The following is a 55964-nucleotide window of genomic DNA, read 5'->3' as shown; positions in this document are numbered from 1 at the left end:
GCGTTCCACACCCTGCGCCAGCCCGGTTGCCACCGGCACGATCGATTGCATGGCTGAGCGGGTACGGCGCAGGTCAGTGTGATGGTATCCATCGATCATTGGCTGGTCGTTCATCACCGAATGCAGCGTGGTGAGGAATGCGCTTCGCACCCCCAGGCCTCGATCCAGCAGGTCCAGTACCGGGACGACAGCATTGGTGGTGCAGGATGCCGCTGACACAATACGCTGGTCAGCGTTCAGACCGCCGTCATTGATGCCGTGCACGACGGTGTAATCCACTTCGGCCGCTCCGTGACCGGGATTGGATACCAGGATGCGGGGGCAGCCTGCATCGATGAAGGGCTGCAGTTTGGCCCGTGTGCCAAATGCGCCTGAGCATTCGAGCAGCAGGTCAAAATCGAGCGATTTCCATGGCCCCCGTGCTGGGTCGGCAGCATGAAAGACAGGAATATCTTCACCATTGACTCGCAGACCATGGTCGAACGCCTGGACCCGGCCCGGAAACACACCATGAGTCGAATCGTACTGGGTCAGATAAGCCATGGACTCCAGATCGGCGGGCTCGTTGATGGCAACAACCTTGATGGAGTCACGATCATGCGACTCCATCAAGGCACGCAACACGCAGCGACCGATCCGGCCGTAGCCATTGATGGCGACACGCAAAGGAGATGACATGAGCAGCAGTCCAGAAAAAATCGGCAGGTATCAGCCCAACGGGCCAGCGACCACGTTGCGCGGCTGCCCGCGATAAAAGGCCTCGATGTTGTGAATGACCTGTCGAGCCATCGCCGAGACGGCGTCGTGGCTGGACCAGGCAACGTGCGGGGTCAAGATGAAATTTGGGTATTTGAGCAGGCGCATCAGGGGATTCCCTGCGTCAGGCGGTTCTTGTGAAGCGACGTCAAATCCGGCAGCACTGATCTGTCCCGATTGCAATGCGTGTTCGAGCGCCATTTCGTCGACCAGGCCACCGCGTGCCGTATTGATCAGCAAGGGCTTGCGCTCCATGAGCGCGAATTCGGCCGCACCGATCATGCCACGAGTCTGAGCGTTGAGTGGGCAGTGCAGGCTGATGACATCGCTGCTGCGCAGAAAGTGGCCAAAGTCAGTGTAGTCTTCGGCAGCAGCATTGGCGTCCCGGCGTGCCGCGAATTGAACCTTCATGCCGAAGGCTCGCCCAAGATGAGCGACGGCCTCGCCCAAGGCGCCCCGCCCCACGATACCCAGCGTGGTACCGGCAAGGTCTTGCACCGGAAAATCAAAATAGCAGAATTGCCCGCTGTCTTGCCAACGCCCGGCTTTGACGGATTCGCGATATGCCAGCAGGTTGCGGCGGAGGGCAAGCATCAGGGCAAACACGTGTTCTGGAACCGTGTGACTTGCATAGTCGCGGGCGTTCGATACCGTGATTCCCAGGCGTTGGCACGCGTCCAGATCGACGTTGTCGGTTCCGGTGGCCGCCAGCGCAATCAGGTCGAGATGCTGCGCCTGTTGCAGTGCTTGGGCATCCATTTTGACCTTGTTGACGATGACGACGTCCGCGTCCTGAATCCGGGCTGCCACCTCGTCGCGCGCCGTGTGCGGATAAAACACGAACTCGTGCGGGACCGACAATGCCTCGAAATCCAGCCAGTCAGGCAGGGCCTCGCGATCCAGGAAGACGACGCGGCGCTTCTCCATGGTCAAACTTCTCCACTCTTGATGTCTGTCGCCAGTCTACCGCATGCAGTGAGTGCTCGCTGCTCGCACAGGTCTGCAGTGGAATGGGTGCCGCAAGCGGCCCGTGGGGCGCTGCGGTGGTATAAACGAACAGGATTTGTTGGATCTCATCTAGGAACATCATGAAACTCTATTATTTCCCAGGCGCTTGCCCGCTAGCCACGCATATCGTGCTGGAATGGATTGGCAAGCCCTACGAAGCTGAGCGCCTGACACGCGAGCAGACCAAAGAGCCCGCTTATCTGAAGCTCAATCCCGCGGGGGCGGTGCCTACTCTGGTGGATGGCGACTTCGTCCTGACGCAAAGCGCCGCCATTCTGGAATATCTGGCAGAACTGCACCCTGAAGCCAAGCTGATGGGGGACAGCGTCAAGGCTCGAGCCGAAACCCGGCGCTGGCTGTCGATGTGCAATTCGGACATCCACCGCACCTTTGGCCTGGTTTTCGGTGCCAGTTATTTTGCCGGAGGAGACGATGCGATCGCTCAAGTTCTTGCCAAGAACGGGCTCGTCAAGTTACAGAGCTTTTTCAAGATCGTGAATGATCGCCTCAAGGGCCGCGATTGGCTCACCGGCCATCGTTCAGTCGCCGACTCGTACCTGTTTGTGCTGCTTTCATGGGCAGACGCGAAGAAGCTGGACCTCAGCGGGATGGATGATCTGCGCCGCTTCCAAAAGAAGATGAGTCAGGACAAAGGCGTCCAAGCCGCCCTGAAAGCCCAGGGGTTGATCTGACAGAAAACGGCCCCTGCGGGCCGTTTTCGGTACAGATCAACGGAATCCGCCTGCAGGCGGATTCCAGGGTGGGGAAACTAATTTGACGCCTGCAGGCGGATTCCAGGGTGGGGAATCAAGCTCCCAGATAAGCCTTACGAACAGCGTCATTCTTCAGCAAGTTGGCGCCGGTATCATGCAACACCACTCGGCCGGTTTCCAGTACATAGCCGCGATCGGCGACCTGCAGCGCCTTGTTTGCGTTCTGCTCGACCAGAAACACGGTCACGCCTTCGTCTCGAATCGTGCGGATGATGTCGAAAATCTGCGCAATGATGAGCGGTGCAAGGCCCAGCGTAGGCTCATCGAGCAGCAGCAGCTTGGGACGAGTCATGAGGGCACGCCCGATGGCGAGCATCTGCTGTTCTCCTCCTGACATCGTGCCGGCTCGTTGTGTGGCCCGTTCTTTCAACCTGGGAAACAGGTCAAAAATGTGAGCCATGCTCTCTTCGGTCTGCTCGCGGTCCAGAAAAAACGCCCCCATATTGAGGTTTTCCGTGACTGTCAGATCGGAAAACACGCGCCTGCCTTCTGGCGAGATCGCGATCCCGCGCTGCATGATTTCGTGCGTCTTGGATTGGGTGATGTCCTCGCCGAGGAACGAAATCTTGCCCTCCCGCGCACGCGGGTTGCCGCAAGTGGACATGAGCAAAGTCGTCTTGCCCGCGCCGTTGGCCCCAATCAAGGTGACGATCTCTCCCTCGTTCACGTCGACGGATACGCCATTCAAAGCCTGAATGGCGCCATAAAACGTACTGATGTTCTCAAGCTTGAGCACGGTCACTCTCCCAAATAGGCCTTGATGACGCGCGCATCCGTGCGTACCTCTTCTGGCAACCCAGTCGTGATGGGCTTGCCGTGCTCCATGACGAGAATGCGATCGGACACTCCCATGATCAAGCTCATGTCATGTTCAATCAACAGAACGGCTACGTTGAACTCTCGGCGCAGTTGATCGATCAGCACCTGGAGATCCTGCTTCTCTTGTGGGTTCAACCCCGCGGCTGGTTCGTCCAGCATGAGAAGGCGTGGCTGGGTGATCATGCAGCGCGCGATTTCGAGCCGGCGCTGATGGCCGTAGGCCAGATTGCCCGCTTCGCGATTGGCATACTGGCGAATACCCATGAAATCCAGCCATTGCGCGGCCCGCTTCTTGGCTGCGGACTCGGATCGCCTGAAAGACGGCAATCCAAGCACGCCTTTGAGCAAGCCTGTCTCCATCTGGGTGTGCTGGGCGACCAGCAGGTTCTCCAGCACCGTCAGATTTTTGAAGAGGCGCACGTTCTGGAAGGTTCGGACCAGCCCGTGACGCGCGACCTTGTGGCTGGGTTGGCCGGTGATATCTACCCCATCCATGCGGATGGCACCGGTGGACGGTTTGTAGAACCCGCCTACGCAATTGAAGACGGTCGTCTTGCCCGCGCCATTGGGCCCAATGATCGCAAAGACCTCGTTGTGACCTACCTCGAATTCAACCTGATCGACCGCCAGCAGGCCGCCAAAACGCATGGTCAGCCCGCTGACCGTCAGCAATGCATCACTCATGATTCCAGTTCCACCTGCGGGCGTTTCATGGGAAGCAATCCTTGTGGCCGCCAGACCATCATGACCACCATCACCAAACCAAAAATCAGCATCCGGTATTGCGCGAATTCACGTGCCAGCTCTGGCACCACCGTAAGCAAGGTCGCCGCCAGGATCACCCCCACCTGAGAGCCCATGCCCCCTAGAACCACAATGGACAGAATCAGTGCAGACTCGATGAAAGTAAAGGATTCAGGGTTCACCAAACCTTGCCGTGCTGCAAAAAAAGCACCACCAAAGCCGGCAAACATCGCCCCCATGGTAAAGGCTGAGAGTTTGATGGCTGTGGGATTCAAGCCCAGCGAACGGCAGGCAATTTCATCTTCACGCAGTGCCTCCCAGGCACGCCCAATGGGCATGCGGATCAATCGACTAGTGAAGAACAGCGTGAGTAACACCAGGACGAAGGCCATCAGGTAAAGGTAAACCACCACGTCGTCGCTGTTGAAATTCCAGCCCATGAGCTGATGGAAGGTAGGCAGTCCGTTGGTGGAGCGCCGCGCCATCTGATAGCCAAAGAATGAAGGCTTCGGAATACCGGAAATTCCGTCTGGCCCCCCAGTAAACCCATATAGATTGATAAGCATGAGGCGGATGATTTCACCGAACCCCAAGGTAACAATGGCCAGGTAATCCCCCCGCAGGCGCAACACCGGGAATCCGAGCAGGAAGCCGAAGAACGCGGCCATCAGGCCAGAAAATGGCAGTGCCTGCCAGAACCCCCAGCCCGCCCAGTGATAGAGCAGCGCGTAGGTGTAGGCACCCGTGGCGTAAAAGCCCACGAATCCCAAATCGAGCAAACCTGCATACCCCACCACGATGTTCAGACCCAGCCCCAGCATGACGTAGATCAGCACCAGGGTGGCGAGGTCCACCTGTGCACGGCCCGTAAAGAAAGGCCAGGCAATGGCGAACAGGATCAATACGAAAATGATCTTCTGCCGAACCTTGTCGGTCATGGCCGGGATCTTGAAGCGAGGCGCCGAGACCTTGCGGCGATGCAGCAGAGGTCGCAGCAGCTGCACCAGAAAGACCAGCGCCATGCCGCCGAAGATCATCTTCCAATCGGCCTGGAGGTAAGTCTCTTGGCCTCGACGCAAAATCTGGAGGCCGTAGACGGGGGCAATGATGATTCCAGCCATGACGGCTGCAATGGAAGCGCTTTTCAGGGTGCCAGCCATCAGACTTTCTCCACTTCAGGCTTGCCCAACAGGCCTGTCGGACGGAATAGCAGGATGAACACCAACAGAAGGAACGCTACGATGTCCTTGTATTGAGAGGAAATGAAGGCCGCTGCGAAGGTCTCCGCCAGGCCCAGCAACACCCCGCCCAGCATCGCGCCCGGAATGCTGCCAATGCCCCCCAGAACCGCTGCGGTAAACGCTTTGATCCCCACAATGAAACCGATGAATGGATTGAGCTTGCCAATGGCCAACGCGATCAGGACCCCCCCCACGGCGGCCAGCATGGCGCCGATCATGAAGGTGAAGGAGATGATCTTGTCGGTGTTGATGCCCAGCAGGTTGGCCATATGGATGTCTTGCGCGCATGCCCGTGACGCCTGTCCCGTGCGGGAATACTTGATAAACAGCCACAGCCCCAGCATGGCAAAGACCGTCACGATGATGATCATGATGCGCGAGTAAGGGGCAGTGACCGTGAAGGGGCTATTGCCGATCGTGAAGTTGATCGAGCCCGAAATCAGCGCCGGCACGGCCATGTCGCGTGCCCCCTGCCCTGTGGCCACCCAGTTTTGCAAGAAGATGGACATCCCGATGGCCGAAATCAGAGGCACCAGCCGCGGGCTGCTCCGCAGCGGCGCATAGGCGATCTTTTCCACCGCATACCCATACACGGCAGTGACCACGGCCGCGACCACCAGCATGGCGAGCACCATGATGGGGAGCGGCAGACCACTGCCCAGGCCGATGGCCGACAGCGTGACCAGCCCCGTGTAGGCGCCAATCATATAGATTTCGCCGTGGGCAAAATTGATGAGACCAATGATCCCGTACACCATGGTGTAGCCGATGGCGATCAACGCATAGATCGCACCGAGCGACAAGCCATTGAAGAGCTGTTGCGTCAACAGAGGAAGCAAATCAGACATGATGAGAAGACTTTGGTAAGGGAATCTGGGGCGTTGGCAGCACGGACCTGGCAAAAACAACGGCCAAGGCTGGCGCAGTTCGGACGTATCAGGGCTGAATCGGTGGCGTCGCCATGGACGTGGCAGCCAAGAGGATGGTGTGCAATTTCAGACTCATGCAATAGTCTCCGGTAGAGGCGCCGCCAGCAAAATTCGACCCGATCAGGATGCTGTGCCATGGGCGTCAAGCTGCAGCTCTGCGCTTCTGCCCTCAGCGGCACGCGTATTCTGACGACTCACCCAGTGGATGTCACTACGGTTAATCCCTAGGCTGGAACGTGACGCGCGGTGCTGAAGAGCGGTGCTAGAACTGTTCTTTCAGGACGAGAATTCTTGGGCCAGCTCTCCCGCGCGCCGTGCCGCAGCCGCCACAGCGGCTTGCATGATCTCAGGCAGTCCTCGATCCTGGAACACGGCCAGCGCTGCAGCCGTCGTGCCGCCCTTGGAGGTTACCCGTTCTCGTAGCACTGAGGGTTCATCCGGAGAGAGCATCGCCAGCTGAGTAGCCCCGTGAAAGGTTCCCAGCGCAAGCTGGCGCGCCTGCTCAGGGGTCAGTCCCTGCTTCACGCCAGCTGAAATGAGCGCTTCGAGGAACAGGAAGACGTAGGCAGGTCCGCTGCCCGACACGGCGGTGACCGCGTCGATCGCGGCGTCGTCTGCCACCCAGAGCACTTCACCGACTGCACGCAGCAACTCTTCAGCTTGGACGCGGTCTGCATCGGTCACCCCGGAAAGCGCCGTCATCCCCGTCATCCCGCACCCAATGAGGGCAGGCGTATTGGGCATGCAGCGGACGATTCGGGTATAGGGCCTGGCTTCGTGGCCCAGCCAGCGAGAGATCGCGGCCCCGGGGATGCCTGCGGCAATGCTGATGACCAGCGTGCCCGGCTTCAACCACGGTTGGCATTGCTGCACGACTTCGGCCATGACCTGGGGCTTGACGGCAAAAAACCAGACCTTGCAGTCCGACAGGCGCGCATCCGGCGCTGCCGCAACCGTGGTGCCCAGCGTTGACCAATGTGCCCGCTTGTCTTCTCCAGGATCGATCACGTGAACGTCGGCTGCTGTGCAGCGCCGCCCGATGAGTCCGCTGGCAAGTGCGCTTGCCATGTTGCCGCCGCCAATCAAGGCGAGTGTCAGTCGTTCTTTCATGGGGCGATATTGTACGATCAAGTGGCGCGTGGTCGGCAACAGGTGGATTCAGAAAACTAGGATAGAAACGGATATCCTGAATCCCGCGATACGGGTATCCTCGGCACACAAGCATGCGACAGGGCGTGAAAGCCAATGTCCCTGCGCGTTTTCGAGGTTCACGGGGCCGTCATGACGACTCCGTATAATGCCCTCGCAATCACTCGTGAGGTTCGGGTGATTTTCACTGGAGAAGACTGATGACCCGCTCGATTCCCCGTCTTACGGTTCTGGCTGTGCTGATGGCAAGTGCTGGTGTTGCGCAGGCCGCTACCGACATTACATTCTGGCATTCCATGGAAGGCCCACTGGGCGAACGGGTGGCAAAGATCGCCCAAGACTTCAATGCCAGCCAATCCGATTACGTGGTCCACGCCATCTACAAAGGCAACTACGGGGAATCCATGAATGCCGGAATCGCTGCATTCCGCGCTGGAAACGCACCCGACATTCTGCAAGTTTTCGAAGTCGGCACTGCCACCATGATGTACGCCAAGGGGGCCATCAAGCCGGTGCAGCAACTCTCTGACCAGGTAGGTGACCCCATCAACCCGGCAGATTTTCTGGGTGCCGTTGCGGGGTATTACTCTTCTGCCAAGGGTCAGCTAGTCTCCATGCCCTTCAATAGCTCGACACCCGTGATGTACTACAACAAGGATGCTTTCCAGAAGGCGGGTCTGAATCCTGATCAACCCCCCAAGACCTGGCCCGAAGTGGCTGCAGCCGCCAAAAAACTGCGGGCTGCCGGGATGGAATGCGGTTACTCGACCGCCTGGCCGTCCTGGGTGCTCCTCGAGAACTTCGCCGCTTGGCACAATGTCCCTTATGCGTCTGAAGGCAATGGTTTCGGGGGCCTGGGCGCTCGGCTTTTGCTCGATACACCCTTGTTCAAGAAACACCTGACTTTCCTGGCGAATATGGCCAAAGAAGGCACGTTCACCTATGGCGGCCGCGGTGACGCCGGCAACGCACTATTCATTTCCGGCAAGTGTGGCATGTACACCGGGTCCAGCGGCATGCGCGCTGCGATTCTCAAAAATGGCCAGTTCAAGTTTGGCACCACCACGCTGCCTTACTACCCCGACGTCAAGGGTGCCCCGCAAAACTCGATCATTGGCGGCGCCTCGCTTTGGGTCTTCTCGGGCAAGTCTGAGCCGGTCTACAAGGGGGTCATCAAGTTCTTTAAATACATGGCCAGTGCACCTCAGGCCGCTGCGTGGCACCAGGGTACCGGCTACGTTCCCATCACCAAGGCGGCTTACCAGCTGACCAAAGAATCCGGTTTTTATGCTAAAAATCCGGGCACCGAAATCGCAGTGAAGCAGCTCGACGCCACGACGACGGTCAATTCTCGTGGCATTCGTTTGGGCTATCTGCCGCAGATTCGTGACATCGAAGACGCCACCCTGGAACAGATCTTCGCCGGCAAAATCACGCCCGAGGCCGGCCTGAAGAAGATGGTCAGCGGTGGCGACGAACTGCTTGCACGCTTCCAGAAGAGCGTACGTTAAGCGCCCTTTCCTGGATGTCCACCACTGGCCTTCAGGGGCCGGTGGTGTAATTTTTTGATGAACAACCAAGTAGGTCAATGGAAAAACGCGTCGTCTTCCATCATCGCAGCCTGCCCTGGCTGCTGCTTGCACCCCAACTGGCCATCACGTTGATCTTTTTCTTCTGGCCAGCGGGGCAAGCGCTCTGGCAGTCATTCCGGCTGGAAGACCCGTTCGGCCTTTCGTCGCAATTCGTGGGGCTCGCCAATTTCGTCGATTTGTTTTCCAACGCTGATTACCTGAGTTCGTTTCGCACGACCGCCGTCTTCTCGGCGCTGGTCGCCTTCTTTGGGCTGTCGATCTCACTGCTTTTGGCCGTCATGGCCGATCGGGTCGTTCGGGGGGCTGGCGTCTACAAGACGCTGTTGATTTGGCCATACGCCGTTGCTGCTGCTGTTGCCGGCGTGCTGTGGCTTTTTCTGTTTTCACCGTCCGTGGGCATTCTGGCCGTCTTCATGGTCAAGCTGGGTTTGCACTGGAACCCCAGGCTGGATGGCTTTGATGCCATGGCGCTGGTGGTGTTCGCTTCGGTCTGGAAACAGATCTCGTACAACTTTCTCTTTTTTCTGGCGGGGCTTCAATCCATACCACGATCGCTCATCGAGGCCGCAGCGATCGACGGCGCGGGCCCCTCTCGTCGATTCTGGACCATCGTCTTTCCGCTGCTGTCCCCCACCACGTTCTTCTTGCTCGTCATCAATTTCATTTACGCCTTCTTCGATACCTTTGCTGTGATCGACATCATGACGCAAGGGGGGCCAGGGCACTCAACCGACATCCTCGTCTACAAGGTGTACAACGCAGGTTTCAAGGGCCTGGATCTCGGCTCTTCGGCTGCGCAGTCCGTCGTCCTGATGGGGATCGTCATCGTGCTGACTGCATTGCAGTTTCGCTACGTCGATCGCAAGGTGAACTACTCATGATGCAACCTATTTCTGACACGAGGTCGCTCCGTGGTTGAACGCCGTCCATTACTGGACTTCTTCACGCACGCTGTGCTGATCCTGGGGGTCATGGTTGTCGCTTTCCCCCTGTACGTGGCTATCATTGCGTCCACCCAGACCGCACAAGAGGTCGCCAACGCCCCCATGTCGCTGCTTCCTGGAGGGCATTTTCTCAGCAATTACTGGTCGGTGCTGGTGGGGGCAGGAAGCAATGCTCCGCCTGTGGGCCGAATGCTGTGGATCAGCACTTTCATGGCATTGGCGATTGCCATCGGGAAGATCCTGATCTCGATGCTGTCGGCTTTTGCTGTGGTGTATTTCCGGTTTCGATTTCGCATGCTGTGCTTCTGGATGATCTTCGTCACCCTCATGTTGCCAGTCGAAGTCCGGATCGCACCCACCTACGCTGTGGTCGCTGGCCTCGACATGCTCAACAGCTACGCCGGCCTGACACTTCCGCTGATCGCGTCGGCAACCGCCACGTTCCTGTTTCGGCAATTCTTTCTGACGGTGCCGGACGAACTCGTCGAAGCCGCACGCATCGATGGCGCGGGTCCCATGCGGTTCTTCAAGGACATTCTCCTGCCGCTTTCCCGCACCAGCATCGCCGCCCTCTTCGTCATCCAGTTCATCTACGGCTGGAATCAATACCTCTGGCCGCTGATCATTACGACTCACGAAAACATGTATCCGATCGTGGTCGGCATCCAGCGCATGATTGCGGGTGGCGATAGCGTGACGGAATGGAATCTGGTCATGGCAACTGCCATGCTCGCCATGGTGCCTCCCGCTGCCGTGGTCATCCTGATGCAGAGATGGTTCGTCAAGGGCCTTGTCGACACCGAAAAATAGGAATCACATTTTGGCTACCCTGAGTTTTCGCGACGTTCGCAAGACCTACCCTGGTGGTGTTGCCGTCATCCACGGGATATCGATGGACATTGCTGATGGCGAATTCGTCGTCATCGTGGGGCCTTCGGGTTGCGGCAAATCCACGCTCATGCGCATGGTTGCGGGGCTCGAATCCGTGACCGACGGCGAGATCAGTATCGGTGATCGCGTGGTGAACACGCTGGAGCCTGCCGAACGCGACATTGCCATGGTGTTCCAAAACTACGCGCTCTACCCACACATGAGCGTGTTCGAGAACATGGCGTACGGGTTGAAGATCCGCAAGCTCGACAAGGACGAGATCCGCAAGCGGGTCGAAAGCGCGGCCCGTATCCTTGAGCTCGACCAGTTGCTCGAGCGGCGTCCACGCCAGTTGTCGGGCGGCCAGCGCCAGCGGGTTGCCATGGGCCGTGCCATTGTCCGCGAACCTGCTGTGTTTCTCTTCGATGAGCCGCTGTCGAACCTGGATGCAAAGCTCAGGGTCCAGATGCGTCTCGAAATCCAGAAGCTGCATCAAAGGCTCAAGACGACCAGCCTGTATGTCACCCACGACCAGGTCGAAGCCATGACGCTCGCGCATCGCATGGTGGTCATGAATCGTGGAGTTCCGGAACAGATTGGAACCCCTGCCGAGGTCTTCGAAAAGCCGGCTACAGTCTTCGTAGCGGGCTTCATTGGATCTCCCCCGATGAACCTGTTGCACGTCTCCATTGATGACCAGGGTCGCGCGCTGGATCCCGAGGGCCGCTCGCTCCCCTTCCAGGCGCCTGAGAGCGATGCCAAGCAATTGATGTTGGGTCTACGGCCGGAACATCTTCGTTTGCATGCCGAACAAGGGATCAAGGCACGCATTGAAATGATCGAGGTGCTGGGCTCGGAGCAATTGGTGCACATGCGCTGGGGCGAGCAGGCTCTGGTCTTGCGATGCACCGTCGCCGAAACCCGTGTACGGCCAATTGCGGTGGGCGACACCGTGATCCTGGGGTCTTATGGGCAGCATCCCGTCCACTGGTTCGATGCCGAAACAGGCCAGCGTATCGATTCCTGAAATACTTCGCTCGTCCCTGCGCCTGGGTGCAGAAATGGAAACAGCGCCTGACGGCGCTGTTTCCATTTCCTGTGCAGGCAACCCACGAAGGATGCTCGCACAGCAGTGGGATCTACTGCTTGAAGACCGTCTTCGAGCCATCGGCGTGCCACGTGAACACGTCAAACTTGAAGGATTTCAGGTCGCCTTGCTTGTTCCACGACAAATCACCGATCGGGGTTGGAACCGAGTTGGCGTGCAGCCAGGCTGCTACCTTGATCGGGTCATCCTTGCCCGCACCCTTGATGCCGGCAGCGATCGCGTCGACGGCCGAGTAGGACGTCAATTGGAACGCGCCACCTGGGTTACGCTTTTTGTCTTTGAACGCCTTCACGACGGCAGCGTTGCTGGCATCCCCCGTGTGGTCCGCCGGCAAGGTCACCAGCATGCCTTCAACGGCCGGGCCGGCGATGGCATTGATGTCCGGGTTCCCCACGCCTTCTGGGCCCATGAACTTGGCCTTGAGCCCTTGTTCAGCGCCTTGGCGCAGCAGAAGGCCCATTTCTGGGTGATAGCCACCGTAGTAAACGAAGTCGGCGCCCGAGGATTTCAGCTTGGTAATGACCGCTGAATAGTCGCTGTCGCCGGCATTGATGCCCTCGAACAGCACGACCTTGACGCCCGATTTTTCGAGTGCATTTTTAACGGCTGTGGCAATGCCTTGGCCGTATGATTGCTTGTCGTGCAGCACGGCAACGGCTTTCGGGTGAATATGATGGACGATGAAGTCAGCGGCTGCTGGCCCCTGCTGGTCGTCGCGGCCAATAGTACGGAAAATCGTGTCATAGTTCTTGCCGTCGGTCACCAGAGGTGAAGTGGCGGACGGCGAAATCATGACAATGCCTTCGTTGTTGTAGATGGGCGCAGCTGCAATCGTGGCACCTGAGCAGACGTGACCCACCACATAGTGGATGTTGTCGTTGACTACTCTGTTTGCCACAACCGGACCCTGTTTGGGTTCGCACGCGTCGTCCATGAGCACTGCTTCAAGCTTGTTGCCCAGGACGCCACCGTTGGCATTGATAGTCTCGATCGCCGTGTTTACGCCTTCCTTGACCATGTCTCCATACTGCGTCAAAGCCCCGGTAAAAGGCCCCGCGACTGCGATTTTGATTGTGGCAGAATTCGCAGCGGAAGAAAGCATCATGCCGGCAGCAAGGCCCAGTGCGGCCGCCATCGGCGTAAAGCGAATATTCATAACACCTCCTGTGAAAGACCCGAAAAGAATACACGAAACGTTTCTTAATTGGGCTTATCGTTACACAGGGGTTTTCCCCCATGAAAGGCTCTGTGGGGCTACGCGGTTTTCGATTGCCTGGCTTCAAGCGGCTGCTTCGACGGCTTCTTCCAGCATGGAAACCCCCGGCAATTTGCAGCGACGAACAGAGCGTGTCAGTGCCTCGATGGCCGCCAGCCTCGGGAAACTCTTGCGCCAAACCAGCACGACACGCCGATCCGGTACTGGAGGCTTGAAAGGGACGAACTTCAAGAGGCGGCTCTCTGCACCTTGAACCCCCAATGCACTGGCGGGCAGCACCGTGATGCCGATCCCAGCTGCCACCATATGCCGGATCGTTTCAAGAGAAGAGCCTTCGAAGGTGCGTTGTATACCTTCGCTGGAAGCCGAGAACCGTGACAGCTCGGGGCAGACTTCCAGGACCTGGTCACGGAAGCAATGCCCGGCTCCCAGCAGCAGCATGGTCTCGTCCTTGAGCCGTCGCGAATCGATCTGCTTTTCATTGGCCCAGGGATGGTGGTGCGGCAAGGCGACGAAAAAGGGCTCATCGAACAGAGGGCACTGTGCAAAGCCGGTTTCCGGAAGTGGCAATGCCACAATGGCGCAGTCGATTTCTCCTTGACGCAACAGTTCCAGAAGCCGTGTCGTGTAATTTTCCTGCAGCAGCAAGGGCATCTGGGGCGTGTGCCGGATCTGCTCAGGTACCAAGTATGGCAACAGATAAGGTCCTACTGTGTAGATGATGCCCACACGCAGAGGACCCTCAAGCGGATCATGCCCTTGTCGCGCGATTTCGCGCAGGTTGGCGCTTTCTTCGAGGACCTTCTGGGCTTGAGATACGATCCGAAGCCCTATCGGGGTGATACCGACCTCTGCGCCCCCGCGTTCGAAGAGTACGACTCCCAGTTCTTCTTCCAGCTTTCGGATAGCCACTGAAAGCGTCGGCTGACTTACGAAGCACGCTTCTGCGGCCCTGCCGAAATGGCGCTCACGCGCCACGGCCACGATGTACTTCAATTCGGTCAAGGTCATGAAAACATCTCCGGGAGAAAGTCGATTCGACGCGCTCAGCTACGTAGATACTGGGACGCGCCGGCCATCCAGCGCCGCTGGTGTGCCTGCGCACTTTCAGGGTATTCGCGAGCCAATAGCGCCGCCACTTCACGGGCTTGTTCCAGCAAGAGCCCATCAGCATTCAAGTCTGCGAAGCGCAGCAGGGCCTGCCCGGACTGCCGCAGGCCCAGGAGCTCTCCAGGGCCGCGCTGCTCCAGGTCGCGGCGGGCAATCTCGAAGCCGTCCGTGGTTTCGAACATTGCACGCAGGCGATCGCGCGCGACCAGTGACAAGGGCGTTTGGTAGAGCAGCACGCAGGAAGACGGGCGCGTCCCTCGCCCGACACGGCCTCGCAACTGATGCAACTGTGCAAGGCCGAAACGCTCGGCATGCTCGATGATCATGAGACTCGCATTAGGGACGTCGACGCCCACCTCGATCACCGTGGTGCTCACCAGGACATCCACCTCACCGGCGCGAAAGGCTGACATGGTGGCAGACTTCTCGGCAGCCGGCAGACGGCCATGCATCAAACCTATGCGCAAATCGGGCCAGGCGGCGCACAGGTGGTCGTACGTATCGACGGCTGTTTGCAGCTGCAAGGTTTCGCTCTCTTCGACCAGCGGGCACACCCAGTAGGCCTGCTCGCCCGACCGCACTGCTTGCTCCACGTGGGCCAGCAGCTCATCCCTGCGGCGGTCGTCGAAGAGCCGCGTCTGGATGGGCGAGCGACCGGGTGGCAATTCGTCGAGGACGGACACGTCCATATCGGCGAAGAACGCCATGGCGAGTGTTCGGGGAATGGGCGTGGCGCTCATGCTCAATTGATGAGGCCTGAGTCCCGTCTGGTCGCCCTTGTGATTCAGAGCGAGGCGCTGATTGACCCCGAAGCGATGCTGTTCATCGCTGATCACCAGGCCCAGCCGGTCAAAAACCACCTTGTCTTGAATCAGCGCCTGTGTACCGATGGCCAGGTGCGCGGTGCCTGACGCAATAGCCCGCAGCGCCTTTCGGCGTGCCTGGGCTGACACGCTACCGGCAAGCCAGACGATGGCAATGCCCATTGGCGTCAACCACTCGGAAAACTTGCGGCACAGCTGTTCGGCGAGGATCTCCGTGGGTGCCATGACGGCCACTTGCACGCCCGCATCAACTGCCTGCAGGGCGGCAGCCACAGCCACCAGTGTCTTGCCACTTCCTACGTCGCCTTGCAGCAGCCGATGCATGGGGTGCGGCTTGAGCAGGTCGGCTTGAATCTGTGCGATGGCGCCGCACTGGGCCCGCGTGGGTGTAAACGGTAAAGCCTCAAGAAAGCGTTTGACCCGTGGATTTGCGGCCAGCGGCCACGCACGCTGCCGCTGCCTTTGATCGCGTGCCTGAGCCAGTGCCAGTTGCTGCGCCAACAACTCGTCGAACTTGATCCGCCGCCACGCGGGATGCTCGTGTCGTTCCAGAGACTCGAGTGAGATGTCAGGTGTCGGGTGGTGCAGCAGCCGCAGGGAAGGTGCAAAGTCGGCCAGGTCGTACGCCTCACGTACGGGGGGCGGCAGCGTATCGCTCAGGTCGGTTTCTTTCAGCGCCTGGGCAATGGCCTTGCGCAGACTGGCCTGGGAAAGGCCCTGGGTCGTGGGATAGACCGGAGTAAGAGTGTCAGGCAGCGCCGCGTGCGGCTCGGTGATCAATGGATGGACGATTTCGAGCCCGCGAAATCCTGCCCGCACCTCGCCTCGCGCACGAACTTCCCTACCTGCACTTAGCCGAGCCTGCTGGCCCGGATACGCATGGAGCCAACGCAGGTTCAGATGCCCCGACGCATCGTTCAGCACTGCGTGAAGTTCACGGCGAGGCTGGTAACGTGCCTCGCTGTGGAGAATCGTGCCCTCGAATAGCGCCCACTGCCCGGGCACTGCGTCTGCAATCGGGGTGATGCGAGTCTCATCCTCGTAGCGCAACGGTAGGTGAACCGCGAAATCGCCTGGATTTCTGAGCCCCAGGCGTTCGAATGCCTTGATCGTGGCGCTGGAAGACGCGTTGACTTCTTTGGGCTTGCGCCGCGCGCCGGTCGCAACAGCCACGGGTGCCCCCAGGGTCAGAGCGACAGGACGGCTTCGACCTCGAACTGGGCGCCTTTGGGCAGGCTGGCCACTCCCAGTGTAGAACGCGCCGGATAAGGCTGGGGAATGATCTCGGCCATAATGGCGTTGGCACTCGCGAATTTACTCAGGTCCGTCAGGAAGAGCGTGAGCTTGACGATGTTGTCCAGCGTGCCACCGGCTGCTTCGATGACGGCCTGCATGTTGGCAAAAGATTGCCGGACCTGCCCTTCGAAGTTTTCGGACACCAGTTCGCCGGTGCCAGGCTCCAGGCCAATCTGTCCCGAAAGAAAGACGAGCCGCCCGCCCTGGGTACTTACCGCTTGGGAATAAGGCCCGACGGCTGCAGGAGCCGCATCGGTATGGATGATTGCCTTGCTCATGGTGACATCCCTGAAAGACGTGTTGTCGAACTATCAGAGTTTACAGATCAATAGCGAAAAGTAAAGCGCTATTTTTCTGCGAAGGCGCGTTCGAAGACGTAGTCTCCTGGTTGCCCCACACTGGGGGACACCGCAAATCCACGAGCGTCCAGGAGGCTGCGCAGGTCTGCCAGCATGGCAGGGCTGCCGCAGATCATGGCGCGATCGCAGCTCGGATCGAGTGGAGACAGCCCGATATCGTCAAAGACCTTTCCGCTTTCGATGAGCGTGGTCAGCCGCCCTTGGTGCTCATACGGTTCGCGTGTCACGGTGGGGTAATAAATCAGCTTCTCGCGCACCATGCCGCCGAGGTATTCGTCTTCTCGAAGCTCAGTGCGCAGATAGTCGCCATAGGCAAGCTCGCTCACGAAACGCACGCCATGCATCAGGATGATCTTGTCGAAGCGTTCGTAGGCATCGGGGTCTTTGATGATGCTCAGAAAAGGTGCAAGGCCAGTACCCGTCGCCAAAAGGTACAGGTGGCGTCCGGGCTTGAGGTCGTCGGTAACCAGCGTGCCAACCGGCTTGCGGCTGATAAGAATTGAATCGCCAGGCTTCAGGTGTTGCAAACGCGATGTCAGGGGTCCGTTGGGAACCTTGATGCTGAAGAATTCAAGGTTGTCCTCATGGTTGGCGCTCGCGATGCTGTATGCACGCATGAGGGGTTTGCCCTCGACTTCGAGCCCGATCATGACGAAATGCCCGTTATGGAACCGCAGGCCCGGGTCTCGCGTGGTCTTAAAAGAAAAAAGCGTGTTGTTCCAGTGTCGGACGCTGAGAACTTGTTCAGAAAGAAAGGCTGCCATGGCAAAAATTACAGTTGAACCCGGCCATGCCGGTCACAAAGCGGTCAAACCCTGTATTGTACGCGGGGCCATCGTTTTCTTGACCAGAGCCCCGCCGCAGCACACGGAAATTCCACGGGAGTTAAGAAACGTCGGACTCACTGCCGTCGATACCCAACGCGTGACATTTACGCGTCAGCGTGTTGCGGCCAATGCCCAGTTTCTGAGCTGCGTCACCGCGGCGCCCCCCAGAAGCATCCAGCGCTGCATGCAGCAACGTGCGGTCGAAATCCTGCTGCAGGCGATCCATCAACTCCGCTTCGCCTGCATATAACCGCCTGCACGCTTCAGCCTCCAGTGCACGACGCCAATCAGAAGGCAACCCTGCATCGACAACCTCGGTCGGGGTAGGCAGCGCTCGCGCGGAGCCCGCCAATGCCGTCCCACTTTCGGGAGGCTCTATTGCATGCACGCCCGGTTCGCTACCCGCCATGACCATGACCTCGGGCGGCAGGTCATCGCGTTCTACTCGTGGGCTGGGCGCCATGACGGTCAGCCATTGGCAGATATTCTCGAGTTGGCGAATGTTCCCTGGGTAGTCAAAGTGCTGCAGGACCTCGAGCGCGGCCGGACTTAGCTGTCTTGCGGGCACTCCCAATTCAACCGCACTATTGTGCAGAAAATGCTGCGCAAGTGTTTCCACGTCCTCTCGCCGCTCCCGCAACGGCGGCAAGCGCAGGCGGATGACATTGAGGCGGTGAAACAGATCCGCCCGAAATTCACCGCTTTGAACTCGCTGTTCCAGTGGTTGATTCGTTGCCGCCACAATGCGCACGTCGGCCTGAATGGAACGAGTTCCACCTACTCGGTAAAAGCAGCCTTCGGCCAGGACACGCAGCAAGTGTGTTTGCAGCTCGGCGGGCATGTCGCCGATCTCATCGAGAAAGAGCGTACCGCCTTCAGCCTCCTCGAAACGGCCACGGCGCATGGCCGAGGCTCCGGTGAACGCGCCCTTCTCGTGCCCGAAGAGCTCGGCTTCGAGCAGGTCACGGGGGATTGCAGCCGCGTTGACGGCCACGAAGGGCTTGTCTGCACGATGACTGTGACGGTGCAGTGCACGTGCGATGAGCTCCTTGCCCGTACCCGATTCGCCGGTGATGAGCACCGTGGCATTCGAAGCTGACAAGCGCCCGATGGCGCGAAAGACGGGCTGCATGGTCTGGGAGTGGGACAGCACCATGCCGTCTTCCTCTTCGGACCTGGCTTCAGGCGAGAGCATATCGGCCACTTGTGTGGCGGCACTCGCTGCACGACCCACGAGATCAACCGCCGTGCGGATGTCGAAAGGTTTGGACAGGTAGTCGAAGGCCCCTTGCTCGAAGGCCGTCACCGTCGTCTTCAAGTCTGTGAAAGCCGTCATCATGATGACGGGTAACCGCGGCAGGCGCTGGCGTACCTTGGCCAGGACTCCCAGGCCGTCCAGTCCCGGCATGCGCACGTCCGAGACGAGCACTGCGGGCACCTGTGATTCGTCCGTTTCGTCCAAGGCAGACAAAGCTTCCATCAGGGCCGCACTCTCGGAAAAGCACCGTACCGACCAGCCCGCCTTGTGCAGCGCTTTTTCAAGCACCCAACGCATGCCGGGTTCATCGTCAAGAATCCAGACGGGTCTCATGCAGCCTCCAACGGCAACAGCAGCCTAAATTCGGTGTGGCCAGGTTCAGAGTCATATTCCAGAAGGCCACCCATGGCCTGCAAGCACTCCTGTGCCAAGCTCAGGCCCAGTCCAGTTCCCTTGGCTCGCCCGGTGACCAAAGGGTGAAACAGCTTGTCTTTCAGGGCATCGGGTACGCCCGGACCGTTGTCGGCGACGGCAATCAGAATGCCCATGCGGGGTTGCTTCCCTACGAGCAGCGGCCGATGCAAGATGCGGGTGCGCAGCGTCAACGTGGGGGCGTGACGGGACGGGGCCTCCATCAGCGCTTGCGCACCATTGCGAACCACATTCAGGAGCGCTTGCAGCAATCCATCGCGATCCAGACGAAGGTCTGGCACCGAAGCATCGTAGTCACGCACCAGCGCCAGATCCTTGCCGAATTCCAGGCCCACCAGAGCCAAGACGTGTTCACACACCTCGTGCACGTTAACGACCTGCGTAACCACCTTTACGGGAGATGAGCTGGGCGACGCCAGACGATCCACCAGATTGGCAAGCCGGTCGGCTTCCGCGACGATGACTTGTGTGTATTCACGCAAGTCATCGCGAGGCAGCTCCATTTCAAGCAGCTGGGCCGCCGCGCGCAGCCCAGCCAGCGGGTTACGAACCTCGTGCGCCAGATTGCGCAGAATTTCTCGTTGTGCCGCACGGTCAGAACGAGCTTGCTGAAGGTCATCCAGGCGTTGCACCTGATGGGCTGGAATCTCGATCAGCCAGGCCCAGGGCTCGTCCTCCAAGGCAGATTTGAGTGCACTGGGCACCTTTGCGAGAAAGGTGTGAGCGTCCTGTCCCACCATCTGCCGCCGGGAACTTCCAAGCAGTTCCTCGGCGGCCGTGTTGGCATATCCCACATGAAAGGACTCATCGAGCAGCAGTACTGCGGTCTGCAGCAGGTCGTAGCCTGATGTGTCCATGGGGCCTTTACAGGGTGTAGTACATGTCGAATTCCACCGGGTGAGGCGTCACGCGCAGGCGATCAAGCTCACGAGATTTCAGATCCAGATACCCATCGAGCAATTCGTGGCTGAACACGCCGCCACGTGTCAGGAATTCGCGGTCGTGGTCGAGTGCTTCCAGCGCCTGTTCCAGCGACGAGCACACGGTGGGGATCTTCGCGTCTTCTTCAGGCGGCAGATCGTATAGGTTCTTGTCAGCCGGATCGCCCGGGTGAATCTTGTTCTGCACCCCGTCGAGCCCTGCCATCATCAGTGCCGAGAAGGCCAGATACGGGTTGGCCAGAGGATCAGGAAAGCGCGTTTCGACACGGCGTGCCTTGGGATTTCCGACATAGGGAATACGAATCGATGCCGAGCGGTTGCGCGCAGAGTAGGCGAGCTTCACCGGCGCTTCGTAGTGCGGGACCAGACGCTTGTACGAATTCGTGCCAGGGTTCGTAATGGCGTTGAGGGCTCTGGCGTGGTGGATGATGCCGCCAATGTAATACAGCGCGAATTCAGACAGGCCGCCGTAGCCGTTACCCGAAAAGAGGTTTTGCCCTTCTTTCCAGATCGACTGGTGCACATGCATGCCGGAACCGTTGTCACCCACGATGGGCTTGGGCATGAAGGTTGCCGTCTTGCCATATGTGTGGGCCACGTTGCGCACGACGTATTTCACGATTTGAGTCCAGTCGGCGCGCTGCACCAAGGTGCTGAAGCGTGTTCCGATTTCGAGCTGTCCCGCGTTGGCGACTTCGTGGTGGTGAATCTCGACTGGTACACCCATTTGCTCCATGAGCAGACACATTTCGGAGCGCATGTCCATGAAGGAGTCGATGGGAGGCACGGGCAGGTAGCCGCCCTTCACCGCCTGGTGGTAGCCGGAATTGCTGCCATTGTTGTCTTCGGCGTTGGCCCAGGCGGCTTCACTGGAATGAATCTTCACGAATGAGCCAGACATGTCGGCGTTCCAGCTGACACCGTCAAAAACGAAAAACTCGGGCTCCGGCCCAAAATAGGCCGTGTCGCCCAGGCCGCTGGACTTCAGGTAGGCTTCAGCCCGGCGTGCCAAGGACCGCGGGTCGCGATCGTATCCTTTCAGGTCAGACGGCTCGACAACGTCGCACGTCAGAATCAGCGTTGTTTCTTCGCGGAACGGATCCATGCGGGCCGTCGTGGGATCCGGCACCAGCAACATGTCCGAAGCCTCGATGCCCTTCCAGCCGGGTAGCGACGACCCGTCGAACGCCACCCCAGACTCCATCCTGTCTTCGTCCATCTGACTCGCAGGAACGGTGAGATGGTGCTCGCGACCCAGCGTGTCGGTGAAACGGCAATCCACGAAAGCGACTTCGCGATCATGAATCATCTGTACAACATTTTCAGGGGTGGACATGAGAGGCTCCTGTGCCTGTTCTTGGCAAAGTATCGATTGACGGGATGGCTCACGGATGCATGAGCCGTCGGTATTCATTAAGCAAATATCGTGCCAGCCCTAAACCGGCGCCAATGCCTCTTAGCTGCACCATGGGGTGTTGATTTTCAAATAGCATGCACCACAAGGGAGCGCCAGGCGCCTGGGCATGCGCCATAATAGTGCAATCGCCCTGATATGAACCGTTTTATTCGGCAAGAAATTCCATCTGGAGCTCGTTCAGAAATTCCCAGCCCCTGGGTGTGGCGCAGACGCGTTCGAGGCCCGGAACCAGCAGACCGCGCTCGGCTGCGTGGCGCATTTTCGGGAGCAAAGACATGAGCGAGAGTCCTGTGCGCTCGATGAACAGCCCCCCTTCCACCCCTTGCCGCAGGCGCAAGGCATTGAGCATGAACTCGAACCCCAGATCGCTGGCGTTCAACTCGCGCCGCTCAACGATGTGGGAGCCGTCCCGCAGGCCCGTGAGACGCATCCAGGATTCGGGCATCTTTGCGCGTACCTGACGCGTGATCCGATGCTGAAACGAGAGCTTGGAATGGGCGCCGGGCCCCAGGCCCAGGTAATCGCCAAACATCCAGTAGTTCAAATTGTGCAGACATTCCTGATGAGGCTTTGCGTAGGCAGACACCTCGTAGCGATCAAAGCCAGCGGCTTGGGCGATTTCTGCCACACGGTCTTGCATCGTCGCACTCAAGTCATCAGTCGGCAGCTTGGGGGGGAATTTTGCAAATACCGTGTTGGGTTCCAAGGTGAGGTGATACAGGGACAAATGACCTGTGCCAAACGAGATCGCCTCGCGCACGTCGTTTTCGCACTGTTCCAGCGTCTGCCCCGGCAATGCAAACATCAGATCCAGATTGACGCGATTCACCGCTTTTTGTGCCATCTCGATCGCGGCGCGCGCCTGAGCGGCATCGTGAATGCGGCCCAGGCGCTTGAGCTTGTCGTCGTCGAAGCTCTGGATTCCGAGCGAAATTCGATTGACTCCTGCCTGAGCGTATCCCTGGAATCGAGCTGCCTCGGCGGTTCCAGGGTTGGCTTCCAGAGTGATTTCGATTCCGGGCGGCAGATTCAGATAGGCGCGAAACAGCGTGATCATGCGATCTACGGCCTCGGCCGAGAGCAGGCTGGGTGTACCTCCGCCAAAAAATACCGTTGAGACGGAACGTCCCCAAACGTCTGGAACGGCCTGTTCGAGGTCGGATTCCAGCGCCGCCAGGTACTCTGCCTCGGGGACCTTGCCGTCGTGCTGATGAGAGTTAAAGTCGCAGTAAGGGCACTTGTGCACGCACCACGGTACGTGCACGTAAAGTGACAGCGGCGGCAAGGCCGCCAGGCCCGGCCGACCTCGTACGCCAGGCCCGTGGCTTTTTGCCTCTTCGAGCTCTGGCACGGAAACAAGTTTTCTCACAGCGTCTTTGCCATTGAATGAGCGTTGCGCTCGTTGCTCAGCGCCTGCAACAGTCCCTGAAGCGCACGCGCACGGTGACTGACCTGATTTTTTTCTTCGGGGGAAAGTTCGGCTGCCGTCTTGCCAAGCTCTGGCAAGAAGAAATAGGCGTCGTAGCCAAAGCCATGTGTTCCTCGAGGGGCATCCAATACCTCGCCTTCCCAGATTCCCTCGACGATGGTGGGTCGTGGATCGTCTGCACTACGCACATAGACCAAAACGGCAACGTAATAAGCCCGCCGGTCAGTGCGGCCTGACATCTCGGCCACCAGCTTGGCATTGTTTTCGGCATCCGAGCGGACGCCATCGGCCTGCGTGGCGTATCGCGCGGAATGCACTCCTGGAGCGCCCTCCAACGCGTGTACGCACAGGCCCGAGTCGTCAGCCAGGGCGGGCAAGCCCGTGGCGCGGCTGGCATGGCGAGCCTTGGTGAGGGCATTTTCCACGAAGGTCATGTAAGGCTCGTCGGCCTCGCTGACTCCCAGAGTACCCTGGGCCACCATTTCGAGCCCGACTGTGCTCAGAATCGCGGAGAACTCTCGTAGTTTGCCTGGGTTGTTCGACGCCAGGACTACCCGCTGCTGCTTCATGCCTGCTCCAATGCCTGCCGTTGCAGACGAATCAATTCGACAATGCCGCCACCGGCCAGATCCAGCAACAAATCCAGTTGCGCACGCTGAAAGCTTCCCCCTTCGCCGGTTCCTTGAACCTCGACGAATTCGCCTTTGTCTGTCATCACCACGTTCATGTCGGTGTCACACGACGAGTCTTCGGGATAATCCAGGTCGAGCACGGGAGTACCGTGAAACAAGCCTACGGAGACGGCAGCCACCTGACCTGTCAGCGGATTCGAAGGCAAGGCGCCCTGTGCCTGGAGCTTCTTGATGGCCAAGGCAGCCGCCACCCAAGCGCCCGTGATGCTCGCACAGCGAGTGCCTCCGTCGGCCTGCAGCACGTCACAATCAAGCTGAAGCGTGCGTTCGCCCAGAGCCTTGAGGTCAAAGACGGCGCGCAGACTGCGGCCAATGAGGCGTTGAATCTCTTGAGTGCGCCCGCTTTGCTTTCCGCGTGCTGCCTCGCGATCGCCTCGCGTGTGCGTTGCCCTGGGCAACATGCCGTATTCGGCCGTCACCCAGCCCTGACCGCGCCCTTTCAAAAAAGGCGGCACCCGATCAAGTACGCTGCAGTTGCATAAAACTTGCGTGTCGCCCATGCAGGCGAGCACCGAGCCCTCGGCGTGTCGGGTGTAGTGCGTCATGAGCCGGACGGCCCGCAGCGTGTTGGCAGAACGCCCGCTAGGACGCGCCGTCGGAGGTGAAGAAAAAGCTTCTGTCATGAACGAGATCCAGAGATGGCAAGATTACAATACGCCACCATTGTAGAGAACACGAGGCGAGCCGGATGATTCGCAGCATGACCGCATTTGGGGCAGCCCGACTGGACGCCGAGCCCGGGACGCTCAATGCCGAAGTACGCGGCGTCAACAACCGCTACCTGGATCTCACCCTGCGCATCCCTGAAGATCTGCGCTTTGCCGAAGCGCGCATCCGTGAACTCGTCGGGCAACATGCGCAGCGCGGAAAAGTCGAACTCAAGCTGAGCTATGCCGTATCCGACCGTGAAGGGTTAAGGCCCATAGACATACAGGCGCTGCAAGACCTGGCGCAACAGCTTGCCCGTGCGCGCGCCGTGATTCCCGATCTTCCGGCGCCCACGCTCGGCGAGCTGCCGCGCGAGGGCAACGCACGCGGCGGGCTGGACCCCGAGGTCTGGTCCCCCTTATGCGAACAAGCCTGCGTACAGGCATTGGCCGAGTTTTCCGCAAACCGGCAGCGTGAAGGGGCGCGACTTGCACAGGCCATGCTCACCATGGCGACCGAAATCTCGCACATCGTCGATCAGGTCGAGGCCGAGTTGCCATCCGTAGTGGCTCAGCATCAAGAGCGTGTGGCCCAACGTCTGCGCGAAGCCTTGGTGGCGGCAAGCCCTGATGGCTTTGCGCTGATCAGTGGCGCAGAGCTCACGGCACGCGTCGCACAAGAGGCCAGCCTGTTTGGGCTGCGCGTCGACGTAGCCGAGGAACTCACGCGCCTGCGGTCCCATCTGCAAGAGCTGCAGGACATTCTGTCAGACACCCATGGGCACGCGTCAAAGGGGTGCGGAAAGCGCCTGGATTTTCTCTTCCAGGAGATGAATCGAGAGGCCAACACCTTGGGGTCCAAGGCCGCGGCCCTCAGTGTGACCAAGGCTGCGATCGACCTCAAGCTCCTGATTGAACAGATGCGCGAGCAGGCGCAGAACATCGAATAAGGGCGCGTCATTCCTGAGCGTACAATCAGGACAGACCCCCTTTGCATACGACTTCAGAACCATGAAAGACACTCTCGCCCAGGACCCAGGGGCCCCGCTGGCGCCAGCGCCGATGCGCACCGCACCCCCTCAGGGAGTCGCTTTCAGGGTGTTGGGCGCTATTAGTGCGACGCACCTCATCAACGACATGATGCAGTCGGTGCTGATTGCCATTTACCCTGTACTGCAAGGAAACTTCGACCTGAGTTTCGTGCAGATCGGCTTCATCACTCTGGCGTATCAGTTCTCCGCCTCATTGCTACAACCGTTGGTGGGACGCTATACCGATCGTCGGCCGCTCCCCTACTCCCTGCCTATGGGCATGAGTTCGACTTGTTGCGGCTTGATTTTGCTCTCTCTGGCAGGCAATTTCGCTACGGTATTGATCGCCGCCATGCTCGTCGGGATCGGCTCTTCGGTCTTTCACCCTGAATCGTCCCGCGTGGCACGCATGGCGTCATCAGGGCACCCTGGCCTTGCTCAATCCATCTTCCAGGTGGGCGGGAACGTGGGCTCGTCCATCGGACCGCTGCTGGCCGCGTTCCTCATCGTGCCGCGTGGCCAAGGGAGTGTGGCCTGGGTGGCGGTGGCTGCCCTGGTCGGCATCGGCATCCTGCTGGGTGTGAGCCGTTGGTATGCTGCTAACCTGACCAACGCACGTGGGCGCAGCTCGTTGCACCAGGCAGACAACGGGCTCGGTCGCCGCGAAGTTCGCAGCGCCATGACTGTGCTCATGGTGCTGCTCTTCAGCAAATACTTTTACCTTGCGAGCGTGAGCAGCTACTTCACGTTCTTCCTGATCGATCGCTTCAGCCTCGATGTGCAGCAGTCACAGTACGCGTTGTTCGTGTTTCTGGTGGGGGTTGCGACAGGCACCATGGTGGGAGGACCTATCGGGGACCGCGTCGGGCGCAAGCGCGTGATCCTGGGCTCCATCCTCGGCACGGCACCTTTTTCCCTGCTGCTTCCTTATGCCAACCTGCACTGGACGCTGATCCTGGTCTTTTGTGCGGGCTTCATGCTTGCATCGGCCTTCCCTGCCATCATCGTGTACGCACAAGAATTGATGCCAGGCAAGACTGGTACGGTGTCGGGACTCTTCTACGGTCTGGCGTTTGGCCTGGGCGGTATCGGTGCCGCGGTGCTGGGAAAGCTGGCGGATGCGACCAGCATTACCTTCGTCTATCACGTATGTGCGTTCCTGCCACTGCTTGGGCTTGCGGCATTCCTGCTCCCCGACATGCGGCAGCGTAAGGCATGAGCGGCGCACACCACCGCGCAGCATTCTGGCTCACGGGGGCGAGTCTGCTGCTGCTCGCAGCCAATTTGCGCCCGCTTTTTTCCAGCATGTCGGTCCTCTTGCCGGACCTTTCCCAAGGGCTGGCACTGAGTAATGCACAGGCAGGTTATCTCACGACACTCCCGGTACTCTGCATGGGGCTTTTCGCGCCCTTCGCGCCGCGGCTTGCACAGCGCATCGGCATCGAGCGTACCCTGCTGTTCGTCCTGATCTGCATCGCGTTAGGCACGGCCCTGCGGGGGATCATTGGTGCAACGGGCCTTTTCGTCGGCACGGCGCTGGCGGGAGCCGGCATCGCCATGGGCAACGTCCTGCTGCCCAGTCTGGTCAAGCGGGATTATTCCCGATACGCGGCGCTCATGACGGGTCTTTACACCATGAGTCTGGTTGGTGGTGCCGCGCTGGGCGCAGCAGCCACTTTGCCGCTCTCGCACCACCTTGGGATGACCTGGGAAGGCGGACTCGCCATGTGGGTGGTCCCTGCACTGCTTGCCATTTTCGCCTGGGCGCCGGTGGCCTTGCATGCGGGAGGCCAGAATATTAGCCGACAACACATCTTGCCGGTACAGGGGTTGCACGGCGACCGTCTGGCCTGGGCTGTCACGCTTTTCATGGGCATCCAGTCGGCGCTGGCCTATAGCGTCATGGGCTGGATGGCGCCCATTCTGCGTTCGCGCGGGTTCAGTGGAACCGAGGCCGGTCTGGTCACCTCCGTCTCCATTCTTCTGCAAGTGGTGTCGTGCTTGTTGACGCCCATGATTGCAGGCCGCTTTCGGGAGCAGCGCTGGCTGGCAGTTTCCCTGGCACTGATCGCCACTTTGGCCCTGATGGGCATGGTAGTCGGCCCGCTTGCTCTCATCTGGCCGCTGGCCATTGTCCAGGGGGTCGGGCAAGGCGGCATGTTCGCACTGGCGCTGATGCTGATCGTATTGCGCTCAAAAGACGCCCACGTGGCCGCGCATCTGTCCAGCATGTCTCAGACTACCGGCTACATCCTGGCCAGTCTGGGACCGCTCCTGATTGGTCTGCTGTATCAGTGGACAGGCAGCTTTCACGCCACCACAGGCCTGCTGGCCATTCTGGGATTGGGGTCGGCGCTGGCGGGTTGGTATGCGGGACGCAATGCCTTTGTTCGGGCGACGGTGGTCGAACCCTCTGCCTCTTGAGGATACTCACAAGGCCTGTACTCCCGATAAAAAGACCTGCTGCACCGTGAGTTCAGTGCAGCAGGTCTTTTTATCGGCAGCCAAAGGCCAAAGGAGAGCTGCGTGCTTACAGTCCCGCGCGTGAGAACACGAGCGTTGCGTTCGTACCACCGAAACCAAAGCTGTTGGACAAGGCCGTCTGGACCTTGGCGTGAGCCAGGGGTTCACGCAAAATGTTCATGCCTTCGGCGGCAGGGTCGAGCTTTTCGATGTTGGCGGAGGCAGCCAGAAAGCCATGCTTCATCATGAGCAGCGAATAGACCGCCTCGTTGACGCCAGCGGCACCCAGTGCGTGTCCGGATAGCGATTTGGTAGAGGCAATATGGGGCTGCTGTGTCCCGAATACCTCGCGGATGGCTGCCAGTTCCTTGGTGTCACCCACGGGCGTGCTGGTTCCGTGGGTATTGATGTAATCCACGGGGGTGTGCACTGTTTGAAGCGCCTCGCGCATGCAGCGCATGGCACCTTCGCCAGAAGGAGCCACCATGTCGTAACCGTCCGAGGTCGCACCATAGCCAACGATTTCAGCCAGGATGTTGGCACCGCGAGCCTTGGCGTGTTCGTATTCTTCGACCACCACGATACCGCCACCGCCTGAGATCACGAACCCGTCGCGATCTGCGTCGTAAGTGCGTGAGGCTCGCTCGGGGGTGTCGTTGTAGCGCGTGGACAGGGCCCCCATGGCGTCGAACATAAAGGACAGGGACCAGTGCTCTTCTTCTGCACCACCGGCAAAGACAATGTCTTGCCGCCCAAGCTGAATCTGCTCGGCCGCGTTGCCAATGCAGTGCGCGCTGGTCGAACACGCCGAGCTGATGGCGTAATTCACGCCTTTGATCTGTGCGCCCGTGGCGAGGCAGGCAGAGACACCGCTGGCCATGGCCTTGGTGACCATGTAAGGCCCCACCCGGCGCACCCCTTTTTCGTGCAGCGTCTGGATACCCTCGTGAATGGAGGAATGCGAAGCCCCGCCGGAGCCCACAATGAGCCCCGTGCGTGGGTTGGAGACCTGGTCGGGCGTCAGGCCCGCGTCCTGGATGGCTTCTTGCATGGCGAGCCAGGCGTACGCATGGCCGTTGGCCATGAAGCGCGACAGCTTGCGATCGATGAGGGCCAGTGCGTCAAGATGCACGGACCCAGCCACCTGCGAACGCAGGCCCTGCGCTGCGTATTCAGGCTGGAAAGTGATACCGGAACGACCTTGCTGCAGGCTTTCGAGTACTTCAGTCTGGTTATTGCCCAGGCTGGAGACGATACCCATGCCGGTGACGACCACACGACGCATGATCGGATCTCCTAGAAATTGTCAGTACGTGTGAACAGCCCTACCCGGAGGTCGTGCGCCACGTAGATCTCGTGGCCATCGACCTCCATGCGGGCGTCGGCGAAACCCATGACGAGCTTGCGCATCATGACGCGCTTCATTTCAATGTGGTAACGCACAAGATGCGCGGTGGGCAAGACCTGCCCTGTAAATTTGACCTCGCTCACTCCCAGAGCACGGCCACGACCTTGGCCGCCACAGCAGCCCAGGAAGAACCCGACCAGCTGCCACATGGCGTCGAGGCCGAGACACCCCGGCATCACCGGATCGCCTTCGAAGTGGCAGCCAAAGAACCAAAGATCAGGACGGATATCGAGCTCGGCAATGATTTCTCCTTTGCCGTGCGCGCCTCCCTTGTCGTCGATATGAACGATTCGGTCGAACATCAACATGGGCGGCAGCGGCAGCTGCGCGTTCCCGGGGCCAAATAGTTCGCCCCGGCCACAGGCCAGCAGTTCATCAAAGTTATAGCTGTTTTTTTCCATGGTGTTCCGTCAGGATCTGATCGACATCCGATCTGAAAAACTAGGCAGAAGATTCAAATAAGCTAAGTAGTATAACGCGACGTCCTTGGGGAGCCGTTTCACCAAGTTCGGCATGGCGCGCAGCTCTTCAGTGTACGGATGACCCAGGTGCCTCTTGCATCGATGAGGCGCACCAGCGAGTATGGAGCCTGCGGCATTCTCGTCCCGACTTCAGCTGTCATCAAGGCTTCTGCGCCATGTGTATCGCCTATCTGTCCATCGGTCACGCCCAGTGGCCACTCTTGATCGCCGCCAACCGCGACGAATTCCACGCACGCCAGAGTGCGGTAGCCGCCCCCTGGCCCGATCACCCCGAGGTCGTTGCAGGGCGCGACCTCGTGGCCGGCGGCACCTGGCTTGGCTGGACCTTGCAAGGGCGCTACGGCTTGCTGACCAACTACCGCGAGCCCGGCAGGATGGCCAGCCCTTCGGCCCCCTCGCGCGGCGTGCTGGTTCGTGACTTCCTGATCGGACACGACACTGCAAAGGCTTATGTGGCTGCGATCGCAAGCCATCTCGATGATTGGGCAGGATTCAACCTGATCATTGGCGATCGCTTGGGCGCCTGGTATTTGAGCAACCGCGATCCTTCGGGCCGTCCGCGTCTGCTTGATCCGGGCCACTACATCCTTTCGAACCACTTGCTGGATACTCCATGGCCTAAGGCCCGGCGCTTGCGCAAGAACCTCGAAGCCGTGCCGGCCGACGGCTGGGCCAAAGACCCTGACACTATTTTCAGGATCCTGCACGACACTACACAAGCTGAGTCTTCCGAGTTGCCCGAAACTGGAGTTTCAGACGATCTCGAGCTGCTCTTGAGCAGTCCTTTTGTGGTGAGCCCGGCCTATGGGACGCGATGCTCCACCTTGGTAGCTGTCCCGCAAAATGGCACCGCCCTCTTTAGCGAGCAGTCCTACGGCCCAATGGGGGTGCTCACCGAGCGCCATGATTGGCGGGTGCAACAGGCGGACTAAAATAGCGCTTTATCCTTTGAAGAGATTGCATCATGAGTTCAGGCCTTGCCAGCCAAATCACCGAAGCCGTCAAGACAGCCATGCGTGCGCATGACAGTACGCGCTTGTCGACCCTGCGTCTGCTCCAGGCGGCCATCAAACAAAAGATGGTCGACGAGCGCATCGATCCCGACGATGTGGCGATTCAGGCCATCATCGAAAAGCAGGCCAAACAGCGTCGCGAGTCAATTGCGGCCTACGAATCTGCAGGGCGACCTGATCACGCCGCACAAGAGCAGGCCGAACTCGAAATCCTGAAAGAATTTCTGCCTCAGCAGGCCAGCCCAGAAGAAGTCGCTGCAGCAGTCGATGCCGCAGTCGAGCAGGTTCGGGCCAAGGGCTTGCAAGGTGGTGCCGCCATGGGAGCGGTGATGGGCCAACTCAAAGCGGCACTTGCGGGCCGGGCCGACTTGTCCGCTGTTTCGGCACAGGTGAAATCCCGCCTCGCCAGCTAGTGTGGCTACCCGGCGACTGCTTCGTGGATCTCGGTGGGGCGCAGGGGCTCACCCACGCGCAGCCGCTCGACCAGATCCGGGTTGCTGACGAAAGCTTTGCCAAAGGCAACGGCCTCGCCCAAGCCTGCCTCAATTGCAGTCAGCGCCGACTGTGCGTCATAGCCTTCGTTCAGGATGAGTGGCCCGCCAAAGGATTCGCGAATCACAGGCGTCAGCGCATCTTGGCCAGAATGTTCGCGTACACAGACAAATGCCGCATGGCGCCGCCCAAGTTCCCGGGCGACGTGGCTGAAAAGCGCGGTGGGGTCCGAATCGCGCATATCGTGGCGGTCGCCTCGAGGTGACAGGTGCAGCCCGACCCGACCAGCCCCCCAGACGCCTATGCAGGCATCAACGATCTCAAGCAAGAATCGGCAGCGATTGGCGATTGACCCGCCGTATTCGTCTTGCCTGAGGTTGGACCCGTCATGCAAAAATTGATCAATGAGGTAGCCGTCGCCCGCATGAATCTGCACACCGTCGAAACCGGCTTGCCGGGCGTGTCGCGCCGCAAGGTCGAAGTCGCTGACGACTCGCCGTATTTCTGCAAGATGCAAACTGCGAGGAACCACGAATCCCCCCGGCCCCGCACAGGCAACGGCGCTGGGAGCCACTGGCATCTCACCGCAAAGATATTCCGGGTCCGATACACGGCCCGCGTGCCACAGGCGCAGAAAAATACGCCCCCCGTGGTCATGCACTGCGTCGGTGACTGCATGCCAGCCCTGCACCTGCGCAGAATTCCAGATGCCCGGCGTATTTGGGTATCCCACACCCAGCGGCGACACGGACGTGGCGTCCGTGATGATGAGTCCCGCGGTAGCGCGGCGCGCGTAATACACGCGTGCGTCGTCGCCTGGCACGCGCATCCGTACAGCACGCAGGCAGGCCGTCGGTGCCATGATGATACGGTTGTTCAGCGCCACATCGCCGATCTGCAACGGGTCAAACAAACTAGTCATATCACGCAATGAGAACAAAGCGGAGAAACGGCGGTTCAACGCAAATTTTTGTTGCAATGCACAACCGAAACACCGAAAACTTTTGAAAATCCATCAGGGTTTTTACCAGATTTTTACGGCAATGGCTATGCCAAAGTACTTATCTACACTCAAGCATGCCGCTGAAGCCGCTGTTATTTTCTGCACATCCGAGTAACGGGCTGGCAAGGCGCCTATGTCATACTATGGCCTCTTCCAAAATTACCCCCCATAGGACCTGCTCATGGTGTTTTCCATCGCACGGCAGGCAGCCTTTTGTGCTGCTATTGCCTTCGCCAGTCTGGCCACTGCCGCAACGGCGGCGACCCTGAAGATCGGTACCGAAGGGGGTTATCCACCCTGGAGCATGGTCGACGCCAGTGGCAAAGTAACAGGTTTTGACGCAGACGTCGGTCATGCCTTGTGCAGGAAACTCGACATGAGGTGCCGGTTCATCGTGCAGGCTTTCGACAGCCTGATTCCGTCTTTGCAGGCCGACCGGTTCGATCTGATCATCTCGGGGCTTTCGGTCACGGCTGAGCGTGCAAAGGCCATCGCCTTCAGCATCCCGTACGCCACGGAAGACTCGGCCTTCGTCCTGCCCGCCGACAGTCCCTTCGTGAAGGCGCCCGACCAGGCTGCCTTGCTCAAGGATCTGGCTGGCAGGACGGTGGGCGTACAAGGCGGCACCACGCAAGGTGCGTTCTTGCAGAAGCACGCTCCCGACATCAAGCTCAAGACCTACGAAACCCAAGATCAGATGCAGATAGACCTGTCTGCTGGCCGCCTGGATGGTACCTTCTCCGAGGTGACGCCACAGAGCCAATTTCTGAAGACCGCGGGCAAGGGGAAGTTCGCCCTGGCGGATGTCGTCATCAAGAGTAGCGCCGACCCGGCCATTCTGGGCCAAGGCATTGGCGCCGGCATCAACCTCAAGAACACGGTGCTCAAACAGAAGGTCGACAAAGCACTGTGCGAGCTGATCACTGACGGCACCATCAAGGCCTCCAGCGAAAAGTGGTTTGGAGTCGATCTGTCGAACTACAAGGCCTGCAAATAAGCTCTGAACCACAGGTCAGCCTGCCTTGCAGGCTGATCCAGTCGCCGCCATGACCTCTTCCTTGTACGATATTCTCAGTGCCGGCTGGGGCGGCATGTTGCTGCGCGGCGCCGGCATGACGATATTCATCAGCCTGTGCGGTATTGCGCTCGGTATGACTATCGGCATTGTGGGGGCAACGCTCAAGACGCGTGGCAGCTTCGTGACACGCGGTCTGGTCAGCCTCTATACGCTGATCATACGGAGCATTCCAGAGCTGCTCATCATCTATTTGCTTTTCTTCGGTACGGTGCAAGCGGCTTCAGACCTTGCGGACTGGCTGGATTGGGATGCATTGGTCAGCTCGGTATTCCCAGTTCTCATCGGCATTTTGGCGATTGGTCTCATTTCCGGGTCGTACAGCGTCGAAGTCTTTCGTGGTGCCTTCAAGGCCATAGACCCGGGCCAAATCGAAGCCGCACGCGCCATCGGCATGAGCCGGCGCCAATGCCTGTGGCGCATCACGCTGCCGCAGCTCTTTTGGTATGCGCTGCCCGGAGCCAACAACGTCTGGCAGGCGGCGCTTAAGGACACTGCCCTTATCTCCCTGGTGGGGCTCGTGGAGCTCATGCGTGCCGCAGTCCTGGGAGCGGCAGCCACCCGTGCATCGTTTACCTTGTACCTGCTGGCAGGCGCGCTGTATTTTTTGATTGGTGCCGGCAGCCAAGGCCTGTTTGCCTTGGCAGAACGTCACTTCGGGCGCGGCATGAAAGGGTCTACCTCATGATGGGACTCTTCGAACGAGCGGTCCCTGTTCTGATGCAAGGGTTCTGGATCACCCTGCGCATCGGGCTGTTTTCCATCCTGTTCGCATCGTTGCTCGGGATGGCTGCTGCGTTGATGCGTACCTCGTCCCACCGCATGCTCTCGGGTATTGCTTTTGCATACAGCACGATTTTTCGGGGTACGCCGCTGCTCATCCAGCTCTTCTTGCTCTACTACGGCGTTGGCACGCTCGATTTCGTGCATAGACAACCCGCGCTGTGGTGGCTGTTCAGCGACGGCGCACGGTGCGCCATTCTAACCATTGCGCTCAATAGCGGGGCGTACATGAGCGAAGCGCTACGGGGCGGGCTGCAATCCGTACCTGCGGGTCAAGTCGACGCCGCCCGCGCCTGCGGCATGACGGCTCTGCAGATCTTCCGCCGTATCCGGTTCCCCCTGGCGCTGAGGCAAGCCTTCCCGGCCTATAGCAATGAGCTGGTCCTTGCCATCAAGGGCACCAGCCTGGCCTCGACCATTGCCGTCATGGAACTCACCGGTTTTGCCCGTCGTCTCATGAGCCAGAGCTTCCTCATCGTGGAAACTTTCGTCGTGGCGGGGGTGCTGTATCTGGCCATCAACGTGACGCTGCTGGGCTGCGCCTGGCTGGTGGAGCGGTGGATGTTCAAAGTACAGGGAGAAACCCGTCAAGGCGTAAAGGAAGCGTTCTAGAGTACGCGCGCCACCGCGTGTGCCAGATGCTGCAGCTCGTGCGAGTTCCGGTCTCGGGGGCGAGGCAGGTCTACGCGCTGATCAAGCTTGATGCACGCGGGATGCCCGCCCAGCACGATGACCCGATCAGCGAGATAAACCGCCTCTTCGATGTCGTGCGTCACGAAAACGACGGCCTTGCGAGTGCGTTGCCATATCGCGAGCAATTCGTCTTGCAGTTTCTGCCGGGTCATGGCGTCGACGGCACTGAATGGCTCATCCATAAGCAGCAACTTGGGGTGCACGGCCAGGGCTCGCGCAATGCCGGCACGCTGCACTTGACCGCCCGAGAGCTGATGAGGCCAGCGGTCCGCCAGGTCTTCGATCAGCGTCAGTGACAATACTTCGCGCACGCGCGCCGCGCGTTCTCCGGGTGTCAGTGCCAAGCCCTTGAGGCCGTAGGCGACATTGTGACGCAGGCGCCGCCACGGCAGAAGGCGGGCATCTTGAAATACGAACGCATAGCCTCGTTCGGCTCCAGTATGTGCAATATCGAGGCGAATGCTTCCTTCCGTAGCCGCTACCAGCCCAGCAACGCAGCGCAGCAGGGTGGATTTACCGACTCCGGATTCTCCGACGATGGCAATGAATTCGCCCGGTTCAACTTGCAGGTTGAGATCCTGAAAGACGGGACGCTTCGCATCGGCGTAGGCGTAGCCCAGATGTGAGATGCTTACGAGGGGCGCCATTGGAGCACCCTTTTTTCAATTTGCATGAAACTTACGTCGCATAGCGTGTAGATCAACGAAATCACCAGCATGTAGACCACGACGGCATCGTAGGCCCCTACCCCCGCCGCCGCGTTCATCTCTTGCCCCATCCCGGGCACTCCCAGAAGCTCTGCCGCCACCAAGGTCATCCAGGCCTGCCCGACGCCCGTGCGCATTCCCGCAAAAATCCCAGGTAGGGAGGCTGGCAGAGTCACCTGGAGGAAGCGGACAAGATGGCCGTCCTGGCGAAAGGCCCGAGCCAGTTCGTAGTACTTTGGGTCCACGCCTCGGACGGCGGAGTACGTCGCAAAGTAATTGACCCAGAAAACGCCAATGGCAATGACGAACGCCGCCCCCGCGTGGCTGACTTTGAACCAGGCAATCGCGAACACGACCCAGGCTAGCGGCGGAATGGGCCGAAGGACCCGTACCAGCCAGCCCAGCAAGGCGTCAGCTCGCCGCGACAGGGCGGCGACTGCGGCCACGGCGAGCCCGAGGACTGTGCCCATGAAGAGCCCCCACACATAGTGGACGAGGCTGGACTCGATCGATGGAACAAGACGGCCGGACGACCATTCCGCAAGGAAAGCGGCGGGGATTCGGAAGGGATCTGGAATGGTGCCGTGTTTCGCCCAGCCTGTCGCCTGGGCAAACTTCCAGATCGCGACAAAAATGATCAGCCCGATCAGACCCGAAAGCGCTCTGCCCAATGGGTGATTGGTCAGAAAAATCGAGGTCCGGTGCAACATGAATCAGTGACTTGCCTTTGAAGAACCAGCCGACGCCTGCCGGATTGCCTCGTCATAGAACTGCGTATCGAACAGGGAGGGCACATCCAGCGTCCCTTTCAGGGTACCGAGTTTACGCTGGAAGTCATACATTTCTTGTGTCGCCTTGAGGATGCGATGGGGATCAGCAGAAAACTGGTCATGCGAACGCTTTAAGGATTCCAGCACGAGTTTCGGCGCGAGACGGCCTCCGCCCACATACTTTTGCACGGCCGACGCAACCTCATCGGGATGTTCTCTCAACAGTTCCGTAGCTTGAACCTGGGCGGTGACCAGCTGCTGCACGAATTCCGGCTTTTGCTGAATCAGCTTTTCACGCACGGCGAGCACTGCACCCGGCTGATTGGGAAACATGGTCGAGCCATCCGCCACAACCTTTGCATCCGGCTGGCGTGCCAGCACCGTGCTGATGATGGGCTCCAGGATGGCTGCACCGTCCACCGCTCCGGTCAGCAAGGCCTGTTGCGCCTGAGCAGCCCCCTGATAGATGACCTGCACGCTGTCCGGTTTCACCTTGAGTACGTTCTGCAGCCAGTATTGCAAGACGACATCGGGAACGGAACCGCGTGGGAAGGTGGTGATGACCGGTTTGTGACCCTTCTCTTTTGTGAAGCGTTCAAACGCAGTCTGAGGGCTTCCGCTTTTGAAGTAAGGTGCCAGATCGCCCAGGGCAAGAAAACTGATCTGACTGATGATGTTGGTCGCCACAACCTTGAGATCGGCACCTTTGGATTTGGCTACCATCACGGGGCCGATGCCCACGTAGGCCACGTCGAGCTGGCCCGCGAGCAGTGCCTGGACGATCTCCGGCCCATCCTGAAACTCGATGAGCTTCGTGTCGGCCAGTGGGTTCTGTGCGGTCTTCTGCCCCAGGATGGCGAACACCTGCGAGTCGGGGATAATGGGCATATAGCCCACTTCGACGGGTGACGCCGCGTAGGCGTTTGCCGCCAGGGCGAGTGTGGCAATGGCAATCAAGGAGCGGCGAAAGACAGGAAACATGGTCAACAGTTATATGGAAGGCACGACTTGTGCGCCACATAATCATAATCGTGGGTTTCTTGTCGTTATATATACTTAAGTAATAAGAATATATGGCCTGGGGGCTCAGTGCGGAGACTCGCGCCACTGCGCCACTTGCACGCGCAAAGCCTTGCGGATGACCTTCCCTGTCGTGGTCATCGGCAGCTCATCAACGAAATACACTTCGCGCGGATATTCGTGGGCTGCCAATCGGGTGCGCACGTGGTCCTGGATGGCGCTTCGCAACGCATCATCACCCTGTACGCCATCGTTGAGCACTATCACCGCTACCACGATCTCGGTGCGCTGAGCGTCGGGAGCGCCCACCACAGCCACCATCTTGACTGCCGGATGCTGAAGGATGCAGTCTTCGATCTCTCCCGGCCCGATGCGGTAGCCCGCCGAAGTGATGACGTCGTCGCTACGCCCCACGAAGTGCACGTAGCCCTCTGGGTCCACGGCCCCGGTATCGCCGGTGATGAGCCAGTCACCAATGAATTTTCGCTCGGTGGCCGATTCATTGTTCCAATAGCGCAGGAACTGAACGGGATTGGGGCGATGGACCGCAATGTGCCCTTGTTCCCCGGCAGCCACCACGTCTCCGGCGTCATTCACCACCGCTACTTGCATCCCGGGGACAGGCTTGCCGATCGCCCCTGGACATACTGGAAACAGGTCGGCGCACGAAGAAATGGTCATGTTGCATTCAGTCTGGCCATAAAACTCATTGATGGTCAGCCCGAAGGTACGCTCCCCCCATGTCAGCAGTTCATGTCCCAGGGATTCACCGCCGCTTGCTACCGACCGCAGCTGGTAACGCCAGCGCTTTTCAGGGCTCTGAAGCGTTCGCATCATCTTCAATGCGGTGGGGGGCAGGAAGGTGTTGCGTACCTGAAAATCCTGCAGGAGCTGGAACGCTCCTTCGGGAGTGAATTTCTTGAACCGATGTGCCACCACTGAGATCCCGTGGTGCCAGGCGGGCATGAGCACATCGAAGAGCCCGCCAATCCAGGCCCAGTCTGCTGGCGTCCACAGCCGGTCGCCTTCTTGAGGTAGCAGATTGTGTGAGATTTCGACCCCCGGGAGATGCCCCAGCAGAACCCGGTGCGCGTGCAGGGCACCTTTTGGCTGCCCCGTCGTTCCTGAGGTGTAAATGATGACGGCTGGGTCGTCTGCCAGCGTGTCGACGGTGTGCAGATCAGTCCCGTGTTTGGCCATTTCACGGTGCAGATCCAGGGTCCCGGACTGCGCCCCGTCGATGGTGAGCACTACCCGAAGGTCAGGCAGAGCCTCGCGAATGCCTGCGATTTTCGCGGCGCCCTCTGCATTGGTGACTACCACTCGGGTGCCGCTGTCGGCCAGCCGAAACTTCAGCGCTTCGGCACCAAAAAGAGTGAACAGGGGCAATGCGATACAACCGATGCGGTAGCACCCAACATGCGCAAACGCCGTTTCAGGCGCCTGTGGAAGCAAAATGCCGACACGCTCGCCAGGCTGCACACCTTGTGCAAGCAGGAGTCGCCCAAAACGCGCAGATTGCTCATACATCTCACCGAACGTGTAGTTCCGGGCCTTGCCCTGATCATCGATGAAAACGAGTGCGAGGCGATCGGGTTCTTTCTCGGCCCATTTGCCGCAGACGTCGTAGCCAATGTTGTAGTGCTCGGGAACCTGCCACTGGAAGCGGCGGCAAGCGTCTTCATAGCTACTGGGTGATGACGGCAACATGACGTGTTTGCTCCTTTGGTCTTTGAGTGAGTTCTTTTGTCGACGCGGTGTACGGCAGGGCACACAGCTCGGGCTGATGCTGCATCGCCTGCTCCCCTGCCCTTATTGCACCCCCGCGACAGCGCGTGCAGCCACCTCCGCATTGTGCGCGGACCCCACGCCAAATGCCAATTGCTGTTCACGTACCGGTGCCGTGTAGCCTGGCGCAGCGAGCATGGTCTGACCCACCACCAACGCAAGTCGCAGCCCCGGATGGTTGGCGGTCGCCTCGCGAATCTTGCGCAGGCCCTCGCGACTGAGGATGAGCACGAGAATGCCGCCACCCGCCTGATCGGTAGCTGACTGAATCCCGACGAGATCTCTGCGATCGATGATGGCCTCGGTACGCACGTACAGCTCGCCCGAAGGCTTCAAATGGACCGGAACCCAGCCCGCATGGGGATGCGTGTCCGAGAGAAACACCCGGAGCTGTTCTGCCGTGCGGCTTGGCGTGACGGGCTGCTGCGGTGCAGTGGAAGTGACATGCCGACCGCGCAAGGTAGTCACCGTATCCGAGGCCTGGAAGCCTGGAGACGACCCTAGCGGAAGACCCTGACAGCCCGCAAGGGTCAACGCACTTCCCACCAGCAAAAGCCTGGCCGCCCATGTCCATTGACTCATGCTGACCTCCTCCAAGAATATTGATCTTCGAACCTTGTCATGCGCCGGCAGCCCAGTCTGCGTCGTTTGCAAAAGTTTGAACGCCAGACCCTGCACCACAACCGGCGGAGCAATCTTTCGGATGAGACGCCCCTTGTTCCAACGTGGTTATGACAGGTCATGAAGGCTCAGGTTAGCACTGTGCTTTTACGTTCGAGTGACGAGCTGCAACGAGCCTGCGCCCCTGTCTCTGCTCTGCCCCACACGACGGCGACGTGGCAAGCTATGCGATAATCCCGCTTTCTTCGCCAGACGCGCCAGCGTCACGGCAGCGAAGAACACGGGCCTCTAGCTCATGCCTGGTTAGAGCAGCGGACTCATAATCCGTTGGTGCCGAGTTCGACTCTCGGGGGGCCCACCATTGCGCTCATTTGCAGTTACTTTTTGGGGTGCACCCCAAAGCACTGGTCCAGCGTCGGAAAGGTGCCTTCTCGCACCGCTTTTGCATATTGCTGGGCGGCCTCACGAATCACCTGGCCTGCGTCACCAAAGCGGTAGGCAAATTTTGGAATGCGATCCCCACTCAGGCCCAGGATGTCTTCGGTGACCAGAATCTGGCCGTCGCACTGAGGTGAGGCGCCAATGCCAATGGTCGGAATCTTCAGCGCTTCGGTAATCCGTCTTGCCAACGGCTCGCTGATGCCTTCCAGCACCACCCCAAAAGCCCCTGCTGCTTCCTGTGCCTGCGCGTCTTGCAAGATGCGCTGGGCGGCAGATTCATCCATGCCCTGAGCCTTGAAGCCACCCATGACATTCATGTACTGCGGCATGAGCCCCACGTGCGCAAGCACCGGGATGCCCCGGTCCACCAAAAAGCGTGTCGTGTCGGACAAGGCTACACCGCCCTCGAGCTTGACCCCCGCCACCCCACTGCCCGCCACCATCGAGGCCGCATTGGCAAAAGCCTGCGCGGGCGATTGCTGGTAGCTGCCAAATGGCATGTCCACGATGACACAAGCGTGCTCGGTGGCACGCACGACAGCCGCGGCGTGCCCCGTCATGGTAGCCACCGAAATGGATAGCGTATCGGGCAGCGCATAGCCCACCATGGCGGTGGAATCACCGATCAGGATGAGATCCAGCGACTCGTCGAGCAGGCGCGCAATCGGCGCAATATAGGCCGTCAGGGCCGCGATTTTCTGCGAACCTTTACAGGCCATCAATTGCGGGACCGTGACCCGCTGCGTCTGATTATGCACACTCATTGTGCACCTCCTTCAAGGCGTTGAGCCGACCCGCCTACTCGTTTGCATCGAGCGGCTTCCAGCGGTTGGCCCATTTGTCGAATACATTCACCAGCATGTTCAAGAGGCCCGCGATCAGAGCCAGCACGACCAGCGCAGCGAATACGCCACTGGTATTGAACTGCGCCGAAGAGTCGCTGATCAAGAATCCAAGGCCGCGGTTGGATGCCACCAGCTCGCCGATCACCGCGCCGATCAAAGCGTAGGGAATCGACATGCGCAGCCCTGTGAGCAGTCCCGCCATGGACGCCGGCAACGTCACCTTGAACGCGACATCACGCCGGGTACCGCCCATCATGCGCACGGCGTTCTTCAGCCCTTCGTCTACATTCTGCACCCCTGCCGCCGTACTGAGAAATACCAGGAAGAAGACCGAAATGGCCGCCAGCAGCACCTTCATGCTCAGGCCGATGCCAAACCAGATGATGAACAGCGGCGCCACCGCAACCTTAGGCACCGAATACAAGGCCAGCATGTAGGGAATGAGCACGTCCCAGAGGGGACGGACCGCCGCAATCAGATACGCAAAAATCGCACCGGCCAATGCACCCAGGGCAAATCCCAGCACGACCTCCTGGATGGTAATCCAGGCATTACGCCATAAAGTGCCGTCCAGCGACCATTGGATGAGCGATTGGGCCACCCCTTCGGGCGAACCAAAGAACTGCGGGTCCAGCACTGGGCCCGACAAGGCAGCCCACACGCCGAGGATCACGATCAGTGTGGCGATGCGCGCCACGTAGATCCAGACCGTGTGTCGATTGCGCTGCCACCAGGTGCGTTCGAGCGGAATCAGCAGAGGCCCATGATGGGTCGGCGTCGGTTCAGAGGGTGTCATGCCAGCGCTCCAGGATCATTGTGCTGCGCGCCGGATGGCGTCTGTCAGCTCGCGGTACAGGTGCAGATAACCCGGCTGTATGCGGATTTCGTCGCCATCTCGCGGGCGAGGGAGGTCAACCGCCACATCCAGCATGATGGAACCCAAAGGGCCCAACACCACGACCCGATCGGCCAAGACAAGCGCCTCTTCGATGTCATGGGTGACGAACACGACCGTACGGCCGCTCCCCGACCAGAGATCCAGCAGCTGCCGCTGCAGGTCGCTGCGCAACTGGGCATCGAGGGCCCCGAAGGGCTCGTCAAGCAGCAAGGTCTCAGGGCCGCCACACAGCATGCGTGCGATGCTCACCCGCCGGCGCATGCCCCCGGACAGCTCGCGCGGATAGTGGCGTTCGAAGCCTGCCAGGCCCACCTGTTCGACGAGCCGCTGCGCCTGCGCAGATCGCGTCGCCTTGTCGACCCCTTGGATTTCTTGCGGCATGGCGATGTTGTGCAATACGTCGCGCCAGGGCATGAGCGTGTCTTGCTGTGTGAGATAGCCCACACGGGTCAGGGGCCCTGACACGGGCTCGTTACGGTAGCGGATTTCGCCTGCCGTGACTGTCGTGAGACCCGCCAGCAAATTCAGCAACGTGGATTTTCCGCAGCCACTGCGCCCCAGCAAAACCAGGAAACTGCCTTCTTCGACCGTCAGATTGGCGCCCCGCAACGCCACGAGCTCCTGATTTTCCTTGCGGAAATGCTTGTGGACGTCGCTGACACGGTAGACGGCCGCCATCAATGCCCGCCCAAAACAGAGGCCAGCCACTTGGACGGCACCATGGTGGCATACGTTGGCGCTTCTTTGATCAGGCCCGACTGCAGGTTGAATTGAACCTCGGCATCGAATTCAGCCTGGCTGATTCCGGGTTGCGCCGGGATCTCGGTACGCAAGATGGAAAGCAGCCGGTCGATGGTGGCATCCGACATGGTGGGCCGATACGCCTTGAACAAGGCGCGCACTGCCTGCGGATCGGCCGAGTGGATGAAATGCTCGGCGTCGGCGACCCCAAGGACGAACGCGCGGACCTGCGGCCCTTTTTTATCGATCACACCCTGGGTCGTGAACACGACGCCGTGAACCATGTGGCTGATTTCAGGAACATCACCCCGTGTGGGCGAAATGTAGATGTTGCCAATGTGCGTCGCTTCAGCCTGCTGCCCTACGGGTTGCGGGAAGGACAAGGCATCCACGCGCTGAGTCTTGAGAGCGCCCAGGGCACCCGTCATGTTCGACCCCAGCGAGACCAGCGTGACGTCAGTCGACGACTTCATCCCCTGCAGACCCAGGAGGTAATCCACCAACGCCTGAGTACCGCTGCCCGGGCCCGTGATGCCGATCTTCTTGCCCTTCAATGACTTGATCTTGTCCGCCAATGTCGCTGTTTCGGGTGCCCCCGAAAAAGACGGGCCGGTGATGATGTCAACGTAGTAGGTGTTGACTAGCTGGGCAATCATGCGCGTGTCTTTATTGACGCGATACAGATTGAGCGGGTCAGTACCGTTGCCCCCCGCCACGTCGATGCTGCCCGACTGCAGCGCAGCAGCCAGTTTGGCGCCGGTGCCCAGCAAAGGGATGTCACCTACATGCAGGTCGTGCTTGGCAAAATAGCCTTGCTTCTTGGCCACGAAAATGGGAAAGAACGCGACGGAATCGCTGATCTGTCCTACATTGAGCGACAGGCTGGGCGGCTTTGCCGCATCCGCCGCGTGCGCGGCGGGAAGCGCAAAGGCACCGAGAAACCCCACTGAAGCAATCAAAGACACCAGAGTGCGTCGCACCCATGGCAGAGTCATTGCGTGCATGTTGGTCTCCTTGCGCCTGGTTCAGGCATCACCCCAGACGTCACGCGCAACTTCGACTACAAGGCGCAGCTTGGCGCGCTCGTCGTCGACCGACACTTTGTTGCCGTGCACCGTGCTGGAGAAGCCGCACTGCGGCGACAAGGCCAGCTGTTCTATAGGAGCATGCTTGGCCGCCTCGTCGATGCGGCGCTTGAGGTCATCCTTGGATTCCAGGGGGCTGAACTTGGTGGTCACCAACCCCAAGACAACGATCTTCCCTTTGGGCAGGAAGCGCAGCGGCCGGAAGTCGCCGCTTCGATCGTCGTCGTATTCCATGAAATATGCGTCCAGGTGCATTTCAGAGAGCAGGGCTTCGGCCACGGGCTCGTAGTTGCCCTCCGCGGCATAGGTGCTCTTGAAGTTGCCCCGGCACAAGTGCATGGCCAACACCATGTCTTTGGGTTTGTGCGCGACGACCCGATTGATGAATTTTGCATACCGATGCGGCAGTTCATTGGGGTCGTCACCACGCTGACGTGCAGCTTCGCGCATGTGTCCGTCGCACAGATACGCCATGTTGGTGTCATCCATCTGCACGTAACGGCAACCGGCGTCATACAGGCTATGCAGTTCTTGCCCGTAGGCCTTGGCCACGTCTTCGTAGAATTCGGGCTCCAGCTCTGGATACGCCTGCTCATTGATGCCGTGCCGACCCCCCCGGAAGTGCAGCATGGTGGGAGAAGGAATCGATACCTTGGGAGTACTGCCCTTCGAAAGCTGGCTGGACAGATATTGGAAGTCAGCGCGTTGGATGTCCTTCACGTGACGGACTTTGTCGACCACCCGAATGCCGGGAGGCAGCAAGTGTTCCTTGCCATCTTCGCCAATGACAAGCTTGGGGTCATCCGTGACCACGCCGCCCAGCTGCCGTAAAAAGTCCAAGTGGAAATAGGTGCGGCGAAACTCCCCGTCGGTGATGGACTTCAGCCCGATGTCTTCCTGGAAGTGCACGGCTTCGGTGATAGCGCGATCTTCGACCTGTCGCAACGCTGCCGCGTCGATTTCTCCTTTGGCGTGGCGGTCACGCGCCTCGAGCAGGTAATGAGGTCGCAGAAGGCTGCCCACATGATCAGCACGAAACGGAGGAATCGAACGGTTGGACATGGGTGGTCTCCTTGGCAAGTGTAAATTTGAAATGATCATACTCCGCCCGAGGCTGGGCATTCATCGGGTTTTGAGCAAACTCTTGCGGGAGTCGCCCACAACGTTCAGTGGACTGAAGCATGACCTGTGTTTCTTGATGGTAGCGGCAATTGACGAGCAAAAAAGCCTGTCAAGAATATGGGTTTACCCTGATTAAACTCGGGTTTGTACTATGATCGCGACATCAAATCACTGCTTTTTCAGGAAGATGTCATGATGGGTCATAAGCGCGGCGAGCCTCGCAAGGTGGTTTACAACTTCTTCGCTGGCTTTCGGCCAGAGGCCGAAAGCATGTTCGGCTGGTTGTGCCACGAAGGCCTCAACCCCGATTGGGATTACAAGCCCGTAGGGCGCATCGCACGCACTGGCATCACGTTGCCCGTGAGCCAGATTGGCCGCCTTCGCGATCTGCAAAAGTCGGACCCCAGCCGTTGGGGCGAGGCCCCCCACGCCGCCTGATCAAGACGTCGGAAACTCCGTTGCCAGGCTTCGATCGCGCCATGCCTCGAAGTCGGCCAGCTTCTCTTTCAGACGATCCACGCCTTTCTCCATGGCCATGGTACCCAAGGCCACGTTGCGAGGAGGTTCGTCCATTTTGCTCAAGGCAAAAATCAGCTCGGCGGCCCGGACAGGGTCACCGGGCTGATGGCCGCTGCCGTTGGAGGTCAGTTCAAGCCTGCGTGCAGTGGTCTCAGCGTAATCGGCAAGCACGCTGGGCGTCTGGTGCAATGAGCGTCCGGCCCAGTCGGTGCGATAAGGCCCCGGCTCAATGCAGGTGACACGGATGCCCAAAGGACGGCATTCGGCATGTAGGGAATCCGCCCAGCCTTCCACAGCGTGCTTGGTGGCAGCGTAATAGCCTGATGCGGCAAAGCCGGAGATGCCTGCCAAGGAAGTGATATTGATCACGTACCCCTGGTGGCGTTCGCGCATGCCAGGCAGTACCGCTCGGGTCAGGGCAAAGAGCCCGAATACATTGGTCTCGAATACGGCACGAATCTCGGTGTCGTCTCCTTCTTCGACTGAAGATTGGTAGCCGTAGCCTGCGTTATTGACGAGCACGTCGATGGCCCCAAAGCGCTGCGTCGCAGCGGCCACCGCCGCCTGGATCTGGTCCGGGCGCGTCACGTCCAGGCTCAACGCCAGGACTTGATCTTCATGGCCGGGCACCAGATCAGCCACACGCTGCCGATCTCGCGCTGTAACGACCACGCGTTCACCGTGCTTCAAAACCACCTGCGCCATCGCCCGACCGAATCCCGTCGAGCACCCAGTAATCAACCAGACCTTGGCCGTATCCTGCGCCATCGTGCTTCCTCGCTTCAATGCAGTGTGACGCAATCATTGTAGCCACTCGGCCCCGGCCGGCTTTCGACGGCCGTCCCGGGGCGCCCTCCGGCCGGATATAGCGCCAGCGTATGATGTCGGCCTCGGACTTCAAAACCTCCTCATGCTGGCATTGGCAATCTTCGTCATCACCCTAGTGCTGGTGATCTGGCGCCCGGGTGGTCTCAAAATCGGTTGGAGCGCCTTGGGTGGCGCCCTGGCCGCACTGCTCACCGGCGTGGTGCAGTGGAGCGACACCATCGTTGTCTGGCACATCGTCTGGGATGCCACCTTTACCTTCGTCGCACTCATCGTTATCTCGCTGATTCTGGACGAAGCCGGGCTCTTTGCCTGGGCTGCCCTGCACATCGCGCGCTGGGGACACGGACGAGGACCGAGGCTCTTTCTGCTGGTCATCGTGCTGGGGGCCGTGAGCTCCGCTTTCTTTGCGAACGATGGTGCTGCACTGCTGCTGACACCGGTCGTGATCGCCTTGCTTGCCCGCCTCAGGCTCGCTCCCAAGGCGACACTGGCCTTCATCATCGCGATAGGCTTCGTGGCCGACACCACCAGCCTGCCGCTCATCATCTCGAACCTGGTCAACATCGTCAGTGCCAACTACTTTGGTGTGGGGTTTGGCCGTTATGCCGCCGTGATGATCCCGGTGGACCTGGCGGCACTGGCCGCAACATTGGGAGTGCTGTGGATCGCCTTTCGCGGGGTGATCCTCACTCAGTACACCACCGGTGCGCTGGAGCCTCCGCGATCTGCCATCAAGGATCCACTGGTCTTTCGAGCTGCACTGCCTCTCCTTGCCGCGCTTTTGCTCGTCTACTTCGTCTCTCCCCGCTGGCACATTCCCGTGTCATTCGTGACAGGCAGTGCGGCAATCATACTGATGGCCATTGCGGGACGCTGGTGGCCACGGGGTCGGGCGGCCACCGTATCGGTTTCTGGGGTATTGCGTCACGCGCCCTGGCAGATCGTTCTGTTTTCCCTTGGGATGTACCTGGTCGTCTACGGCATGGGCAAAGCCGGTCTCACTGAATTGGGCGCTCATGCATTGACGTGGCTGGCTGCGCGAGGTGACTTTGCCGCGACCATTGGAACCGGGTTTCTGGCGGCCTTCGTAGCCTCAGTGATGAACAACTTGCCGTCTACCTTGGTGGGTGCGCTCGCCATTCATCATGCAGGTGTGGCCACCCACACCCAGGAACTGATGATCTACGCCAATGTGATTGGCAACGACTTGGGACCGAAATTCACGCCTATCGGCAGCCTGGCCACCTTGCTTTGGCTGCATATTCTGGCCAGCAAGGGACATCGCATCAGTTGGGGTCAATACATGAAGATTGGTCTCTTGATCACTCCACCGGTTTTGTTCCTGACCCTTGCTGCACTCTATCTATGGCTCCCCTTCTCGCTAGGCTGATACACTGACTCGGCACGGCTCAAGGGGGCCGCTGTCTTGTCTTCAATACGTGTGATACCAGAAATCCATGGAAATCTTTGATTACGACCAAGTGCTGCTGCTGCCGCGCAAGTGTCGGGTAAAAAGTCGCGCCGAATGCGACACCCACATCGAGTTCGGCGGGCACCGGTTTCGCCTGCCTGTCGTGCCGGCCAACATGAAAACGGTCATAGACCAAAATCTGTGCATCTGGCTTGCCGAGCACGACTATTTTTACGTCATGCACCGCTTCGACCTCGATAGCGTGGCCTTCGTGCGCGACATGAAGGCTCGCCACCTGATCGCCAGTGTCTCAGTGGGCGTCAAGCCTCGCGACGAAGCGACGATCGACGAACTGGCAGCACAGAACCTGGCGCCGGACTACATCACGATCGATATTGCTCATGGCCACGCCGATACCGTGCGCGACATGATTGGCCACATCAAGAAAAAACTGCCTCAATCCTTCGTCATTGCGGGCAATGTAGCAACCCCCGAAGCCGTCATCGATCTCGAAAACTGGGGGGCTGACGCCACCAAAGTGGGCGTCGGGCCGGGCAAGGTCTGCATCACCAAACTCAAGACCGGCTTCGGTACTGGGGGCTGGCAGCTTTCGGCGCTGAAATGGTGCGCCCGCGTGGCGACCAAGCCCATCATTGCCGACGGCGGAATCCGCAGCCATGGCGACATTGCCAAGAGCATCCGGTTCGGAGCCTCGATGGTGATGATAGGGTCACTGTTTGCCGGGCACGAAGAGTCCCCCGGCAAGACCGTGGAAGTCGACGGCCAACGCTTCAAGGAATACTACGGGTCTGCCAGCGACATCAATAAAGGCGAGTATCGGTACGTAGAGGGCAAACGCATCCTGGAACCAATCAGGGGGCACTTGGCCGATACATTGACCGAGATGGAACAGGACTTGCAAAGCTCCATCAGCTATGCCGGCGGCACCGTGCTCGCCGACGTGCGCAAGGTCAACTATGTGATTCTGGGTGGCAGCAATGCGGCCGAGCACCTGCTGATGTAAGGTTGGTCCACGAGGGGTAGGTCATCATTCCCCTCATTCCCCACCCTTTCCTGCTGCTGAGCCCGCCGGGCCGAATGCTACACTGGCGTCCCAACTTTGCCTGCGCCTGACGATGCCCACGCAAGAGCCCGAAGACAGTTACGTCCGCGTTGCCGTCCTGGTCATGCTGTGGCTGTCGTTGTTCGCGGGTGTCATCGCCACGCTGGTCCACTGGCTCAGTCCGGTCCACCACCTGCTGAATCTGGTCGTATCGCCCGTTGGAGTTGCCATCTTTGCCGGCCTGATCATCACACTGAGGCGGCACCCTTGGCGCTTGCAGGCGGTCTTGTACGTGGCGCTGGCCCTCGGGGCGCTGAGAGTAATCGCGCCGGCGTGGCTCTACATCTATCAAGCAGCATCGACGCCTGGCATACGACTGATCGACGTGCTGCCGCCGGTGGGATCATTGTTCGTGATCCTGCTGATGATGGTGATGATCTTCATCCCGGGTCATCGTGCTTTCATGGCGGCGCTGCTCTGCTGGCTGCCGGCTGCACTGCCGATACTGACTTACCTGGCGCTGCACCCCGATGAGATGTGGACCCCGCGTGGTCTGGACCTGCTGATGGCTTATGGGCCGGTCAGCCTCATGGTGGTCGTGCTGTTGCCGGTTCGACGCGGGCTGACCGATACGATCGAGCGAATGGAGGTCATGCTGCACCGTGACCCGGGAACCGGTATCTACAACCGCCGCCTGGGCGAACGCGTGCTCAGGGACTTGCTCAGCGACACCCGATCTGCCGGTTTGATCATGCTGGATCTGGATCACTTCAAGACAGTCAACGATACCTATGGCCACCCGGCCGGCGACCGGGTATTGCGAGCAGTTGCCGGGCGCTGCAAGGCGTTGCTACGCCCGGATGAATACGTCTCGCGTTGGGGAGGCGAGGAATTCCTGGTCCTCGTGCCGGGCATTGATGCGGCCGGCCTGCATATGGTGGCCGAGCGCCTGCAGCTGGCGATCGCACAGTTGTCGTTGGCACCGGTGCATCAGGTCACCGCCTCGTTTGGCGCCACGATGCTCGACGGCGCGGACAATTTTGATACTGCACTGCAGCGGGTCGATCGAGCCCTGTACGCAGCCAAGGCACAGGGCGGAAATCGCGTCGTGCTGGTCGAAGTCGCCCCTGCCGCAGCAGCAGCGTGAGCAAGAAGCAGGGGGAGTCTCGCCATCAAGCCCGAGCCTCGCGGCGCAGCAGTTCTCGTTTGCGATCCACGCCCCAACGATAGCCAGCCAGATCACCGTTGCGCCGCACGACGCGGTGGCAGGGAATGGCCACGGCGATAGGGTTTGTGGCGCAGGCCTGGGCTACGGCGCGCACTGCCTTGGCCGAGCCGATGCGCTCTGCGATCTCGGTGTAGCTTATGGTGGTACCGGGCGGGATCTCGCGCAGTGCACGCCAAACGCGCTCCTGGAAGGCTGTGCCCTGTATGTCCAGCGGCAAGCGCAAGCCAATCGAGGGCGCTTCGATGAAGCCGACTACCTGAGCGATCAATTGCTCGAATTCATTGTCACGGCCGATGAGCTCCGCCTTGGGGAATTGGTCTTGCAGATCGCGCACCAGACAGTCGGGATCGTCACCCAGCAAGATGGCGCAGATGCCGCGCTGGCTCTGGGCGACCAGGATGGCGCCCAGCGAGCACTGGCCCACCGCGAAGCGGATGACTGCGCCCGCACCGCCAGCTCGATAGTTGCGTGGATGCATGCCCAGCAACTGGCCAGAGGCTTCATAGAACCGGCTGTTGGAGTTGAACCCGCTGTCGTAGATCGCGCGGGTAATGGACGCGTCCGGGCTGCTCAATCCTTCACGCAGCTTGCGGGCGCGATAGGCCGAGCTGTACGCCTTGGGCGTCAGGCCCGTTTCGGCCTTGAAGAGACGATGGAAATGGAACGGGCTCATGCCTACCTTGGCTGCCAGATCGTGCAGCGAAGGCGGCGTCTCCGAAGCCTCGATCAGCGAGCAGGCCCGCGCTACCAGCGCAGTACGTTTAGCAGCAGTATCGCTCTGGTCGTCTTCGGTTTTGTGGGCAAGGGTCGTATTCATGGCAAAAGCCCCGTCAGTAACAATCACAAGGTCAGAGTACGCAGGACTTTCATCACCGACACTCCGATTCTTGCGGCCAATGACCGAGGCCGGTCCGCCGCCTGGTTGTGATACGCCGCTTGAATCAGCTCTCCATCGACCAGCGTGCGGCTTCGGCTGCATGAATCGCAGTCGTATCGAAAAGGGGAACGGACGAGTCGCCAGGCTGCACCAGTAGCGATATCTCTGTACAGCCAAGAATAATGGCTTGCGCGCCTTTGGCAACGAGGCGTTCAATAATCGCCACATACTGCTCGCGCGAGGCGTCTTTCACGATGCCAAGGCACAGTTCATCATAGATGATGCGGTGTATCACGACGCGATCCTGCTCCTCCGGGACAAGGACGCTCAAGCCGTGATCGCGTTCCAGACGCGCACGATAGAAGTCCTGCTCCATTGTGAAGCGAGTCCCGAGCAAGCCCACGGTATTCCGGTCGGCAGCCTTGATTGCTGCCGCAGTGGGATCGGCAATGTGCAGCAGCGGGATCGACACGGCTGCCTGCACCTGCTCAGCCACCTTGTGCATGGTGTTCGTACAGATCACCACACATTCTGCACCGGCCCGCTCCAAGGCTGTTGCCGCATCAGCCAACTGTTTTCCCGCAGTATCCCAATCACCAGCGTGCTGCAGTTCCTCAATGCCGTGAAAGTCGACGCTGAATAGGATAATTTTGGCCGAATGCAGCCCGCCCAGCCGGTTTTTGACTGCTTCATTGATCTGGCGATAATAGGGAACAGTGGATTCCCAACTCATCCCACCGATAAGACCGATCGTTTTCATATTGGTTTCAGTTGCTCAGGTTTTTTCATTGGAGCCGTCATTGTCTCGCTCCAGTGCTTGTTTCAAATGATGCAGTGTGCAAAGGGAGCGGCGGCGTCCGCCGGGCTTCCCGGACGAGACGATCACGCCTGATTTCGTCGATGAAGGCCCGCACTTTCAGCGGCATGTGCCGTGCCGACGGGAAGACGGCATGGATGTCCGATTCTGCGGGTGCCCATTCGGGCATCAACCGCACCAAGCGCCCGGAAGCCACATCACCGGAGATGGAGAAGTCCGTCAGCATTGCAAGACCGCCTCCCGCCAGGGCGGCCGCCCGGCAGGCATTCGCGGTGTTGGTGGCCAGCCGATGGTTGAACCGCACACGTCGAACCTGCCCGCGAGGCCCGCTGAACTCGTACGTCAATGGTTGGCTCAGTACCGATAACGCGATGAATGGTTGCGCAGCCGCTTCAGCCAGCGTGCCCGGCGTGCCGTTCCGAGCAAGGAAGTCGGGGCTGGCCACCAGCCACTTCGTGTAGCCGCCCAGGCGTATCGCGTGGTGGGTCGAGTCTGCCAGTGTCCCCAGGCGGACGGCGATGTCGATGTGGTCGGCGACCAGATCGAAGCGCCGGTCCGCGCACAGCAGGTCCACCTGCAGTTCGGGATATTTTTGCTGGAGTCTGACCAGAAAAGGGGTGATCACAGCGGCACCGTAGTCGATGGGTGCGGTCACGCGCAATGTCCCGCGCACCGTGCCCTGTGCGTTTCCGACAGCCTCGACGGCCGCGCCAATCTCTTGCAGGGCGTCACGGCTCCTCGTGTAGAATGCGGCGCCGGTTTCGGTGAGCGTGACTTGGCGTGTGGTGCGCACGAACAAGGTGGCCCCCAACTCGGCTTCCAGGCGTCGGATGTGAGTGCTCACCATGGTCTTGGCCATTCCGATTTCGCGTGCGGCGGCTGTAAACGACCCTTGTTCGACGACTGCGGCGAATACTGCCAACCGGTTGAGGTTGACCTTGGAGAACTTGTTCATTGTTCAATGAAAACGCACTATGTTTTTATGATTATCCCTCTTATGCCAAAAATGCAGTGGCAGTATTGTTGTCCTGAACGGAGCCCGGAGGCCTTCATGCGATGACGGTCTCTCGCCTGAGAAGCTTGCGGATTGGCGCATGGCCCCGGCTTTGGCGGAGCACCCTATCGATCATGCCTCTCAATTCCATTCCAGGCTGGATACCAGCCGAGTCCCCGTTTCACAACGGCGAAGACGAGGTGCATGACCGCCTCGGGATCCGCACTGCGATCGAGCAGCAGGTGCGGCGCGCCGGGATCCGCGATTATCTGACCGATCAGCATCGCGAGTTCTTCCCGCAACTACCTTACTTGGCAATAGGCCGCCTGGATGCCGATGGACAGCCATGGGCGTCCCTGCGCTATGGCGTACCCGGATTTGTGCACTCGCTGGATGCGCACACGTTGCGTATTGAGGGTTCCGCCGTCGAGGGAGACCCGGCGGGTCCGTGGCAGGTGGACGAATTTGTCGGGACACTGGGCATTCAGTTCCCGACGCGTCGGCGCAATCGAGTCAATGGTGTGTTGACAGCAGTGGATGCGCAAGGTGCCACCCTGAAGGTCTGGCAGACTTTCGGCAACTGCAAGAAGTACATCCAGGCGCGCACCTGCGAGCCTGCCGACATGGGGCCAACCGGCGTGGAACCCGATTCGGACCAGCTGAGCGACTCTGATCAGCTGCTCGTGGGGCAGGCGGACACCTTCTTCATTGCAAGCGCCAATCTTGACCCGCGCGCAGGGCTGGCGCGAGGAGCTGACGTGTCCCACAAGGGCGGGCGTCCTGGCTTTGTCCGCATGGATGATGAGCGGACACTGACGATTCCGGATTTTGTCGGTAATTCGTATTTCAATACGATTGGAAATCTGGTCCACCATCCACGCGCCGGCTTGCTGTTCGTTGACTTTGGGACAGGCGATCTGCTGTTTGCGGCAGCCCTCACCGAGGTGCTGTGGGATGACCCGCAGACTGCCGGTTTTGCGGGGGCGCTGCGTTTGGTGCGGTTCCACCTGCAGCGCGTACGACGCTGTCACCACGTGCTACCGTTGCGGTGGAGTGCGCCGCAATACGCGGATCAGCTTGCCCGGACGGGCACCTGGCAGGTCCCCGTGGCCGCCTGATTTCCGCTTGCGGCGTATGCAGCGGGCCCCATGTCTCAACCTGCTGAGCGAATGGTGTAATCAGTCATCACCGACTGGTCCTTGTCGCAGCCATCGGCTGGACCCCAGGCGTGTATTCTCCTGCTCGTGACGGTTTCTCACTCCCGCTCAATGGTTGTTTGCTGTTGAATGGCATTGATTTCATTCGGTAATTTTCTGCCAGACTTCGCCAATACCATCAAAAATACCCTTCTGGGGGTGCTGCTCAGCAAGGCTCGTGTCTGCGAGACATCGCTGGAGGCTGCATGCGCCGAAACCGCGTTATCCTGGGCCTGTCCAAAGGTTACCCAAGGACGCCTGTCCGGTTGATCGAATACCCTCCTGTCGATCTGAAACCCAGGATCCGCGCGGTTTTCAAAGAAATGAAGGACAAAATGAATTGTTACCTGACGCTCTCTTGTGAGTGTTTGCCTGATCCACGAGGATGCCCTTGCGCCACAGGCGCATTTGGCCCGATATAGGCCACGTCACCGTCCTTCCAGACAACCGCGTATTGACCCAGGCGACGCTTGCGGTCAAGCGCTTCCTGGACGGCCTCTTGCAAGCATTTCAAGACCGCGAGTTCTTCAACGTATTGGGATTTCATAAGCCTGCCTCGCTTCTCAAGTGCCGATAGACCGGCTCATCCAGGACTTCAAGGTGATCCTTTCCCTGAATAAATACAAGGACTGGAACATCTCCACTGTTCAGATGACACTGCGTACGATCAGCCTTCGCTGTGTAGCATGTGAACAAATTGTACAGGCTGCGGCTGAAACGCCGCTCTATGGCACTACGCGGAATATCATGCCCGCCATGGGCGACACGCTCCGCAACCCGGCTCAAGGAAAGCTTCATATTGGGTAGCGCCAGATAGATCAGCTCAATCCGCCAGCCTTCCCGGCGCCATTGGGGCCTGCAATGATCCAACAAACAGGCGCATTCTGCATAAATTTCTCCATGGAACTTCGAAGTCGGTAGTGTGCCAAGCCCCCCTAACCCCGGCAGCAATACAGCAGGATAGCAGCTACCACACATCTAACAGGATCGCCCACCGCATCATCTGCCAGCTCAATTCGTCCTGATCGGTGACATGGCGCGCACCGTCATTGATGGACTGCGGCATCCCGCATATGTCGGCGGGATCACAAAGGTCGCCAAAGGCCTATGGATGAAGAGAGACACGCTGAAAGTCGAACAGCTCGTAGAGTATGCGGAACGCCTCGGCGTTGGCGCCGTGATCCGCCGTCTAGGCTACCTGCTGGACCACTACGAGCTGGCTGATGCACCCACACCATCGAGACTGGCGACAAAGGCATCACCCTGCCCACCGACCAGGTGCTGTACAACGCGGAAACCTTCAGCCGCACCACGGCCCAGGATACCTACTACGTCAGCATCTCGCGCGAGCGCCATGAGGTCGTGGTGTTCACGGATGATGCCGATAGGCTGCCAGAACGGGTGGATCGGCTGGGGGTCAAGGGGCTGGCGCATGACCTGTCGCCCGTGACAAATCATGAACTGGCAACAGATCGAAATGCCCTCAACCTGACACAATCCCCGACAGAAGCCGAGCTGGGAATTGAGCAGTAGCTGCCTGCGAGTGATCGCCGATTCCATTGACCAATTATTCACATATTTGTTAACATCAACTTATGTCATACACCATTCACTACTACAGTGAAGATGTGGAAGCCAAAGTGCTGGCACTCCCTAAGACCCTACTGGCCCGCTATTTCAACCTGACCGACCGCATGATCACAGCGGGCGCCAACCTCGGAGAGCCACATACCAAGGCTTTTGGTGGCGGTCTATTCGAATTGCGCCTGAAAGGGGCTGAAGGAATTGCCCGGGTGTTTTATTGCACACGCGTCGGTCGCCGTATTGTGATGCTTCACTGTTTCGTGAAGAAGACCGACAAGACACCTCCGGCAGAGCGCCACATCGCCGAAGCACGATTGAAGGAGATTCAAAATGCGCACTCATGAAGAGCTCAAGGCTTTGGCCTTATCGGATCCAGAAGTTCGCGCCGAATATGAACGTATCGAGCGCGAAGAAATGCCGATGCTGGATACCATCCTGAAAGCTCGGCGTGAAGCGGGGCTCACCCAGGCACAAGTGGCCGAACGCATGGGTACCAAAGCCTCTGCTGTTGCTCGACTAGAAAACGCCCTGGTTACCGGAAAGCACTCCCCCTCGGTTGCGACACTCAAAAAATACGCCGCAGCA

General features: G+C 59.5%; 57 protein-coding genes and 1 tRNA gene (1 of these 58 running past the window's edge). 21 read left to right on the top strand and 37 right to left on the bottom strand.

All coding sequences use genetic code 11. The features are described from left to right. Together VF285_RS13370 and VF285_RS13365 are read right to left on the bottom strand one after the other, a co-directional pair. Positions 1–678 carry the 5' portion of a type I glyceraldehyde-3-phosphate dehydrogenase gene (locus tag VF285_RS13370; protein WP_346953131.1) on the bottom strand. Its footprint begins 405 nt before the window's first position, so the window shows 678 of its 1083 coding nt (coding positions 1–678); its start codon is at positions 676–678; its stop codon lies beyond the left edge, outside the window. Between the two features lie 30 nt (positions 679–708). Next, the gene (locus VF285_RS13365; RefSeq protein WP_346953130.1) at positions 709–1683 is read right to left on the bottom strand and encodes a D-2-hydroxyacid dehydrogenase; all 975 of its coding nucleotides are present in this window, start codon (positions 1681–1683) and stop codon (positions 709–711) included. A gap of 161 nt (positions 1684–1844) precedes the next feature. Here VF285_RS13365 and VF285_RS13360 point away from each other — a divergent pair, with 161 nt between their 5' ends. Beyond that, positions 1845–2456, top strand: coding sequence for a glutathione S-transferase family protein (locus VF285_RS13360; protein WP_346953129.1), 612 nt, complete (start codon positions 1845–1847; stop codon positions 2454–2456). 115 nt (positions 2457–2571) lie between these two features. On the opposite strand, the gene VF285_RS13355 is transcribed toward VF285_RS13360, so the two are convergent. From VF285_RS13355 to proC, 5 genes are all read right to left on the bottom strand, one after another. Further along, positions 2572–3273, bottom strand: coding sequence for an ABC transporter ATP-binding protein (locus VF285_RS13355; RefSeq protein ID WP_346953128.1), 702 nt, complete (start codon positions 3271–3273; stop codon positions 2572–2574). A 2-nt stretch (positions 3274–3275) separates the two neighbouring features. Continuing rightward, complete coding sequence (gene livG, locus VF285_RS13350) at positions 3276–4040, bottom strand: high-affinity branched-chain amino acid ABC transporter ATP-binding protein LivG (protein ID WP_346953127.1); 765 nt, start codon at positions 4038–4040, stop codon at positions 3276–3278. Next, a complete protein-coding gene (locus VF285_RS13345; RefSeq protein ID WP_346953126.1) occupies positions 4037–5260 on the bottom strand; it encodes a high-affinity branched-chain amino acid ABC transporter permease LivM in 1224 nt (407 codons plus the stop codon). The genes livG and VF285_RS13345 overlap by 4 nt, the downstream gene beginning before the upstream one ends. Further along, complete coding sequence (locus VF285_RS13340; protein WP_346953125.1) at positions 5260–6189, bottom strand: ABC transporter permease subunit; 930 nt, start codon at positions 6187–6189, stop codon at positions 5260–5262. Before VF285_RS13340 ends, VF285_RS13345 begins: the two co-directional genes overlap by 1 nt. A 357-nt stretch (positions 6190–6546) precedes the next feature. After that, complete coding sequence (proC, locus tag VF285_RS13335) at positions 6547–7380, bottom strand: pyrroline-5-carboxylate reductase (protein ID WP_346953124.1); 834 nt, start codon at positions 7378–7380, stop codon at positions 6547–6549. A gap of 239 nt (positions 7381–7619) precedes the next feature. On the opposite strand from proC, the gene ugpB reads away from it, so the two are divergent. The 4 genes from ugpB to VF285_RS13315 all read left to right on the top strand — a co-directional run bounded on the left by ugpB (position 7620) and on the right by VF285_RS13315 (position 11852). Further along, complete coding sequence (ugpB, locus tag VF285_RS13330; RefSeq protein ID WP_346953123.1) at positions 7620–8930, top strand: sn-glycerol-3-phosphate ABC transporter substrate-binding protein UgpB; 1311 nt, start codon at positions 7620–7622, stop codon at positions 8928–8930. A 77-nt stretch (positions 8931–9007) separates the two neighbouring features. Then, a complete protein-coding gene (gene ugpA, locus VF285_RS13325; RefSeq protein WP_346953122.1) occupies positions 9008–9892 on the top strand; it encodes a sn-glycerol-3-phosphate ABC transporter permease UgpA in 885 nt (294 codons plus the stop codon). 30 nt (positions 9893–9922) lie between these two features. Next, a complete protein-coding gene (ugpE, locus tag VF285_RS13320) occupies positions 9923–10765 on the top strand; it encodes a sn-glycerol-3-phosphate ABC transporter permease UgpE (protein ID WP_346953121.1) in 843 nt (280 codons plus the stop codon). 10 nt (positions 10766–10775) lie between these two features. Continuing rightward, a complete protein-coding gene (locus VF285_RS13315) occupies positions 10776–11852 on the top strand; it encodes a sn-glycerol-3-phosphate import ATP-binding protein UgpC (protein WP_346953120.1) in 1077 nt (358 codons plus the stop codon). A gap of 112 nt (positions 11853–11964) precedes the next feature. Here the strand turns inward: VF285_RS13315 and VF285_RS13310 are convergent, their stop codons facing one another. From VF285_RS13310 to rph, 11 genes are all read right to left on the bottom strand, one after another. Beyond that, positions 11965–13089, bottom strand: a complete 1125-nt coding sequence (locus tag VF285_RS13310) for a branched-chain amino acid ABC transporter substrate-binding protein (RefSeq protein ID WP_346953119.1) — start codon at positions 13087–13089, stop codon at positions 11965–11967. A 123-nt stretch (positions 13090–13212) separates the two neighbouring features. Next, positions 13213–14160 carry a LysR substrate-binding domain-containing protein gene (locus VF285_RS13305; RefSeq protein WP_346953118.1) on the bottom strand — a complete coding sequence of 316 codons (948 nt, stop codon included), beginning with the start codon at positions 14158–14160 and terminating at the stop codon, positions 13213–13215. Positions 14161–14195: 35 nt separating this feature from the next. Continuing rightward, positions 14196–16193, bottom strand: a complete 1998-nt coding sequence (gene recG / locus VF285_RS13300) for an ATP-dependent DNA helicase RecG (RefSeq protein ID WP_414648162.1) — start codon at positions 16191–16193, stop codon at positions 14196–14198. A gap of 77 nt (positions 16194–16270) precedes the next feature. Further along, positions 16271–16657, bottom strand: coding sequence for a Rid family detoxifying hydrolase (locus tag VF285_RS13295; protein WP_346953116.1), 387 nt, complete (start codon positions 16655–16657; stop codon positions 16271–16273). Positions 16658–16725: 68 nt separating this feature from the next. Next, positions 16726–17502, bottom strand: coding sequence for a ferredoxin--NADP reductase (locus tag VF285_RS13290; RefSeq protein ID WP_346953115.1), 777 nt, complete (start codon positions 17500–17502; stop codon positions 16726–16728). A gap of 121 nt (positions 17503–17623) precedes the next feature. After that, on the bottom strand, positions 17624–19156 hold the full coding sequence (gene ntrC, locus VF285_RS13285; RefSeq protein ID WP_346953114.1) for a nitrogen regulation protein NR(I): 1533 nt from the start codon (positions 19154–19156) through the stop codon (positions 17624–17626). Next, positions 19153–20112, bottom strand: a complete 960-nt coding sequence (gene glnL, locus VF285_RS13280) for a nitrogen regulation protein NR(II) (RefSeq protein ID WP_346953113.1) — start codon at positions 20110–20112, stop codon at positions 19153–19155. The genes ntrC and glnL overlap by 4 nt, the downstream gene beginning before the upstream one ends. Before the next feature lie 7 nt (positions 20113–20119). Then, complete coding sequence (glnA, locus tag VF285_RS13275; RefSeq protein WP_346953112.1) at positions 20120–21532, bottom strand: type I glutamate--ammonia ligase; 1413 nt, start codon at positions 21530–21532, stop codon at positions 20120–20122. A 226-nt stretch (positions 21533–21758) separates the two neighbouring features. Next, positions 21759–22964, bottom strand: a complete 1206-nt coding sequence (gene hemW / locus VF285_RS13270) for a radical SAM family heme chaperone HemW (RefSeq protein ID WP_346953303.1) — start codon at positions 22962–22964, stop codon at positions 21759–21761. A gap of 14 nt (positions 22965–22978) precedes the next feature. Further along, positions 22979–23611, bottom strand: a complete 633-nt coding sequence (rdgB, locus tag VF285_RS13265; protein WP_346953111.1) for an RdgB/HAM1 family non-canonical purine NTP pyrophosphatase — start codon at positions 23609–23611, stop codon at positions 22979–22981. Further along, complete coding sequence (rph, locus tag VF285_RS13260; protein WP_346953110.1) at positions 23608–24357, bottom strand: ribonuclease PH; 750 nt, start codon at positions 24355–24357, stop codon at positions 23608–23610. Before rph ends, rdgB begins: the two co-directional genes overlap by 4 nt. Positions 24358–24422: 65 nt before the next feature. On the opposite strand from rph, the gene VF285_RS13255 reads away from it, so the two are divergent. The 3 genes from VF285_RS13255 (at position 24423) to VF285_RS13245 (ending at position 27836) form a co-directional block, all read left to right on the top strand. Next, a complete protein-coding gene (locus VF285_RS13255; RefSeq protein ID WP_346953109.1) occupies positions 24423–25331 on the top strand; it encodes a YicC family protein in 909 nt (302 codons plus the stop codon). A gap of 61 nt (positions 25332–25392) precedes the next feature. Beyond that, positions 25393–26631 carry an MFS transporter gene (locus VF285_RS13250; RefSeq protein WP_414648154.1) on the top strand — a complete coding sequence of 413 codons (1239 nt, stop codon included), beginning with the start codon at positions 25393–25395 and terminating at the stop codon, positions 26629–26631. Beyond that, positions 26628–27836, top strand: coding sequence for an MFS transporter (locus VF285_RS13245; RefSeq protein WP_346953108.1), 1209 nt, complete (start codon positions 26628–26630; stop codon positions 27834–27836). Before VF285_RS13250 ends, VF285_RS13245 begins: the two co-directional genes overlap by 4 nt. Positions 27837–27942: 106 nt before the next feature. Here the strand turns inward: VF285_RS13245 and fabB are convergent, their stop codons facing one another. Next, on the bottom strand, positions 27943–29160 hold the full coding sequence (fabB, locus tag VF285_RS13240) for a beta-ketoacyl-ACP synthase I (RefSeq protein ID WP_346953107.1): 1218 nt from the start codon (positions 29158–29160) through the stop codon (positions 27943–27945). A gap of 11 nt (positions 29161–29171) precedes the next feature. Next, positions 29172–29684 (bottom strand): 3-hydroxyacyl-[acyl-carrier-protein] dehydratase FabA, encoded by a 513-nt coding sequence (gene fabA / locus VF285_RS13235; RefSeq protein WP_346953106.1) that lies wholly within the window; start codon positions 29682–29684, stop codon positions 29172–29174. A gap of 236 nt (positions 29685–29920) precedes the next feature. Here fabA and VF285_RS13230 point away from each other — a divergent pair, with 236 nt between their 5' ends. Next, a complete protein-coding gene (locus tag VF285_RS13230) occupies positions 29921–30697 on the top strand; it encodes an NRDE family protein (RefSeq protein ID WP_346953105.1) in 777 nt (258 codons plus the stop codon). Between the two features lie 32 nt (positions 30698–30729). Continuing rightward, complete coding sequence (locus VF285_RS13225; RefSeq protein WP_346953104.1) at positions 30730–31191, top strand: GatB/YqeY domain-containing protein; 462 nt, start codon at positions 30730–30732, stop codon at positions 31189–31191. A gap of 5 nt (positions 31192–31196) precedes the next feature. Here VF285_RS13225 and VF285_RS13220 read toward each other — a convergent pair whose 3' ends face one another. Continuing rightward, a complete protein-coding gene (locus tag VF285_RS13220; RefSeq protein ID WP_346953103.1) occupies positions 31197–32192 on the bottom strand; it encodes an alkene reductase in 996 nt (331 codons plus the stop codon). A gap of 262 nt (positions 32193–32454) precedes the next feature. On the opposite strand from VF285_RS13220, the gene VF285_RS13215 reads away from it, so the two are divergent. The 3 genes from VF285_RS13215 to VF285_RS13205 are packed head-to-tail and all read left to right on the top strand — an operon-like array spanning position 32455 to position 34743. Continuing rightward, on the top strand, positions 32455–33270 hold the full coding sequence (locus VF285_RS13215; RefSeq protein WP_346953102.1) for a transporter substrate-binding domain-containing protein: 816 nt from the start codon (positions 32455–32457) through the stop codon (positions 33268–33270). Between the two features lie 49 nt (positions 33271–33319). Then, positions 33320–34036 carry an ABC transporter permease subunit gene (locus VF285_RS13210; protein ID WP_346953101.1) on the top strand — a complete coding sequence of 239 codons (717 nt, stop codon included), beginning with the start codon at positions 33320–33322 and terminating at the stop codon, positions 34034–34036. After that, positions 34033–34743, top strand: a complete 711-nt coding sequence (locus VF285_RS13205) for an ABC transporter permease subunit (protein ID WP_346953100.1) — start codon at positions 34033–34035, stop codon at positions 34741–34743. Before VF285_RS13210 ends, VF285_RS13205 begins: the two co-directional genes overlap by 4 nt. On the opposite strand, the gene VF285_RS13200 is transcribed toward VF285_RS13205, so the two are convergent. The 5 genes from VF285_RS13200 to VF285_RS13180 all read right to left on the bottom strand — a co-directional run bounded on the left by VF285_RS13200 (position 34740) and on the right by VF285_RS13180 (position 39691). Beyond that, on the bottom strand, positions 34740–35471 hold the full coding sequence (locus VF285_RS13200; RefSeq protein WP_346953099.1) for an ABC transporter ATP-binding protein: 732 nt from the start codon (positions 35469–35471) through the stop codon (positions 34740–34742). The genes VF285_RS13205 and VF285_RS13200 overlap by 4 nt on opposite strands. Next, positions 35456–36241: an ABC transporter permease gene (locus tag VF285_RS13195; protein WP_346953098.1), complete on the bottom strand. Its 786-nt coding sequence runs from the start codon at positions 36239–36241 to the stop codon at positions 35456–35458. Before VF285_RS13195 ends, VF285_RS13200 begins: the two co-directional genes overlap by 16 nt. A 3-nt stretch (positions 36242–36244) precedes the next feature. Beyond that, on the bottom strand, positions 36245–37282 hold the full coding sequence (locus VF285_RS13190; RefSeq protein WP_346953097.1) for an ABC transporter substrate-binding protein: 1038 nt from the start codon (positions 37280–37282) through the stop codon (positions 36245–36247). Positions 37283–37387: 105 nt separating this feature from the next. Further along, entirely contained in the window at positions 37388–39031 is a 1644-nt protein-coding gene (locus VF285_RS13185; protein WP_346953096.1) for an acyl-CoA synthetase, read from the bottom strand. Positions 39032–39133: 102 nt separating this feature from the next. Next, positions 39134–39691: a hypothetical protein gene (locus VF285_RS13180; protein ID WP_346953095.1), complete on the bottom strand. Its 558-nt coding sequence runs from the start codon at positions 39689–39691 to the stop codon at positions 39134–39136. 321 nt (positions 39692–40012) lie between these two features. Between VF285_RS13180 and VF285_RS13175 the strand changes: the two genes are divergently transcribed. Beyond that, positions 40013–40091 (top strand) — tRNA-Ile (locus VF285_RS13175). 16 nt (positions 40092–40107) lie between these two features. Here the strand turns inward: VF285_RS13175 and panB are convergent. From panB to VF285_RS13150, 5 genes are read right to left on the bottom strand one after another with little or no spacing between them, the layout of a single operon-like run. Then, entirely contained in the window at positions 40108–40935 is an 828-nt protein-coding gene (gene panB / locus VF285_RS13170) for a 3-methyl-2-oxobutanoate hydroxymethyltransferase (protein WP_346953094.1), read from the bottom strand. A 34-nt stretch (positions 40936–40969) separates the two neighbouring features. Next, on the bottom strand, positions 40970–41812 hold the full coding sequence (locus VF285_RS13165) for an ABC transporter permease (protein WP_346953093.1): 843 nt from the start codon (positions 41810–41812) through the stop codon (positions 40970–40972). 15 nt (positions 41813–41827) lie between these two features. After that, positions 41828–42592, bottom strand: coding sequence for an ABC transporter ATP-binding protein (locus tag VF285_RS13160; protein WP_346953092.1), 765 nt, complete (start codon positions 42590–42592; stop codon positions 41828–41830). Then, positions 42592–43659, bottom strand: a complete 1068-nt coding sequence (locus VF285_RS13155; protein ID WP_346953091.1) for an ABC transporter substrate-binding protein — start codon at positions 43657–43659, stop codon at positions 42592–42594. The genes VF285_RS13160 and VF285_RS13155 overlap by 1 nt, the downstream gene beginning before the upstream one ends. A 21-nt stretch (positions 43660–43680) precedes the next feature. Next, positions 43681–44802 carry a 5-methyltetrahydropteroyltriglutamate--homocysteine S-methyltransferase gene (locus VF285_RS13150; protein WP_346953090.1) on the bottom strand — a complete coding sequence of 374 codons (1122 nt, stop codon included), beginning with the start codon at positions 44800–44802 and terminating at the stop codon, positions 43681–43683. 252 nt (positions 44803–45054) lie between these two features. Here VF285_RS13150 and VF285_RS13145 point away from each other — a divergent pair, with 252 nt between their 5' ends. Beyond that, positions 45055–45300: a hypothetical protein gene (locus tag VF285_RS13145; protein ID WP_346953089.1), complete on the top strand. Its 246-nt coding sequence runs from the start codon at positions 45055–45057 to the stop codon at positions 45298–45300. Here VF285_RS13145 and VF285_RS13140 read toward each other — a convergent pair whose 3' ends face one another. Beyond that, positions 45301–46149, bottom strand: a complete 849-nt coding sequence (locus tag VF285_RS13140; protein ID WP_346953088.1) for an oxidoreductase — start codon at positions 46147–46149, stop codon at positions 45301–45303. Between the two features lie 142 nt (positions 46150–46291). On the opposite strand from VF285_RS13140, the gene VF285_RS13135 reads away from it, so the two are divergent. From VF285_RS13135 to VF285_RS13125, 3 genes are all read left to right on the top strand, one after another. Next, on the top strand, positions 46292–47599 hold the full coding sequence (locus tag VF285_RS13135) for an arsenic transporter (protein WP_346953087.1): 1308 nt from the start codon (positions 46292–46294) through the stop codon (positions 47597–47599). Between the two features lie 67 nt (positions 47600–47666). Continuing rightward, on the top strand, positions 47667–48644 hold the full coding sequence (locus VF285_RS13130) for a GMP reductase (protein ID WP_346953086.1): 978 nt from the start codon (positions 47667–47669) through the stop codon (positions 48642–48644). 112 nt (positions 48645–48756) lie between these two features. Then, positions 48757–49830 (top strand): GGDEF domain-containing protein, encoded by a 1074-nt coding sequence (locus VF285_RS13125; RefSeq protein WP_346953085.1) that lies wholly within the window; start codon positions 48757–48759, stop codon positions 49828–49830. A 25-nt stretch (positions 49831–49855) separates the two neighbouring features. On the opposite strand, the gene ada is transcribed toward VF285_RS13125, so the two are convergent. From ada to VF285_RS13110, 3 genes are all read right to left on the bottom strand, one after another. Continuing rightward, a complete protein-coding gene (ada, locus tag VF285_RS13120) occupies positions 49856–50728 on the bottom strand; it encodes a bifunctional DNA-binding transcriptional regulator/O6-methylguanine-DNA methyltransferase Ada (RefSeq protein ID WP_346953084.1) in 873 nt (290 codons plus the stop codon). A gap of 124 nt (positions 50729–50852) precedes the next feature. Beyond that, positions 50853–51548, bottom strand: a complete 696-nt coding sequence (locus tag VF285_RS13115; protein WP_346953083.1) for an aspartate/glutamate racemase family protein — start codon at positions 51546–51548, stop codon at positions 50853–50855. Positions 51549–51585: 37 nt separating this feature from the next. Next, positions 51586–52560, bottom strand: coding sequence for a LysR family transcriptional regulator (locus tag VF285_RS13110; protein WP_346953082.1), 975 nt, complete (start codon positions 52558–52560; stop codon positions 51586–51588). Positions 52561–52733: 173 nt separating this feature from the next. Between VF285_RS13110 and VF285_RS13105 the strand changes: the two genes are divergently transcribed. After that, positions 52734–53717, top strand: a complete 984-nt coding sequence (locus tag VF285_RS13105) for a pyridoxamine 5'-phosphate oxidase family protein (protein WP_346953081.1) — start codon at positions 52734–52736, stop codon at positions 53715–53717. 421 nt (positions 53718–54138) lie between these two features. On the opposite strand, the gene VF285_RS13100 is transcribed toward VF285_RS13105, so the two are convergent. Together VF285_RS13100 and VF285_RS13095 are read right to left on the bottom strand one after the other, a co-directional pair. Further along, positions 54139–54342: a hypothetical protein gene (locus VF285_RS13100; RefSeq protein WP_346953080.1), complete on the bottom strand. Its 204-nt coding sequence runs from the start codon at positions 54340–54342 to the stop codon at positions 54139–54141. A 662-nt stretch (positions 54343–55004) separates the two neighbouring features. Continuing rightward, the gene (locus VF285_RS13095; RefSeq protein ID WP_346953079.1) at positions 55005–55229 is read right to left on the bottom strand and encodes a hypothetical protein; all 225 of its coding nucleotides are present in this window, start codon (positions 55227–55229) and stop codon (positions 55005–55007) included. A gap of 161 nt (positions 55230–55390) precedes the next feature. Between VF285_RS13095 and VF285_RS13090 the strand changes: the two genes are divergently transcribed. Further along, positions 55391–55723, top strand: coding sequence for a type II toxin-antitoxin system RelE/ParE family toxin (locus VF285_RS13090; protein ID WP_346953078.1), 333 nt, complete (start codon positions 55391–55393; stop codon positions 55721–55723). After that, on the top strand, positions 55710–55964 hold a 255-nt coding region (locus VF285_RS13085), incomplete at its 3' end, for a helix-turn-helix domain-containing protein (protein ID WP_346953077.1). The genes VF285_RS13090 and VF285_RS13085, both read left to right, overlap by 14 nt.

The organism is Castellaniella sp., assembly GCF_036379515.1.
Classification (GTDB): Bacteria; Pseudomonadota; Gammaproteobacteria; order Burkholderiales; family Burkholderiaceae_B; genus Castellaniella.
The sequence above is the reverse complement of the archived record's forward strand: the minus strand, read 5'-3'. Positions and strand labels throughout refer to the sequence as shown.

Coding starts and splice junctions, on each gene's coding strand:
- VF285_RS13365 (WP_346953130.1), bottom strand. CDS start 1,683: ATGGAGAAGCGCCGCGTCGTCTTCCTGGATCGCGAGGCCCTGCCTGAC.
- VF285_RS13360 (WP_346953129.1), top strand. CDS start 1,845: ATGAAACTCTATTATTTCCCAGGCGCTTGCCCGCTAGCCACGCATATC.
- livG (WP_346953127.1), bottom strand. CDS start 4,040: ATGAGTGATGCATTGCTGACGGTCAGCGGGCTGACCATGCGTTTTGGC.
- VF285_RS13345 (WP_346953126.1), bottom strand. CDS start 5,260: ATGGCTGGCACCCTGAAAAGCGCTTCCATTGCAGCCGTCATGGCTGGA.
- VF285_RS13340 (WP_346953125.1), bottom strand. CDS start 6,189: ATGTCTGATTTGCTTCCTCTGTTGACGCAACAGCTCTTCAATGGCTTG.
- proC (WP_346953124.1), bottom strand. CDS start 7,380: ATGAAAGAACGACTGACACTCGCCTTGATTGGCGGCGGCAACATGGCA.
- ugpB (WP_346953123.1), top strand. CDS start 7,620: ATGACCCGCTCGATTCCCCGTCTTACGGTTCTGGCTGTGCTGATGGCA.
- ugpA (WP_346953122.1), top strand. CDS start 9,008: ATGGAAAAACGCGTCGTCTTCCATCATCGCAGCCTGCCCTGGCTGCTG.
- VF285_RS13310 (WP_346953119.1), bottom strand. CDS start 13,089: ATGAATATTCGCTTTACGCCGATGGCGGCCGCACTGGGCCTTGCTGCC.
- VF285_RS13305 (WP_346953118.1), bottom strand. CDS start 14,160: ATGACCTTGACCGAATTGAAGTACATCGTGGCCGTGGCGCGTGAGCGC.
- VF285_RS13295 (WP_346953116.1), bottom strand. CDS start 16,657: ATGAGCAAGGCAATCATCCATACCGATGCGGCTCCTGCAGCCGTCGGG.
- VF285_RS13290 (WP_346953115.1), bottom strand. CDS start 17,502: ATGGCAGCCTTTCTTTCTGAACAAGTTCTCAGCGTCCGACACTGGAAC.
- ntrC (WP_346953114.1), bottom strand. CDS start 19,156: ATGAGACCCGTCTGGATTCTTGACGATGAACCCGGCATGCGTTGGGTG.
- glnL (WP_346953113.1), bottom strand. CDS start 20,112: ATGGACACATCAGGCTACGACCTGCTGCAGACCGCAGTACTGCTGCTC.
- glnA (WP_346953112.1), bottom strand. CDS start 21,532: ATGTCCACCCCTGAAAATGTTGTACAGATGATTCATGATCGCGAAGTC.
- rdgB (WP_346953111.1), bottom strand. CDS start 23,611: ATGAAGCAGCAGCGGGTAGTCCTGGCGTCGAACAACCCAGGCAAACTA.
- rph (WP_346953110.1), bottom strand. CDS start 24,357: ATGACAGAAGCTTTTTCTTCACCTCCGACGGCGCGTCCTAGCGGGCGT.
- VF285_RS13255 (WP_346953109.1), top strand. CDS start 24,423: ATGATTCGCAGCATGACCGCATTTGGGGCAGCCCGACTGGACGCCGAG.
- VF285_RS13250 (WP_414648154.1), top strand. CDS start 25,393: ATGAAAGACACTCTCGCCCAGGACCCAGGGGCCCCGCTGGCGCCAGCG.
- VF285_RS13245 (WP_346953108.1), top strand. CDS start 26,628: ATGAGCGGCGCACACCACCGCGCAGCATTCTGGCTCACGGGGGCGAGT.
- fabB (WP_346953107.1), bottom strand. CDS start 29,160: ATGCGTCGTGTGGTCGTCACCGGCATGGGTATCGTCTCCAGCCTGGGC.
- fabA (WP_346953106.1), bottom strand. CDS start 29,684: ATGGAAAAAAACAGCTATAACTTTGATGAACTGCTGGCCTGTGGCCGG.
- VF285_RS13230 (WP_346953105.1), top strand. CDS start 29,921: ATGTGTATCGCCTATCTGTCCATCGGTCACGCCCAGTGGCCACTCTTG.
- VF285_RS13225 (WP_346953104.1), top strand. CDS start 30,730: ATGAGTTCAGGCCTTGCCAGCCAAATCACCGAAGCCGTCAAGACAGCC.
- VF285_RS13220 (WP_346953103.1), bottom strand. CDS start 32,192: ATGACTAGTTTGTTTGACCCGTTGCAGATCGGCGATGTGGCGCTGAAC.
- VF285_RS13215 (WP_346953102.1), top strand. CDS start 32,455: ATGGTGTTTTCCATCGCACGGCAGGCAGCCTTTTGTGCTGCTATTGCC.
- VF285_RS13210 (WP_346953101.1), top strand. CDS start 33,320: ATGACCTCTTCCTTGTACGATATTCTCAGTGCCGGCTGGGGCGGCATG.
- VF285_RS13205 (WP_346953100.1), top strand. CDS start 34,033: ATGATGGGACTCTTCGAACGAGCGGTCCCTGTTCTGATGCAAGGGTTC.
- VF285_RS13200 (WP_346953099.1), bottom strand. CDS start 35,471: ATGGCGCCCCTCGTAAGCATCTCACATCTGGGCTACGCCTACGCCGAT.
- VF285_RS13195 (WP_346953098.1), bottom strand. CDS start 36,241: ATGTTGCACCGGACCTCGATTTTTCTGACCAATCACCCATTGGGCAGA.
- VF285_RS13190 (WP_346953097.1), bottom strand. CDS start 37,282: ATGTTTCCTGTCTTTCGCCGCTCCTTGATTGCCATTGCCACACTCGCC.
- VF285_RS13185 (WP_346953096.1), bottom strand. CDS start 39,031: ATGTTGCCGTCATCACCCAGTAGCTATGAAGACGCTTGCCGCCGCTTC.
- VF285_RS13180 (WP_346953095.1), bottom strand. CDS start 39,691: ATGAGTCAATGGACATGGGCGGCCAGGCTTTTGCTGGTGGGAAGTGCG.
- panB (WP_346953094.1), bottom strand. CDS start 40,935: ATGAGTGTGCATAATCAGACGCAGCGGGTCACGGTCCCGCAATTGATG.
- VF285_RS13165 (WP_346953093.1), bottom strand. CDS start 41,812: ATGACACCCTCTGAACCGACGCCGACCCATCATGGGCCTCTGCTGATT.
- VF285_RS13160 (WP_346953092.1), bottom strand. CDS start 42,592: ATGGCGGCCGTCTACCGTGTCAGCGACGTCCACAAGCATTTCCGCAAG.
- VF285_RS13155 (WP_346953091.1), bottom strand. CDS start 43,659: ATGCACGCAATGACTCTGCCATGGGTGCGACGCACTCTGGTGTCTTTG.
- VF285_RS13150 (WP_346953090.1), bottom strand. CDS start 44,802: ATGTCCAACCGTTCGATTCCTCCGTTTCGTGCTGATCATGTGGGCAGC.
- VF285_RS13145 (WP_346953089.1), top strand. CDS start 45,055: ATGATGGGTCATAAGCGCGGCGAGCCTCGCAAGGTGGTTTACAACTTC.
- VF285_RS13140 (WP_346953088.1), bottom strand. CDS start 46,149: ATGGCGCAGGATACGGCCAAGGTCTGGTTGATTACTGGGTGCTCGACG.
- VF285_RS13135 (WP_346953087.1), top strand. CDS start 46,292: ATGCTGGCATTGGCAATCTTCGTCATCACCCTAGTGCTGGTGATCTGG.
- VF285_RS13130 (WP_346953086.1), top strand. CDS start 47,667: ATGGAAATCTTTGATTACGACCAAGTGCTGCTGCTGCCGCGCAAGTGT.
- VF285_RS13125 (WP_346953085.1), top strand. CDS start 48,757: ATGCCCACGCAAGAGCCCGAAGACAGTTACGTCCGCGTTGCCGTCCTG.
- ada (WP_346953084.1), bottom strand. CDS start 50,728: ATGAATACGACCCTTGCCCACAAAACCGAAGACGACCAGAGCGATACT.
- VF285_RS13115 (WP_346953083.1), bottom strand. CDS start 51,548: ATGAAAACGATCGGTCTTATCGGTGGGATGAGTTGGGAATCCACTGTT.
- VF285_RS13110 (WP_346953082.1), bottom strand. CDS start 52,560: ATGAACAAGTTCTCCAAGGTCAACCTCAACCGGTTGGCAGTATTCGCC.
- VF285_RS13105 (WP_346953081.1), top strand. CDS start 52,734: ATGCCTCTCAATTCCATTCCAGGCTGGATACCAGCCGAGTCCCCGTTT.
- VF285_RS13100 (WP_346953080.1), bottom strand. CDS start 54,342: ATGAAATCCCAATACGTTGAAGAACTCGCGGTCTTGAAATGCTTGCAA.
- VF285_RS13095 (WP_346953079.1), bottom strand. CDS start 55,229: ATGCGCCAGCCCCTTGACCCCCAGCCGATCCACCCGTTCTGGCAGCCT.
- VF285_RS13090 (WP_346953078.1), top strand. CDS start 55,391: ATGTCATACACCATTCACTACTACAGTGAAGATGTGGAAGCCAAAGTG.